Raw genomic sequence first — 57671 nt, 5'->3', positions numbered from 1 at the left:
ATCAGTGCTGGCGCCAATCAACGACGGATATCATGTTTTTCGATTTTGTTGTTGCTGTGCGAGCTAGCTTTCAGGGCTAGCGTTGTTCGCGAACGACGCGTGCCTTCTGGCGCTGCCAATCCCGTTGTTTTTCGGTTTCCCGCTTGTCATGCTTTTGCTTGCCCACTACCAATGCCAGCTCGCACTTGACCAGATGCCCTTTCCAGTAAAGTCTCAATGGCACACAGGTATGCCCCTTGTCTTGGGTGCGTGAAAAGATTTTGGCAATTTCCTTTCTATGCAGCAGCAGTTTGCGCGTGCGGGCAGGCTCGGCCACTTCGTGCGTACTGGTGGTGTTCAGGGGCGTAAAATGAGCGCCCATGAGCCACGCCTCGCCACGACGTACCAGAATATAGGTATCCGTCAGCTGTGCCTTGCCGGCGCGCAGGCTCTTGACTTCCCATCCTGACAGCGCGAGCCCTGCTTCAAAGCTTTCCTCGATGTGATATTCGTGGCGCGCCTTGCGGTTCTGGGCAATCAGATTGCCTGAGGGCTGGTGTTTCTTCTTGCCCATCGAAATGTCATCTCCTTGACTGTAGGAATCATGCAATGCATCACATGCGCGTACTCACCTTAAAATGGGGGGAGGCGTGATATCATTCAAGCATGTGTGAACAAACGTCAACCATGGTACGCGCTGTGCGTGCCTGCGTCATGGGAGAAGGGCATGCCCACCGTTGATCGCTCCGCGATGGTGCGACACACCGATCAGCAGATGTTTGATCTGGTAAATGATTTCGAACGCTACCCCGAGTTCCTTCCCAATTGCCGTAATGCGCGCACGGTAGAAAAGGGGGAGCAGCATCTGGTGGGTGAGCTTACCCTGGGCAAGGGAGGGATCGAGCAGACCTTTCGTACCCACAATGCGCTCAAGCCCTTTGATCGTATCGACCTTACTCTAGCCAGCGGCCCTTTTAAGCGTTTTGAAGGTTACTGGAAGTTTGTGGCCCTTGATGAGCGCTCCTGTCGAGTAGAGCTGCATCTGGAGTTCGAGTTTTCCAACCGTCTATTGGGGATGGCCTTTGGGCGTCTTTTCAATCAATTGGCGGGCCATCTGGTGGATGCCTTTATTGAGCGGGCAGACAGGGTGTACGGACGTTGATGCAAAAGGAAGCAGCAGACATCACCTGTGAAATCGCCTGGGCGACTTCGGAAAGACAATACCTGGAAAGCGTTACCGTGCCTTATGGCTCAACCGTCTTGTCAGTGCTTGAGGCTTCAGGATTTTGCGGACGGGTAGACGAGCTGGCCGCAATACCCCTTCATGCCTTGCAACTGGGGATATTCGGTGAACATGTCAGGGCGCCTGCTGAACAGACAGTGCGTCAGGGAGAGCGTATCGAGATATACAGACCACTTCAGATCGATCCGAAACAGGCTCGTCGGGCGCGAGCCCGACGAAAGGACTGAAAGCCACCTGTCCTGTGGTTGCTTACAAAGTGGGGTCAGCAGCGCCGCCTTCAGGGTTTGACGTGGGGCTGCCCATGGGTGATATCGCCTCTCCCGGCCCCGCAGCGGCAGCAGAGGCAGGTGCGTCGCGCTGCTGACCGTGTACGTTGGCATCAATATCACCGGATGTCTGAATGTCGGCCAGTTGATTGCCATTAAAGACGAGCGAAACCTGCTTTTCAGTGATATTGTCATCAGCATCTTTCAGCCGATAGACATAGTTCCAGCTTGCATCGTCAAAGGCGTTGTACATCAGGGGGCTACCCATGACCTGTACCACCTGCTGACGGCTCATGCCGGGCTGTAATTGCGACACCATATCGGGGGTGATGAGATTGCCCTGTGGCAGGTCGCGCTTGTATACGCATGCTGCTAACAGACTGACCAAAAAAGAAAAAATTATAAGCTTGAGCGTGTTTTGCATTTGCCTGGGACTTTCCCTATCGTTTGCCTTGATCGATCATACCCGATACATCCAGAGACTGCGAAGAGCTACCATGGCCGATAGAAATCAGGAGTTACGCAAGGCGGGGCTCAAGGTGACCCTGCCACGCGTAAAAATCCTTCAGATCCTCGAGGCAACTCGGGAAGAGGATCTGCACATGAGCGCCGAAGACGTCTACAAGGCGCTGCTGGATTCCGGTGAAGACGTCGGTCTGGCCACCGTTTATCGTGTACTGACACAGTTTGAATCCGCAGGACTTGTTGTACGCCATAATTTCGACGGCGGCCATGCCGTATTCGAGATGTCTCAGGAAGAGCATCACGATCATATGCTATGCCTTGAGACCGGCGAAGTCGTTGAGTTCTTTGATCGCGATATCGAACGGCGTCAGCGTGAGCTTGCCGAAGAGCGTGGCTACGAGCTGGTTGATCACGCGCTGGTATTATACGTGCGCCCCAAGGGCTCCAGTGCTACGCGACAGGACGGCGGCAACCGCCGTTGACAAGAGCCCGCGCAGACAGGGGTGATCATGAAAACGCCGCGAATATTCGCGGCGTTTTGATGTCTGACGTTACCTTGTTTACTTAATGTGGCGAGCGCTGGCTGACGTCCAGCATTTCGCGAGCATGAGCCAGCGTGCGCTCTGAAAGATGTACGCCTCCCAGCATGCGCGCCAGCTCCCGTACACGCCCGCCCTCATCAAGCAGCGCCATGGTGGTATGAGTGGTTCGCTCATCTGCCTGCTTTTCAATATGCAGATGCTGATGACCCTGTGCCGCGACCTGAGGCAGATGCGTGACACAAAGGATCTGACCCTGGCTGCCCAGCTGGCGCAGCAACTGACCGACAATCTCTGCTGTGGCGCCTGAAATCCCGACATCCACTTCATCAAAGACAAGAGTCGGTATGGTGCTGTGTTGGGCTGCCACCACCTGAATGGCCAGGCTGACGCGAGAAAGCTCGCCTCCTGAGGCCACCCGCGTCAATGCCCGGGCCGGCTGACCGGGATTGGCGCTGATCAAAAAGCTGACCCGATCCATGCCCTCGGGCTGAGCAGTGTCTCTGCGCGCAACATCAACGGCAAAACCTGCCTTTTCCATGCCCAGAAAGGCCAGCTGGGACTGCACTTCCTCACCCATGCGGCGTGCGGCTTCCATACGCTGCTCGGAAATCTGGCGGGCCAGCTCGCGCCAGGCGTTGCGCGCCGTTTCTGTCATCTTTACCAGCGTTTCCAGGTCTTCCCCGTCATCCTGAAGCGCGCAAAGCTCGCTCTGCAGCCGTTGATGCAGCGCCGGTACTTCCTCGGGCATGACATGGTGCTTGCGGGCGATGCGATGAATTTCTGCCAGCCGTGACTCGACCACCATCAAACGTTCGGGGTCCAGCTCGGTACTATCGACATAACGGTGCAGCTCATAGCCGGCTTCCTGCAATTGAATGCTGGCATCGTTGAGCATGGCCAGCACATTGGCCAGCGCACCGCTGTCACTGCCGGGCAGCTGTTCCAGACGCTGTCTGGCCTGGGCCAGCCGCGGCAGTACGCCATCCTCATCATGATCGCAGCAGTCAGCTGCAAACTGTGCCTGGGTAATGATCTCTTCGGCATTGGCCAGACGAGTCTGTTCATCCTCCAGGGCTGAAAGTTCATCTTCACCCAGTGCCAGAATGTCGAGCTCCTCCACCTGATAGCGCAGCAGCTGACAGCGTGCCTGTTGCTCATCCCCGCTTTCACGTGCGGCCCGTAGCCGGCGACTGGCCTGCTGCCATTGACGATAGTGCTGGGTCAGCGTAGCAACAGCGTCACTGTGACCGGCAAAATCGTCCAGAAGACGCAGGTGCGTCTCTTCACGCATCAGTGTCTGGTGAGCATGCTGGCCATAAATATCGATCAGGTGTTCGCTCAGCGCCTTGAGATCGGCCAGTGTGGCCGGCACGCCGTTGATCCACGCCTTTGAACGCCCGTTGGCAGTAACCGAGCGACGCAGCAGGCATTCTGTATTGTCCAGGTCGCGCTCGGAAAGCCAGGCGCGTGCTTCCGGTAGCGCTTCGACATCAAAACGTACGGCTAGGTCAGCTCTTGCTGCACCATGGCGTACGCTGCCGGCATCGGCTCTGTCTCCCAGACAAAGCGACAGGGCATCCAGAAGAATGGACTTGCCGGCACCGGTTTCGCCGGTAATGGCCGTCATGCCATCCCGGAAATCCAGTTCCAGATGTTCAACGATGGCGTAGTTACTGATGGATAGCTGAGACAGCATGGCCACTCCCGTGTGCGGTATCGCAAAAGGCTGGGTTTAGTGGGTTGAAGACTGACTTTATATACAGTGATTGTGTTTTTATACAGCGGCTTTTGACACGCTTCAATACCCTGAATTGGTAATTTCATCGCCTTCACGCCTTGAGATCGCGCTCCGAGCGCCCCATTTGGTTAAACAGTTTTCAGCATGAATGTCGCTCTACAGGATGACGCACTGACAGCCGGTCGCGTACTGCCCGCGCAAGAGTGGCATGACTTAAAAGGCAGACACAGCGAGTCAGGAGTGGGGTATGACCAACAAGCCGCATGATCCGAAGGATGAAGAACTCGAGCGCGCCGAGCGAGACGCCGAGCCGCAATCGCTTGATACCGAAAACGTGGACACCCTTGATGGCCTCGAGGAAGCGTTGCAGACAGATGACGATGCAGCGATGAGCCAGAGCGATCAGGAAGCCGATATTCTCGCGGCCCGCGTGGCAGAACTTGAGCAGGAGCTGGCACAGGCAAAGGATCAGCAGGTTCGCGCGGCTGCCGAGGCGCAGAATGCACGCCGACGTGCCGAACAGGATGCTGACAAGGCGAAGAAATTTGCACTTGAGAAGTTCGTCAAGGAACTGCTGCCGGTTGTGGACAGCCTTGAAAAGGGGCTTGAGAGCATGAGCGAGGATGTCAGCGAGACCCATCGTGAAGGGGTATCGATGACGCTCAGGATGCAGCTCGATGTGCTGAAAAAATTTGGTGTCGAGCCGGTTGATCCGCACGGTGAGCCCTTTGACCCCCAGTATCACGAAGCCATGACGCTGGTGCCCAACCCGCAAATGGACCCCAATACGGTCATGGATGTCATGCAAAAGGGGTACACGCTCAACGGCCGCCTGGTGCGCCCGGCCATGGTCGTGGTGAGCAAGCAGGCCTGATGGCCTGATAGAGATGTTTTTGTCGACAACGATACATGTGGGGTCTTGAAAAGCATCGCAATGCCCACACATAGGCAGACATCCACGCAGCGTTGGCTGCGCATCGAAAGCATTTTTGGTTCAGAAGATTTTTCGAGGTGACACTATGGGACGCATTATTGGTATCGACCTTGGCACAACCAACTCCTGTGTGGCTGTGCTTGATGGCGACAAGACCCGCGTAATCGAAAACGCCGAAGGCGGACGTACGACGCCTTCCATCATCGGCTATACCGATGACGGCGAGACACTGGTAGGTCAGGCCGCCAAGCGTCAGGCCGTAACCAATCCGAACAACACCCTGTATGCGGTCAAGCGTCTGATCGGCCGCAAGTTCAAGGATGACGTTGTTCAAAAGGACATCAAGATGGTGCCCTACAGCATCATCGAAGCCGACAACGGCGATGCCTGGGTGCAGGTCAACGACAAGAAGATGGCCCCGCCGCAGGTCAGCGCTGAAGTCCTGAAGAAGATGAAAAAGACCGCCGAGGACTATCTTGGCGAAGAGGTCACGGAAGCGGTCATCACCGTACCGGCCTACTTCAACGACTCCCAGCGTCAGGCGACCAAGGATGCCGGTCGTATTGCCGGTCTTGAAGTCAAGCGCATCATCAATGAGCCGACGGCAGCAGCACTGGCCTACGGCATGGATCGCAGCGGCGGTGACCGTACCATCGCGGTCTACGACCTGGGCGGCGGCACCTTCGATATTTCCATCATCGAAGTAGCCGACGTTGATGGCGAAAAGCAGTTCGAAGTACTGGCGACCAACGGTGACACCTTCCTGGGCGGTGAAGATTTCGACCTGAAACTGATCGACTATCTCGTCCAGCAGTTCAAGAACGATTCCGGTATCGACCTGTCGGGCGATTCGCTCGCCATGCAGCGTCTGAAGGAAGCTGCCGAGAAAGCCAAGATCGAGCTTTCCTCTGCACAGCAGACCGAAGTCAACCTGCCCTACATCACGGCAGACCAGACTGGTCCCAAGCACCTGGCTGTCAAGGTCACACGTGCCAAGCTCGAGTCGCTGGTAGAAGATCTGGTACAGCGCTCGCTCGGTCCGTGCAAGACTGCCATGCAGGACGCCGGTCTCTCCAACAGCGAGATCCATGACGTGATTCTGGTCGGTGGCCAGACGCGCATGCCAATGGTGCAGCAAAAGGTCGCTGAATTCTTTGGCAAGGACGCTCGCAAGGACGTCAACCCGGACGAAGCCGTCGCCATGGGTGCAGCGCTTCAGGGCGGTGTACTGGGCGGTGACGTCAAGGACGTACTGCTGCTTGACGTCACACCGCTGACGCTGGGTATCGAAACGATGGGTGGTGTGATGACGCCGCTGATCGAAAAGAACACCACGATCCCGACCAAGAAGACGCAGACCTTCTCCACGGCCGAGGACAACCAGACGGCAGTGACCATCCATGCGCTGCAGGGTGAGCGCAAGCAGGCGGCGCAAAACAAGTCACTGGGTCGTTTTGATCTGGCCGATATTCCGCCGGCACCGCGCGGCGTGCCGCAGATCGAAGTGGCCTTTGATCTCGATGCCAACGGCATCCTGAACATCACGGCGAAGGACAAGGCGACCGGCAAGGAACAGTCGATTGTCATCAAGTCCTCCGGCGGTCTCTCCGATGAAGAGATTGATCAGATGGTCAGGGACGCCGAGGCTCACGAGGCCGAGGACAAGAAGTTCGAAGAGCTGGTACAGCTGCGTAACCAGGCTGACGGCATGATTCATGCCTCACGCAAGACACTGGAAGAATCTGGTGACAAGGCCTCTGATGAAGAGCGCCAGAGCATCGAGACCGCCATCAGCGAGCTGGAAGAGGCGATCAAGAGCGATGATCCGGAACAGATTCAGCCGAAGCTGGATGCTCTGACAGAAGCCTCCGGTAACCTGGCGCAGAAGATGTACGCCGAGCAGGGTGAGCAGCCCCAGGGTGAGCAGCCGCAGGGTGACCAGAAGGCCGGTGACGATGTGGTCGATGCGGACTACGAAGAAGTCAACGACGACCAGAAAAAGCAGTAAGGCCTTTCACGCCTGATCTGTACAACGCGGGGGCTTTGCTCCCGCGTTGTTTTTGCAGGTGTCAGACTTCGGAGGATCCGTTAAACCATGTCCAAGCGTGACTATTATGAGGTCCTCGGCGTCGAGCGTGGCGCCGACGACAAGGAAATCAAGAAGGCCTACCGGCGACTGGCGCAGAAATATCATCCTGACCGTAATCCGGACGATGATACTGCCGCTGAAAGGTTCCGGGAGGTCTCCGATGCCTACGAGGTATTGAGCGACAGCGACAAGCGGGCTGCCTATGACCAGTTTGGCCATGCCGGTGTTGACGGTCAGGGCGGTGGTTTTGGCGGTAGCGGCTTCGGTGGTGCCGGCGGCGCGGGTGGCTTCAGCGATATTTTCGGCGACGTTTTTGGCGACATCTTTGGTGGTGCCGGCGGCCGTCGTGGGCCGGGCGGCGCCGCTCGCGGCAGCGATCTGCGTTATAACCTGGAAATCGACCTGGAAGAGGCCGTGGCCGGCACGACCGTCGATATCCGGGTGCCGCGGCTGGTAGAGTGCGATCGCTGTCATGGAGACAGTGCCGAGCCCGGGACCAGCAAGCGCACCTGCTCGACCTGTAATGGCATGGGCCAGGTCCGCATGCAGCAGGGCTTTTTCGCCGTGCAGCAGCCCTGTCCGACCTGTCATGGTCAGGGGCAGACCGTGGACACGCCGTGTCGTAAATGTCATGGCGAGGGGCGCATTCAGGAAACGCGTACCCTGTCGGTCAAGATTCCGGCCGGCGTCGACACCGGCGACCGCATTCGCCTCAACGGCGAGGGTGAAGCCGGTGTCAACGGTGGCCCTGCCGGCGATCTGTATGTACAGGTAGCTATCAAGGCGCATGCCATCTTTGAGCGCGACGGGCGTGATCTCTACTGCGAAGTGCCCATCAATTTTGTGGATGCAACGCTGGGTGGCGAGCTCGAAGTGCCCACGCTTGAAGGGCGCGTCAAGCTGCGCATTCCGGCCGAAACCCAGACCGGCAAACTCTTCAGGTTGCGTGGCAAGGGCGTCAAGCCGGTACGTGGCGGCGCGCCTGGCGATCTTATGTGCAAGGTTGTGCTGGAAACGCCCGTCAATCTCGACGAGGAGCAAAAACAGCTGCTGCGTCAATTCCAGGAGAGTCTGGATGGCACGGATACGCGCCACTCGCCGCGCAAGAGCCGCTGGTTTGATGGCGTGAAAAAGTTCTTCGATGACATGCGCCCGTAGGGTCTGCATCGATGCAATAAAAAGCCCTGCTTATCGGCAGGGCTTTTTTATGCCTGCTGGCGCGCCCAGGCACCCAAAGGATGTATCAGCTACGCTTGCCACAGGTTGTCACTACAGGGAGAGCATCATGTCAGTCATGTATGAAACCACCGTGAACGTTTCCGGCGGACGCAAGGGACATGCCAGAAGTGATGACGGCATTCTTGATGTTGATCTCGCCATGCCCGGCAGCGGCACTGACGCGACCAACCCGGAACAGCTCTTTGCCGCCGGCTATGCGGCCTGTTTTGCCAGTGCGGCAATGGGTGTCGCGCGCCAGCAGGGCCACAAGCTTGACGATATTCCCGTCTCGGCACATGTGGCACTGGATGCTGAAAACCATGACTACAATCTGACGGTCAAATTAACGGCTGAGGTCGCTCTGCCCCAGAACGAGGCGGAAAAGCTGATCGCTCAGGCCCATGAAATGTGTCCGTATTCCAAGGCCACACGCGGCAATATTCAGGTCGACATCGAGGTAAAGGGTCAGTAAATCCGTGATCTGATCCCTACAAAAAACGCACCGCAGCTCTGATAGACTGCGGTGCGTTTTTTATGGAGATCATGACGTCATGTCGACAGGATTGATGCCAGCCAGGTGCTGGTCAAAGGGGCGGTGGCTTGTAGTGCTGCTGTGTCTGCTCGGACTGGTCGGGTGCGCCGGTCAGCAGATGTCTGATGCACCGGGGGCAACCTCTTCGGGCAAGGCTTCCTATTACAGTGACCGCCATCAGGGTGCACGTACTGCCAGCGGTGAGCGCTATGACAAAAATGCCATGACGGCGGCGCACCGCACGCTGGCCTTTGGTACCCGGGTTCGCGTGACCAATCTGGATAACCAGCGACAGGCTGTCGTGCGCATCAACGACCGGGGCCCCTTTTCCAGGGGGCGGGTGATTGATCTCTCACGCGCTGCCGCCGGTCAGATTGGAATGATTAAAAGTGGTGTCGTCCCGGTCAGGCTGGAAGTGCTCAAGTAGCCTGATACTCGAATGCATCGGTGGCGCAGTGCGCAGGCACCATCAGTTTATCGACCCGGATATCAGAGCGCTGTTTCAACGATAAGCATCGGGCTGCCTCGCGAGCAGTTTTCGATACGCCCTTCAACCTGATAGACCTCTCGCAGGAGTTCGGAAGTGACCACGGCCCGTGTCGGGCCGCAGGCTTTCAAGGCACCACCAGCCAGTACCATGGCCTGATCGGCAAAGCGCAGGGCATGGCCGAGGTCATGCAGGGCCACGACGATCAGCATCTGACGCTGTTCGGCCAGCCGGCGCAGCACGCTCAAAAGCCCGATCTGTCGATGCAGATCCAGTGCAGAGGTTGGCTCATCGAGCAGCAGGATGTCGGGGGCCTGTACCAGTGCCTGTGCTGCACTGACCAGCTGGCGCTGCCCGCCGCTGAGATCCCCGATATCACGTTTGGCCAGCGGCTGAAGATTCAGCTCATCGAGTGCCGCATCCACCTGGGCCAGATCCTCGGGCTGCACCTTGAGGCGTCGCCCCTGCATGCGCGCCAGCAACACGCTTTCATAGACACTTAATACAGCATCAATGCGGGTTTCCTGAGGCATGTAGGCCACCGGACGCTCCGAGCGTGCGCCCGTGATCCGAACGTTCCCCGCCCCGGAAAGCAGCCCCAGAATGCGTCGAAACAGCGTGGATTTACCTGCTGCATTGGGGCCCAGCAGGGCGACCACCTGGCCGCCCGACAGCGTCGGCGTGGTAATGCTGGAGAGCACTTCACGCTTGCCGTAGTGGGCCGTTACCTGTTCAAGCGTCAGGCTTACCATGTCGATTTCTTCTGGTTGAGAACAAGAAAGAGAAAGAACGGGATGCCGACCAGCGAGGTGATGATCCCGATAGGAATCACCGTGCCCGGAATCAGCATCTTGGAAATCACCGAGCCCACCGACAGGATCAATGCGCCGCACAGGGCGGAGGCCGGCAGGAAAAAGCGCTGATCTTCCCCCACCAGCATTCGCGCAATATGCGGCCCCACCAGGCCGATAAAGCCGATCGTACCCACAAAGGCGACCGACACGGAAGCCAGCAGTGACACCAGCATCAACACCTCAAGTCTTAGCCGGCGCGGGCGTACACCCATGCTCTCGGCCTTGGCATCACCCAGTCGCATGGCCGTCAATGCCCAGCCGTGGCGGGCCAGCAGCGGGATCGCAATTGCCAGTACCGCAAGCGACACCCAGAGCTTGGGCCAGGTCGCCTTGGTCAGACTGCCCATGGTCCAGAACACCACGGCAGACAGGGCCTGCTGGCTGGCAAAGAACTGGATCAGCGCCATGAGCGCATTGAAGATAAACACCATGGCAATGCCCAGCAGGACGATGGTTTCAATCGTCACGCCACGTCGCATGCTCAAAAGGTGAATCATTAGCGCCGTCAGCATGGCGACCAGAAAGGCATTGATCGGGACGATATAGTCCACTGCGAACGGAACGATCGAGACGCCAAAGGCCAGCGCCAGCGCCGCACCAAAACCGGCGCCGGCCGAAATGCCCAGCGTAAAGGGGCTGGCCAGAGGATTGCTCAGAATGGTCTGCATCTGCGCGCCGGCAATCGACAGGCTGGCGCCGACAACGATGGCCATCAGTGCCACCGGCATGCGGATCTGCCAGACAATGACACTGATCTGCTCGCTGACCGAGCCGGGCGAGAGCAGCGCACGCAGCACCTGGCTCAGATCATAGCGGGCCGGGCCCAGGGCCAGATCGACGCAGAAGCTTAAAAATAGTGCTGCCAGAAGCCCCATCAGAATCAGCTGACGGCGCAGGACCATGGCGCGATAGAAGGTGCGGCCCTGTTCTTGCGAGGTCATGGCGGCCGTTGGCTTATTCATGGCCCGCCTCAAGCGATACCCAGTATCCTGGCTGGTAGGTCAGCGGCAAAAAGCGCTCATGAAGCTCGCGCATGGTGGCATCGGGATCGAGATCTTCAAAAAGCTCGGGATGGAACCATTTGGCCAGTTGCTGGATTGCGACAAAGTAGTAGGGGCTGTTGTAGAACTGATGCCAGATGGCATGTACCTGATCCTGCCTGACGGCATCGATGCCGGTCATGGCGGTGCGATGCGTCAGCGCCTCAAGCTTGCGCCGGGCCTGGGCCGTGTCGGCACCCGGTCCCACGCCCACCCAGGCACCGCCCGGCACGTAGGCTTCCCAGTCACCGCCGGTTACGACAACCTGCTCAGGGTTTGAGGCAATGATCTGTTCGGGATTGAGCGTGCCAAAGGTGGTGGGGATGATGTCATCGGCAATGTTTTGCCCGCCGGCGATGCGTACGTAGTCACCGAAGTTGTGCGGGCCAAAGCTCATGCAGCAATCATCAGAGTAGCCGCCGGCGCGATCAATGAACACGCGTGGGCGTTCAGGACGGGCCTTTTCGATGACATCGGTCACGCGCGCCATCTGCTGGTTGGAAAAATCAATGAAGCGTTCTGCCTTGTCTTCCTTGTCCAGAAGTCTGCCCATGAGTCGGATCGAGGCAGGCGTATCCTTGATCGGATCTTCACGAAAGTCGACATAGACGATGGGAATGCCCAGCGCCGCCAGCTTGGCTTCATAGCCGGCGTCCTCTGTGGCGGTTTTGGCTTCGATATTCATGAAGACCACATCGGGTTTCAAGGAAGCGGCCTGTTCCACGTCAAAGGTGCCATCCTTGAAGCCGCCAAAGGTCGGGATTTTTTTGAGTTCGGGGAAGCGGGCGGCGTAGGCGTCATAGGTCTCGGGATCAGCCTGGGCAAGATCTTCCCGCCAGCCCACAACACCCTCGAAGGGCGTTTCTGGCTGAAGTACGCTGAGCAGGTAGATCTGGCGGCCCTCGCCAAGAATCATTCGCTTGATCGGTGTATCGATGTGCACCTGTCGGCCTGCTACATCGGTGACCACCACATCCTTCGCCTGGGCGGCGCAAGAGAGAAGGGCAAACGTTATAAAAGCGGTAAACAGCAGGTGTCGTTTCATGATGATTGTAATGGCCAGAAGAGGGAGAGACACACCGCAGATGCGGCACCGAAAGGCACCTTTCCGGGCAATGATAAGGTTTATCATTTGCATTTTTCGGCATTATGCGAGGTTTCATGAACACCGTCGAGCGGTGCGGGCCAGAAAATGCGCTGAACAGGCGAGGGCAACAGGATACTTTAAGGGGCGCTCACACCGCAGGGCCCCAGGCGGCGTTACGGAATTGAAATGGCCCCGTTGGCAGAATGCGAACGGGGCCATGAGTATTGCACTGTCGAATGAGATTATCCGGCGTCGGAGGTTTCTTCCCAGTCCCTGACCACGCCTGACATGGTCTTGAGGCGAGCAATGGCCATTTTTGATACGTCATCGAGCTCACTGCCGTCATTGTCGGCATAGTCGATAATCTGGCGTTTCATGTCGCGCGCCCAGAATTTCTTGAGGTGTCCGGCAATCTGCTCGGCCGCCGCCGCATCATTTTCATGATGGCGATTATTGAGACTGATCTGATTGATCATCTTGATCAGCGGTGTAATGGGGTCGTTCATGTCAACCTCGCAGTCCGGGTAAGGTCGTGGCCTGCGGCGCTCATTTGAGCGCCGGCTCCGGTGTTTCGGCATTGGCCAGATAGCGCTGCTGGCGCTCGTCAAAGCGCTGGAACTGCTGCTGCCACGACGAGGGTTGCGAGACCTTCTCGACCTGTACCGCCGTCACCTTGTACTCGGGACAGTTGGTGGCCCAGTCGGAATTGTCGGTCGTGATCACGTTGGCGCCGCTGCCCGGGTGATGGAAGGTGGTGTACACCACGCCCGGCGCCATGCGGTCGCTGACGAGACAGCGCAGTACCGTATGGCCCACGCGGCTGCGAATGCCCAGCCAGTCACCGTCACGTAGCCCGCGGTCCTCGGCATCGACCGGATGGATCTCCAGCACGTCCTCCGAGTGCCAGGCACTGTTGGCGGTGCGTCGTGTCTGCGCGCCCACGTTGTACTGACTGAGAATGCGTCCAGTGGTCAGCAGCAGCGGATAGCGCGGATTGACGCGTTCCTCGGTGGCCACATACTCGGTGATGGCGAAATGACCCTTGCCGATCGGGAAATCCACACCATGCATGGTGGGCGTGCCCAGCGGATAGTCATCATTGCAGGGCCACTGGATGCTGCCCAGTTGCTCAAGCTTTTGATAACTCACCCCGGTGAAGGTCGGCGTAAGGCTTGCGATCTCGTCCATGATCTCGGACGGGTGGCTGTAGTGCATGGGATAGCCCAGTGCATTGGCCAGATCCTGGGTGACTTCCCAGTCTTCCTTGCCGGCGATCGGTGGCATGACGCGGCGCACGCGGTTGATACGCCGCTCGGCATTGGTGAAGGTACCGTTCTTCTCGAGGAAGGTAGCGCCCGGCAGCAGCACGTGGGCGTATTTCGCCGTCTCGTTGAGGAAGATGTCCTGCACGATCAGACAGTCCAGTGACGACAGCGCCGACTCGACGTGCTGGGTATTGGGATCGGACTGCGCAATGTCCTCGCCCTGTACGTAGAGCGCCTTGAAGGTGCCGTTGATGGCGGCGTCAAACATGTTGGGAATGCGAAGCCCCGGCTCGTCATCCAGCGTGGCGTTCCATACGGCTTCAAAACGCTGGCGGATTTCGGGGTCAGCGACATGCTGATAGCCCGGCAGCTCGTGCGGGAACGAGCCCATGTCACAGGAGCCCTGCACGTTGTTCTGTCCGCGCAGCGGGTTGACCCCGACGCCTTCCCGACCGATGTTGCCGGTCGCCATGGCCAGGTTGGCGATCGCCATGACCGTGGTGGAGCCCTGGCTATGCTCGGTTACGCCCAGACCGTAATAGATCGCGCCGTTGTTGGCATTGGCGTAAGTGCGGGCCGCCTCGCGAACCCGCGCCGCCGGCACACCCGTCTCGGCTTCCACCGCTTCCGGTGCATGGCGGGGGTCGGAGATAAATGTGCGCCAGCGCTGATAGCCTTCGGTGTCACAGCGCCGGGCAATGAAGTCGGTGTCCTCAAGGCCTTCGGTGACCACCACATGGCCAAGTGCATTGACCAGTGCCACGTTGGTGCCGGGCTTGAGCGCCAGGTGCAGGCCCTGACCGCCATGGGGCGTTCTGAGCAGGTCGATGCGGCGCGGGTCGGCGACAATCAGCGTCGCGCCCTGGCGCAGTCGGCGCTTCATCTGGGAGGCGAACACCGGGTGGGCATCGGTCGGATTGGCGCCAATGACCAGAATGGTGTCGGCCTTCATGACCGAGTCAAAGGTTTGGGTGCCGGCAGATTCGCCCAGCGTGGTCTTGAGGCCATAGCCGGTCGGCGAGTGGCAGACCCGGGCACAGGTATCGGTGTTGTTGTTGCCCAGCGCGGCACGGATCAGCTTCTGGACCAGATAGGTCTCTTCATTGGTGCAGCGTGAAGAAGTGATGCCGCCGACGCTGTCGCGGCCGTACTGCGCCTGAATCTCCCTGAGGCGCCGGGCGGCAAAGCCGATGGCGTCCTCCCAGGAGACCGCCCGCCAGGGCTGATCGATCGAGTCGCGAATCATCGGCTCGCGGATGCGGTCCTTGTGGGTGGCGTAGCCAAAGGCAAAGCGTCCCTTGACGCAGGAGTGGCCGTGATTGGCGTCGCCGCCCTTGTACGGCACCATGCGCACCAGCTTGTCGCCCTTCATCTGCGCCTCGAACGAGCAGCCCACGCCGCAGTAGGCGCAGGTAGTCACCACGCTGTGCTCGGGAACGCCTTCCTCGATCACGCTTTTCTCCATCAGCGTCGAGGTGGGGCAGGCCTGCACGCAGGCGCCGCAGGAAACGCACTCGGAATCCATGAACGGCTCGTTCTGGCTGGCGGCCACTTTCGAGTCGAAACCGCGTCCCTCGATGGTCAGGGCAAAGGTGCCCTGAACCTCGCCGCAGGCGCGCACGCAGCGTGAGCAGACGATGCACTTGCTGGGATCAAAGCTGAAATAGGGGTTGGAGTCATCAATCTCGGCGTCAAGATGGTTGGCGCCGTCAAAGCCGTAGCGCACCTCGCGAAGCCCCACCACGCCGGCCATGTCCTGCAGCTCGCAGTCACCGTTGGCCGGACAGGTCAGACAGTCCAGTGGGTGATCGGAGATGTAGAGCTCCATTATGTTGCGGCGCAGCTTCGCGATTTTGGCGTTCTGCGTTGTGACCGACATGCCTTCGGTGACCGGCGTGGTGCACGAGGCCGGCATGCCGCGTCGCCCTTCGATCTCCACCGCACAGAGTCGGCAGGAACCGAACGCTTCGAGATTGTCCGAAGCACACAGCCTGGGAATGGTGATGCCGGCCATGGCGGCGGCACGCATGACCGAGGTCCCTTCCGGCACGCGAATCGCGGTGCCGTCGATGGTCAGCTCAACCGGCGTTTCAGAGATTCTGGCCGGGGTGCCCAGATCGCGGTCAAAAAAGGCCGGATTGAATGTGCTCTGGGCTTCACCCACACCACCCAGTCCTGCGTTGAACTGGTGAGCACCGGATTGTTTGGGATCGAAGTAGTTCAGCATGTCGTACCTCCCGCCGTTACGGCCTGTCGAGGTGTCAGATCATCAGGGAAGTGTTGCATGACGCTCTGGACCGGGAACGGCGTCATGCCGCCCATGGCACACAGGGAGCCGTCGAGCATGGTCTCACAGAGATCCGCCAGTAAAACGAGGTTTTTCTCCGGTGCTTCACCGGCACGAATGCGGTCGATGACCTCCACGCCGCGCACCGCGCCGATGCGACACGGCGTGCACTTGCCACAGGATTCGACAGTGCAGAATTCCATGGCAAAACGGGCCTGGTCACCCATGTCGACACTGTCGTCAAACATCACGATGCCGCCGTGGCCCACGACGCCGCCAAAGGCGGCAAAGCCTTCATAGTCGAGTGGATTGTCCCACTGACTCTGGGGCAGATAGGCACCCAGCGGCCCGCCGACCTGTACGGCCTTGAGTGGACGACCGCTCAGGGTCCCGCCACCGAAATCCTCCATCAGCTCGCGCAGACTGGTACCAAAGGCCAGTTCCACCAGCCCACCACGCCTGACGTTGCCGGCCAGCTGGATGGCCAGCGTGCCGCGTGAGCGCCCCATGCCGTAGTCGGCATAGGCCTGTCCACCCTGATCCAGAATGAAGGGCACGGCCGCCAGTGACAGCACGTTGTTGACCACGGTCGGGCGGCCAAAAAGCCCTTCTATGGCAGGCAATGGCGGCTTGGCACGTACCAGCCCACGCTTGCCTTCAAGACTTTCCAGCAGTGAGGTCTCCTCGCCGCAGATATAGGCGCCGGCACCCAGGCGCACTTCCAGATGAAAGGCGCGGCCGCTGTCGAGGATGTTGCTGCCGAGATAGCCGGCAGCCACGGCGCGCTCGATCGCCTCGTTGAGAATGGCGTGGGCCAACGGGTATTCGGAGCGCAGATAGATGTAACCCTGATCGGCGCCTGCGGCGAGACCGGCAATGGTCATGCCCTCGATCAGCATGTAGGGGTCGCATTCCATGACCAGGCGGTCGGCAAAGGTGCCGGAGTCGCCTTCATCGGCGTTGCAGACCACGTACTTCTGCCCGGCCGGCTGGTCGTGCACGGTCTGCCACTTGATGCCGGTCGGGAAGGCCGCGCCACCCCGGCCCCGCAGTCCGGAGGTCTTGATCTCATCAACAATGGTCTGACTACTGAGTGCCAGCGCCTTTTTCAGGCCTTCGAAGCCGCGCAGGGCGGTGTAGTCCTCAATCGACACCGGGTCAGTAATGCCGATGCGCGAGAAGGTCAGGCGCTGCTGGCCCTTGAGATAGGCGATCTCCTCGGTCAGCCCCAGGGCCAGCGTGTGATCCTGGCGACCCTCAAGCAACCCGGCATCAAGCAGTGGTTCCACGTCACCTGGCGTGACCGGGCCAAACGCGACGCGACCCTCGGGGGTGTCGACCTCGACCAGCGGTTCCAGGTAGAACAGCCCGCGTGAGCCGTTGCGTACCACATTGATGTCCACACCGCGTGTTTTTGCACCGCGTTCAATGCGTGCTGCGACCCGGTCGGCGTCCAGCGCCCTGGCAGTCGTGTCCCGGGGGACATAAACGGTAATCGCCATCACTTCACCTCCAGGACGGTGGCCGAGAGCTCATCCGTCAGTTGATCGAACCGCTCGGGCGTCATGCGCCCAAACACGTCGTCGTTAACGCGAATGGATGGCCCGCAGGCACAGTTGCCCAGGCAGTAGACCGGCTCCAGCGTAAATTCGTGGTCCGGTGTGGTCTGGTGGTAGTCCACACCCAGCGACGCCTTGACGTGTGCCTCCAGCTGACGGCTGCCGACGGACTGACATGCTTCGGCGCGACAGACCTGGATGACACTGCGTCCCGGCGGATGAGTGCGAAAGTGATGGTAGAAACTGATGATGCCGTGCACTTCGGCGCGAGTGTGGCGCAACGCCTCGGCAATCAATGGCACCGCCGCTTCGGGAATAAAGCCAAAGCGGTCCTGAATGGCGTGGAGCAGAGGCAGCATGGCGCCGGGTGTCGACTGGTACGCGTCAATCACTGCCTGTAGTTGCGCCGGCGTCCAGGCGTCGGCGACGGGGGAGCTTGCGTGTGACATGGCCGGGTCTCATCAGGTCGGAAGGTGGGGCTATTGATGCGCTGCACCAACGGCACTCATCCAATCGTCTTATAGGAATCGTTATTCATAACTGCTTTAAGTCAGGGTCACGTTCGGCACCAAACTAGCACTCTCAATGCGGCGGCAAAATATGAACAGAAATGCTTAGAGGAAAGTTGAATATCGCCCCGGCGTGGCGCTTTTATCGCGATGACGGCGAACTGCTTGATCCAGTGCTGTTTATGCTGCTGGCAGGTATTCGCGAGACCGGCAAGCTCACCCACGCGGCCAGTGCGGCGGACATTTCCTATCGACATGCCTGGAACCTGCTTAACCGGGGCGAGGCCTTCTTCGGCATGGCGCTGGTGGAAATGCGTCGCGGCCATGGCACACGGCTGTCACCGCTAGGAGAAAAGCTTCTGTGGTCGGAGCAGCGGGTGCGTGCGCGGCTGGGGCCACAGCTCGATACCATGGCCTCCGAGCTCAATCATCAGCTCCAACAGCTGCTGGATGGCGCCCATCCCGTACTGCGGCTGCACGCCAGCCACGGTTATGCCGTAGCGCTGCTGCCGGATTTTCCGGGTGAGCTGGATCTGCGCTATTGCACGTCCGTGGAGGCGCTTGACGCGCTGCGCCGCGAGGAGTGTGACCTGGCCAGCCTGCATGTGCCGGTACAGCCACATCTGGCCGAGAAGGTCCTGGCAGTCTATCGGCCTTATCTATCGGGGCAGGATCTGAAGATCATTCGCTTTGTGACCCGGCATCAGGGGCTGATGCTGCGTCACGAGGATCGCCATCGAATCCGCAGCGTAGCGGATCTCACGCGTGCAGATGTGCGGTTCATCAATCGCAATGAACGTTCCGGTACCCGCATGCTGTTCGATCTTTTGCTGGCGGAGCACGGTGTGGATGAGGCCGCTATCCCTGATGCGCGTCATGAAGAGTTTACGCACACGGCGGTCGCGGCCTATGTGGCGGCCGGCATGGCCGATGCCGGCTTTGGGGTAGAAGCCGCCGCGAGGCAGTTCGGGCTCGATTTCGTGGCACTGTCCACCGAGCACTATCTGCTGGTCTGTCGTACCGAGCGGCTGGCCCAGGAAAACATGCAGGCGCTGCTGGCCTATATGGCATCAAGGGGCTTTCTGGCGGAGGTAGCCTCACTGGAAGGTTACGCGCCGGATCGCTGTGGTGAAGTCAGTACCTTCGAGGCATTGCTGGCGGAAAACGCCGGGAGCGCCTGAGCGCTGTCTATCGGGCGCGTGGCATAGGGTCATGCGCCTTTGCCGGCATCGTCAGGAACATCAAAACATCCCAGCAGCGAGCGCTGCAGCCAGCTGAAGTTGTCGTCGCTGACCATCAGATAACGCTGCGGCCCGATTTGGGTCAGGCCTTCAAAATTGTCCAGCCGCCAGTTTTCGTCGCTGGCGAGACGGGCAATGGTGTTGCCGGGGATGATGCTGTCCGGTGAGGCGTTCGTGATACGGGCACGGCGCAGCGAGATGATCAGGGGCCTGCCGACCTTGAAGTCGCGCTCGAGCATCAGGATGTCATCATTCAGCGGTGCCATGGCGGTCAGGCCGCTGTTGCTGCTCTGGCGTTGCCAGCGCCACTGGCGGCCGTCGAGAGCGAACAGCCGGCTTTCATTGTCGGCCATGCCGTCTGATGCAAATTCAAGCCCAGCGATGATGCCGTGGCCGGGATGGTTGACCAGTGCTTCCAGACTGCCGTTATAACGGGCACCTTCCAGCGCCGAAGGTACAATGGCCTCTCCCAGCGGCTTCCCCTCAAGCGTGAAGCGCTGTAATCGATGGCGGCGTTCGAAGCCGACCAGTAGCGCTTTTTCTCCATGCTCGTCTTCCGTCAACACCATGGATTCACTGTCGGCCCAAGGCATTTCAAGCGGCTGCCCGCTGTGATCACGCAGGGGTGTTGAATCAAGCAGCTCAAGGCGACTCAACTGTTGTTGGTCGTCAAAATGCGGGCGAGCGCGATAGAGCCGGGCGCGATCGGAAAGCATGTATAGAAGGTTGCTTTTCGGGTCGAACGCAAGCTCCGACAGCCCGCCCAGCGGTTGGCCATCGGGCATGCGATCCGGCAGCTCCAGCATGCCGCACCACTCAAGACGCTCGGGGCGTGAGCCGCCCGGAGGCCCCCCCGGGTCGATGACACCGGCGCGGGTGCAGCCGGGCAGCAGCGCCAGCCAAAGGGCCAGGGCCGTTGCAGAAAGGAGGGAGTGGATGCGTCTGTCTGCCATGGGGTCATCCGGTTGCCTGTTCTGATGGGGTATAGTGGCAGACAATCGTGCAGGCAAATGATGAACATGACATGAGCAGGAGGACGGCGTGACACGAATCGCCATCATGGGCGCTGCAGGGCGCATGGGTAAAATGTTGATCGAGGCGGTCAGCGGTGACGAGAGGGCTCGATTGACCGGCGCCGTGGTACGTCCGGAGAGCTCGTTGAAGGGCGCCGATGCCGGCGAGCTGGCCGGTCAGGGTCGGTTGGGCGTGACGCTTTCGGGTAGTCTCGAGGAGGTCATCGATGATTTTGATGTGCTGATCGATTTCACCACGCCCGCCCTGACGCTTGAAAATCTGGCGCTGTGTGCGGCACATGGCAAGCGTATGGTGATCGGCACCACAGGATTCAGTGAGGAAGAACTGACGCGCCTTGAAGGCTTTTCAGATCGGGTGCCCTTCGTGTTTGCCGCCAACATGAGTACCGGCGTCAATCTGTCGCTTAATCTGCTGGCAACGGCGGCGCGGGCGCTGGGCGATGCCGGCTTTGATATCGAGATCATCGAGGCCCATCACCGCCACAAGGTTGATGCCCCTTCGGGCACGGCACTGATGATGGGGCGGGCTGTCGCCGAGCCGCTGGGGCGTGATCTGAAAGCCGATGGCGTCTATCAGCGCGTAGGTCAGATCGGTCCCAGAAGCGCGCGCGAAATCGGCTTTTCCACCGTGCGTGGCGGCGACATTGTGGGCGAGCACACCGTGCTGTTTGCCGCCGAGGGCGAGCGCATCGAGATTACCCACAAGGCGTCGAGCCGGCTGACCTTCGGACGTGGTGCCGTGCGCGCGGCGCACTGGCTGATGGATCAAAAGGCAGGCCATTACGATATGCAGGATGTGCTGGGCCTCAAACAGGCCCTTCCTGACGGCTCTGCTGCCTGAACATTGTGTGATGGCATGCGGGCGTGAAATCCGATATTATCGGCACAATTTGGCCGGGTCGAACCCGCAGACCATGGCGATAACAAAAGCGGGATGAAACCCTTAAGGGTTTCGTCCCGCTTTTTTGCAGCCCGGGACCGCGCTTTCAATCAGGGCGCGCCAAAAGGGTATGGTCGACGGGGTCGCCAGACGGCCGGTTTTCTGGTCAGCGTTGTGGCATGTTGCTTTCGCTGACAGTCTCTTTTGCCCTGTGGAGGACGTTGCATTGATCAAACCCGCGATTCTGGCGCTCGAGGATGGCAGCGTATTTCACGGCGTCTCCATTGGCGCCGACGGAGAAACCAGTGGCGAAGTGGTCTTCAATACGGCCATGACGGGATATCAGGAGATTTTGACTGACCCTTCCTATTCTCGTCAGATTGTCACGCTCACCTACCCCCATATCGGCAACACCGGCATCAATGAAGAGGATGTCGAATCCCATCGCATCCACGCCGCCGGCCTTGTTATTCGCGATCTGCCGCGCCTGGTCAGCAATTTCCGCAGTGTCCGGGCGCTGGATGACTATCTGGCGGCCCACGGTATTCTGGGTATTGCCGATATCGATACGCGTCGTCTGACGCGTCTTTTGCGTGACAAGGGGGCCCAGAACGGCGCCATTGTCGCCGGTGCGGATGCCCAGGGCGAAGAAGCCGTGGCACGTGCACTGGCGGCGGCGCGCGCCTTTCCCGGCCTCAAGGGCATGGATCTGGCGCGCGAGGCCAGTGCCCGTGAGATTCATGAATGGCATGACGGTGAATGGCAGCTGAGTGCCGGCTACGCCGACTTTCGACAGCGCGAGCGCCCCTGGCACGTGGTGGCCTATGACTTTGGCACCAAGCACAACATCTTTCGCATGTTGACCAGCCGCGGGTGTCGCCTGACCGTGGTACCGGCGCAGACGCCGGCCAGTGACGTCATGGCGATGAACCCCGATGGTGTCTTTCTTGCCAATGGCCCGGGTGACCCGGAGCCCTGCGACTATGCCATCAAGGCCATTCAGGAAATTCTGGCCACCGGCACGCCGGTCTTTGGCATCTGTCTGGGGCATCAGCTGCTGGCGCTGGCCAGCGGTGCGAAGACCATCAAGATGAAGCAGGGCCACCACGGCGCCAACCACCCGGTGCTGGATATTGATCGCGGCCATGTCATGATTACCAGCCAGAACCATGGTTTCGCCGTTGAAGAGGCATCACTGCCGGCCAATGTGCGGGCCACCCATCGGTCACTGTTTGACAATACCCTTCAGGGCATCGAGTTGACCGATACACCGGCATTCAGCTTTCAGGGGCACCCGGAAGCCAGTCCCGGGCCACATGACGTTTCACCGCTGTTTGATCGCTTCGTGGCCATGATGGAAAGCCGCCATCAGGCGGCCTGACCCGGCCCTGGCGGCTGCCATCACGGCCGCCGGGATCGCCATCGCATCTGACTTGTTCGCATCCCATTTTTCGACGCAGTGAAATCGTCATGCCAAAACGTACCGACCTGAAAAGCATTCTGATCATTGGCGCAGGCCCCATCGTTATCGGCCAGGCCTGTGAGTTCGACTATTCCGGCGCCCAGGCCTGCAAGGCGCTGCGTGAGGAGGGGTACCGGGTCATTCTGGTCAACTCCAATCCGGCTACCATCATGACCGATCCGGCCATGGCGGATGCTACCTACATTGAACCGGTGACCTGGGAGACGGTGGCGCGCATCATCGAGCGCGAGCGTCCTGATGCGGTGCTGCCGACCATGGGTGGCCAGACTGCGCTCAACTGTGCGCTTGAGCTGGACCGGCGCGGCATTCTTGATGAGTTTGGCGTGGAACTGATCGGGGCCAACGCCAGGGCCATCGAGAAGGCCGAGGATCGGGATCTCTTTGACAAGGCGATGAAAAACATCGGTCTTGAATGCCCAAAGGCCCGGGTCGCGCATTCGATGCCGGAGGCCTGGGAAATCCAGTCCGAGCTGGGCTTTCCCTGCATTATTCGTCCGTCCTACACCATGGGCGGCTCCGGTGGTGGCGTGGCCTACAACCGCGAAGAGTTTGAAGAGATCTGCCATCGCGGCTTCGAGCTCTCTTCCAACCATGAGCTTTTGATCGATGAGTCGCTGCTGGGCTGGAAAGAGTACGAGATGGAGGTCGTGCGCGATAAAAACGACAACTGCATCATTGTCTGCGCGATCGAGAACTTCGACCCGATGGGGGTGCATACCGGTGATTCCATCACCGTGGCGCCGGCCCAGACGCTGACCGACAAGGAGTACCAGATCATGCGTAATGCATCGATCGCGGTACTGCGCGAGATTGGCGTGGAAACCGGGGGCTCCAACGTGCAGTTCGGCGTTGACCCGGATACCGGACGCATGGTGGTTATCGAGATGAACCCGCGTGTGTCGCGTTCGTCAGCGCTGGCCTCCAAGGCGACTGGCTTCCCGATCGCCAAGGTCGCCGCCAAGCTGGCCGTGGGCTACACCATGGATGAGCTGCAAAACGATATTACCGGTGGGGCAACGCCGGCGTCGTTTGAGCCGTCCATCGACTATGTCGTGACCAAGCTGCCGCGCTTTACCTTCGAGAAGTTCCCGCAGGCCAACGACCGACTGACCACGCAGATGAAGTCGGTGGGTGAGGTCATGGCCATTGGACGTACCTTCCAGGAGTCGCTGCAAAAGGCGCTGCGCGGTCTGGAGATCGGTGTTGACGGGCTTGACCCGAAACTTGCTGATTTCGACGAGGCATCGCGTCAACTGATGCAGGGCGAACTGCAGCGCCCGGGCGCCGATCGCATCTTCTTTGTGGCCGATGCCTTCCGGGCAGGTCTGTCGCTGGATGAGGTCTTCAATTTCACCAAAATTGATCGCTGGTTCCTGATTCAGATTCAGGAGCTGATCGTTCTGGAAGGCCAGATTGCCAAGGCTTCGTTGAAGGATCTCAGCCGCAAGCAGGTCTATTTCTACAAGCGCCGCGGCTTTGGTGACGCGCGTCTGGCACGCCTCATCGGCGTGAGCGAAAAGGCGTTCAGGGAGCATCGCCAGTCACTCGATGTGCGCCCGGTCTTCAAGCGCGTTGATACCTGCGCCGCTGAATTTGCCACATCCACGGCCTACATGTACTCCACGTATGAAGAGGAGTGCGAAGCCAACCCCAGCGACCGGCAAAAGATCATGGTGCTGGGCGGTGGTCCCAACCGTATCGGTCAGGGCATCGAGTTCGACTATTGCTGTGTGCATGCCGCACTCGCCATGCGCGAGGATGGTTATGAAACCATCATGGTCAACTGTAATCCGGAAACCGTCTCGACCGACTATGACACCTCGGATCGCCTTTATTTCGAGCCGGTCACGCTTGAAGACGTGCTGGCGATTGTCGAAACGGAAAGGCCGGTGGGCGTGATCGTACAGTTCGGTGGTCAAACGCCACTGAAGCTTGCCCGCGATCTGGAAGCCGCAGGCGTACCCATTATTGGTACGACGCCGGACGCCATCGATCGCGCCGAGGACCGCGAGCGCTTTCAGCAAATGATCGAAAAGCTGGGGCTCAAGCAGCCGCACAATGCGACCGCGCGCAGCTTTGAGGACGCTTTTGTCAAGGCGGAAAAGATTGGCTATCCGCTGGTGGTGCGCCCCTCCTATGTACTGGGCGGCCGGGCGATGGAGATCGTCTACTCCGCTGACGAGCTTGAGAACTACATGACCCACGCGGTCAAGGTATCCAATGACTCGCCGGTACTGCTGGATCATTTCCTCAATGCCGCCATCGAGGTGGATATTGATGCGATCAGCGACGGCAAGGATGTCGTGATCGGCGGCATCATGCAGCATATCGAGCAGGCGGGCGTGCATTCAGGTGACTCGGCGTGTTCGCTGCCGCCCTATTCGCTGCCGGCCGACGTGCAGGATCGCATGCGTGATCAGGTGCAGCGCATGGCGTTGGAGCTCAATGTCGTGGGTCTGATGAACGTACAGCTGGCCTGGCAGGATGGTGAGGTGTATGTCATCGAGGTCAATCCGCGTGCCTCGCGTACCGTGCCGTTTGTCTCGAAATGCATCGGGCGTTCGCTGGCCCAGCTGGCCGCTCGTGTCATGGCCGGCAAGACGCTGGTGGAGCTTGAGTTTACCCGTGAGCACATCCCGAACTTCTATAGCGTCAAGGAAGCGGTTTTCCCCTTCAACAAGTTCCCGGGAGTGGATCCGATTCTGACACCGGAGATGAAGTCGACCGGCGAGGTCATGGGCACCGGTACGACCTTTGCCGAAGCCTTCTACAAGGCGCAACTGGGGGCAGGCGAGGCCATTCCGGCGCTCAGCGGCGATCGCCGGGCGTTCCTTTCGGTTCGCGATCCTGACAAGGAGGGCGTTATTGACGTAGCGCGTTCTCTGTTAACATTAGGCTTTACGTTGATTGCCACGCATGGCACGGCGCAGGCACTGAATGCTGCCGGTCTGCCGGTTGAAGCGGTCAACAAGGTATTTGAAGGCCGTCCCCATATCGTCGACATGATTAAAAACGATGAGGTTGCCTACATCGTGAATACGACCGAGGGGCGGCAGGCCATTAACGATTCTTCCATGATTCGCCGCTCGGCGCTGTCACACAAGGTGCCCTATGCCACGACCCTGGCTGGGGCGCGTGCCGTGTGTATGGCGCTTGAGTATGGTAACGAGATTACCGTGCGGCGACTTCAGGAACTCCATACGAGTGTAACGGCATGAGCAGGGTTCCGATGACGGTGCAGGGCGAACAGGCCCTGCGTGAAGAGCTTAACCAGCTCAAGGGTGTTGATCGTCCGCGCGTGATCGCAGAGATAGCCGAGGCGCGCGAGCACGGCGACCTGAAAGAAAATGCGGAGTATCACGCAGCGCGTGAGCAGCAGGGGTTTATTGAAGGGCGCATTCAGGAGATCGAATCACGCCTGTCCAATGCTCAGGTCATTGATGTCACCAAAATGCCACATACCGGCAAGGTCATCTTTGGTACCACGGTCAGGCTCCTGAATCTCGATACCGACGAGGAAGTAGCCTACCGGATCGTGGGTGAAGATGAAGCCAACATCAAGAGTGGCAAGATTTCGGTCAACTCGCCCATCGCCCGTGCATTGGTGGGTAAATCCGAAGGCGATGTGGTCAATGTGCGCACGCCAGGTGGCGATGTCGAGTATGAAATCGATACGGTCGAACATATCGGTTAAGCCGGCTCGTATTGTCTGCCATAAAAAAGCCCCCCGACACTGTCGGGGGGCTTTTTCATTCAGCACATCTTCATCAAATCACAAGAACTTGATGATGATTACTGTGTATAGCGCGCCACGTTGGAAAGTCTGGGGTCAGCCTTGGGGTTGTGGCGATAAAGCAGCGCGGTCTTGCCGATATTCTGTACCAGTTCGGCACCGGACTGCTCCAGCAGATGATGAATGATCTCGGTACGCTCGTCGCGCTCAGCGCCGGCAATGCGTATCTTGATCAGTTCGTGGTCGGTAAGCGCACGCTCAAGCTCACCCATGACTCCCTCGGTCAGGCCCTTGTCACCAATCAAAACAACCGGATTGAGAATGTGGCCGACGCTTCGCAGGGTTTTCTTTTGTGCCGCTGTAAGGCTCATGATATGTTGAAAACTCTCGATCCCTTTTCATGTACCCTCATCTTACTCCAGACAACGGCAGTGGCGCCAACGGTTGTATGGCGCGTGGTGTCCTTTCCTGTCGTCGTGCTGGTGTTTGATCGCTGTGGCACTGCAATCCCCTTTTTCGGACGTTAACGTGACACGCGCCAAAAAGTCGGCCGCCGGCAAAAAGCTTCACCCGATAACGGCTGGATGAGGGAACATTTTGATGATGTCCGGAGCAAGCGCAGTCGGGTGGATGGCTCTCGTACAAGTTACAAGCTGCTCGAAATGGATGATCGCGATCGTCTTCTTGCGCCTGGAATGAGTGTAGTGGATCCTGGCGCCGTGCCTGATGGATGGAGTCAAGGTCGCCATGGCTCGCGTGGGAGATCAGAGACAGGTTATCGCTACTGGTATTCCTGAAATGGATGTCATTGCGGATGGATTTCATTCAGGGTGACTTTACGGAGGAGCAGACACTACATGCTATGCTCGAGGCGCTCGGAAATCGGCCGGTCAATGTTGTGCTGCCAGATATGGTGCCCAATATGAGCAGGCAGATGGCCATTGACCAGCCCAAGGCCATGTATCTTGTAGCGCTGGCACTTGATATGGCGCAGCAGGTGCTGTCGCCAGTTGGCGATTTCCTGACCAGGGTCTTTCAGGGAGAGGGTTTTGATCAGTACCTAAAGGAAATGCGTCTGCGGTTCGATAAGGTAGTTATTCGTAAACCCGATGCCTCGCGTCCAAGATTGCGAGAAGTATATCTGCTGGGGCGTGGTTTTCGCGCGTAAGCTTGTAATCGAAAGCCCGTGCCCCAAGCTATCCGACACATACCGGGCCACGCCTGGCAGGCAGAATCACGTAGTGAGGGTGTCCCCTTGAACGACATGGCCAAGAATCTGATCCTCTGGTTGATTATCGCAGCGGTCCTGCTGACGGTGTTCAACAATTTCAGTGTCGACAACTCGCCGCAGGCGATGAATTATTCCCAGTTTGTCGAGCAGGTCCAAAAGAACCAGATCCGTCAGGTCACCATCGATGGTTACGACATTCGTGGTGAGCGCGATGATGGCTCTACCTTTCAGACCATCAGGCCTTCTGCTGAAGATCCGCGTCTGATGGATGATTTGCTCAGCAATAACGTTACCGTTATAGGCAAGGAGCCCGACCAGCAAAGTATCTGGTCACGGCTGTTGATTGCCAGCTTCCCCATCCTGCTGATTCTGGGCATCTTTTTGTTCTTCATGCGACAGATGCAGGGTGGCGGCGCCGGCAAGGGCGGCCCCATGAGCTTTGGAAAGTCCAAGGCAAAGCTGCTTTCCCATGAACAGGTCAAGACCACCTTCAAGGATGTCGCCGGGTGTGACGAGGCCAAGGAAGAAGTTGAAGAGCTGGTCGACTTCCTCAAGGATCCTTCCAAGTTTCAGCGCCTGGGAGGGCAGATCCCGCGAGGCGTATTGCTGGTAGGTCCACCCGGAACGGGCAAGACTCTGCTGGCAAAGGCCATCGCCGGCGAAGCGCGTGTCCCGTTCTTTACCATATCGGGTTCTGACTTCGTCGAAATGTTCGTGGGCGTTGGTGCCTCTCGCGTGCGCGACATGTTCGAACAGGCCAAAAAGCAGGCACCCTGCATCATCTTTATCGACGAGATCGATGCCGTGGGTCGCTCACGCGGCTCCGGTATGGGCGGTGGTCACGATGAGCGCGAGCAGACCCTGAACCAGCTGCTGGTCGAGATGGATGGTTTTGAAGCCAATGAAGGCATCATCATCATTGCTGCGACCAACCGCCCTGATGTGCTTGACCCTGCGCTGCTGCGTCCGGGACGTTTTGATCGTCAGGTTACCGTCGGTCTTCCCGACATTCGTGGTCGCGAACACATTCTGGGCGTACATCTTCGCAAGGTACCGCTGGCGGATGACGTTCGACCGGAGCTGATCGCGCGTGGCACGCCGGGCTTCTCGGGTGCCGAGCTTGCCAACGTGGTCAATGAGGCAGCGCTCTTTGCCGCCCGCAAGAACCGCCGTCTCATCGGTATGGCCGAGCTTGAAATGGCCAAGGACAAGATCATGATGGGTGCTGAAAAGCGCTCGATGGTCATGTCGGAAAAGGAAAAGCGCAACACGGCCTATCATGAAGCCGGACACGCCATTATCGGTCTTCTGATGCCGGAACATGATGCCGTGTACAAGGTCACCATCATTCCGCGTGGCCGTGCACTGGGCGTTACCATGTTCCTGCCCAATGAGGATCGCTATAGTTTCACGCGTCAACAGATCATCAGTCAGATCTGCTCCCTGTTCGGTGGACGTATCGCTGAAGAAATGACGCTTGGCCCCAATGGCGTGACGACAGGAGCTTCCAACGACATCAAGCGTGCTACCGAGCTTGCCCATAACATGGTCGCCAAGTGGGGGCTGTCACAGGAGATGGGCCCGCTGATGTATGACGAGGACGAGTCACATCAGTTCCTGGGTGGTCCGGGTAGTGGTGGCAGCAAGTTCACCTCAGCGGAAACCTCTTCGAGGCTGGACCGCGAGATTCGTCGCATCATTGACGAGTGCTACCAGCAGGCCGAGCAGATCCTGCATGACAATCGTGACAAGCTTGATGCGATGACCGATGCACTGATCAAGTTCGAAACCATCGATGCCGATCAGATCAACGACATCATGGAAGGACGTGATCCACGTCCGCCGAAGGAGCCGGGCAGTAGTGGTCCGAGTGGCGGCCTGGGTACACCCGACAATAGTCCTTCGGATGTTCGTCCTGCTGACGATGAACCGGAAAGCAGCGATACCGATGATACTCGGCGGCGTCCGTCTGATCCGCTGGGCGGTTCTTCCGGACATTGACTTTCGTTTTACGTATCATGACCGCCCTCCGGGGCGGTTTTTTTATGTTCGACGATGACAATGTCAGACCGTCGGCTCATGTGTCAGGAGTCACAATGTCCAATGCAGCTACTTTCATGTCGTGCAGCCAGCGGCACCAGCTAACGCTGGATAGACCCCATGTGATGGGGATCCTCAACGTGACGCCGGATTCCTTTTCCGACGGGGGCAGACACGCTGCAGGTGATGCCGCAATGCGCCATGCAGAAGGCATGCTTCGTGACGGCGCCGACATCATTGATGTGGGCGGCGAGTCCACCCGTCCCGGTGCCACGCCTGTCAGCGTACAACAGGAGCTGGACCGGGTGGTGCCGGTAGTAGAGCGGCTGGTCAGTGAGCTGGGGGCGCTGGTGTCAGTGGATACCAGTGCACCGGAGGTGATGACAGCCATTGCTGAAGCTGGTGCCGGTATGATCAATGATGTGCGTTCGTTGCGACGACCGGGCGCGCTGGAAGCAGCCGCTGCTTCGGGATTACCCGTATGTCTCATGCATATGGTGGGTGAGCCCGATAACATGCAAAATGACCCACAGTATGAGCGTCCCATCGAAGAGGAAGTGACGGCATTTCTGGCGCAACAGATCGAACGCTGTCGTGATGCCGGCATCACTGCCGATCGGCTGCTGGTTGACCCGGGTTTTGGTTTTGCAAAGACGCTTGCGCACAATCTGCGTTTGATGAATCGCCTAGAGTATCTCCAGCGTCTGGGCTATCCCTTGCTGGTGGGGACGTCTCGCAAGGGCATGATCGGTCGTTCGCTGTCACGCGAGGTGGATGAGCGTCTTTATGGCGGTCTGGCACTGACAACTCTTGCCATCAGCAAGGGTGCCTGGATTATCAGAACACATGATGTCGCTGCCAGCGCTGATGCCGTTGGCATGACCTGTGCAGTACTCAAGGAAGGCAAATAGCAATGGCAAGACAATATTTCGGCACGGATGGTATTCGCGGCACGGTAGGTCAGGCGCCCATTACGGCAGATTTCATGCTGCGTCTGGGGTGGGCTGCCGGGCGCGTCTTTGCGCGTCAAAACCGTCGGGCACGCGTGCTGATCGGCAAGGATACCCGTATCTCGGGGTATATGTTCGAGTCTGCACTGGAAGCCGGTTTTTCGGCGGCCGGCGTGGATGTAGCGCTGCTGGGGCCGATGCCAACGCCCGGCATTGCCTATCTGACAAGTACGCTACGGGCCAGCGCCGGCGTTGTCATCAGCGCCTCGCATAACCCGTACCAGGATAACGGCATCAAGTTCTTCTCACGGGATGGCACCAAGCTTCCCGACGCGCTGGAAGATGAAATCGAGCGTGAGCTTGAAGGTCTGCAGGAAACGGTAGGTCCCGACCGGCTTGGCAAGGCCGTACGTATTGAAGATGCAGCAGGGCGGTATATAGAGTTCTGCAAGTCAACGGTGCCCAATCGCTTCGGTCTGCATGGCCTGAAGATCGTGATCGATTGCGCCAATGGTGCTACCTACCATATTGCTCCCAATGTCTTTCGTGAGCTGGGTGCCGAGGTCATTACACTGGGCGTGACGCCTGACGGGCTCAACATCAATCAGCAGGTGGGCTCCACGCACCCGGAAGTCATGCGCGAAAAGGTGCTCGAGACCGGTGCGGATCTAGGGATTGCCTTTGATGGTGATGGCGACCGTGTGATCATGGTGGATCATGCCGGTCGCATCGTGGATGGCGATGACATCCTTTACATCATTGCACGTGATCGTCAGCGTCGTGGTGTGCTGGGCGGTGGCGTTGTCGGTACGCTGATGAGCAACTTCGGACTGGCATCAGCGCTGGAAGAACTTGATATCCCCTTTGTACGTGCCAAGGTAGGCGACCGCTATGTTATCGAGCAGATGCTGGCGCGTGACTGGCAGCTGGGCGGAGAGTCTTCGGGTCATATCCTGTGCGGCCATGCACAAACCACGGGTGATGGGATTGTGTCTGCCCTTCAGGTACTGGCGACCATGGTCATTGAAGAGCGAAGCCTTGGTGAGCTGCTGGAGGGTATGGAAAAGGCACCACAGGCGCTGATCAATGTTCGTCTGATACCCGGCGTTGACAAGACGGCGCTCATGGAGAGTGCCCCGGTCACGAATGCGGTCAGGGATGTCGAAGAGACGCTGGGCGAATCGGGACGCGTTCTGCTGAGACCCTCCGGTACAGAACCGCTGATTCGGGTTATGGTGGAAGGACGCCCCCGCTTTGATGTGCAGGCACTGGCACAGAAAATTGCCGATGAAATCGAGCAGGGCATGTCGGCTGCCCAGGCGTGAAGAAAACGGGGCGTGGTTGTGTTCGCGCCATCGCTCCATTACCATCGCCCTCCTTGCGGAGGCATCTACCGATACTTTCCTGTTCCGGACAGGCTAGGGAGAAGTCATCATGCGTAAGCCACTGATTGCCGGCAACTGGAAGATGAACGGTTCGCTGGAGCTTTTGGAAACAATGAAGCAGGCCCTGACGTCTGCACAGGTTTCCTCAAGCGTCGAGGTCGCCATTATTCCGCCCTTTACGTTGCTCATGTCAGCAGGCAGGACGTTGTCAGACAGCGCAATAAGGCTTGGCGCCCAGACCCTTCATCCCGAGCCTTCCGGTGCCTTTACCGGTGAGGTCAGTGCCTCCATGCTGACAGAATGTGGCGTCAGCCATGTGCTGGCAGGTCATTCCGAGCGTCGTACCCTGTTCGGTGAGGATGATCAGGCCGTACTTGCCCGTGTTACGGCAGCCCTTGATGCCGGGATGACACCGATACTATGTGTTGGTGAAACGCTGGAAGAGCGTGAAGCTGACAGGGTGGAAACGGTAGTGCTGGGTCAGGTAAAAACCGTGATTGATGCTCTTTCCGCATCGCAGCGTTCCAGGCTGGTCATTGCCTATGAGCCGGTCTGGGCCATCGGCACGGGTCGTACGGCAACGCCTGAACAGGCGCAGCAGGTACATGCCATGATTCGTTCATGGTTGTCAGACAAGGATCCCGCGCTGGGAGAAGGCATGCGCCTGCTTTATGGCGGCAGCATGAAGGCTGACAATGCAGCCGAGCTTCTTTCACAGCCGGATATCGATGGGGGGCTGATAGGCGGCGCCTCGCTTAAACCCGATGACTTTATTGCGATTTGTCACGCAGCAGGTTGATTAAATGTACGTTGCCATCATTCTGATTCACGTCCTTCTTGCCATCAGCCTGATTGCGCTGGTGCTACTGCAGCGCGGCAAGGGCGCCGAGGCCGGTGCGGCTTTCGGCGGCGGCGCTTCGCAAACGGTACTGGGATCGCAGGGCGCCTCCAAGACGCTTGCCCGCCTCACCGGTGTACTGGCGGCACTGTTTTTCGTGACATCGCTGGGTCTTGCCTGGCTGGTGGACCGCGGCGGTGATTCCCAGAGCGGTATTCCTGATGCCAGCGTGATCGAGCAGCAGCGAAGCGGGGCGCCACGTCTGGATGATGGCGATGATGCTCCTCGGGCGGGCACTGCACAGCAGGGCACTGACGATGCTGATGGCCTGACAGTACCTTCTACGGACAGCAATAACAGTAATTGATGCAAGAGGTCATGCATCGCTTGACGAATCGAGTCAGGGGATGCATAATCTCGCGCCAGTGATGAGGCACTCGCCTGGCGGTGCTTCATCAAGCGTCTGACAAAAGTATTGGTGTCAGACGAGGCAGAACGAAAGTTCTGCCAGACCGAAAGCCGAAGTGGTGGAATTGGTAGACACGCTATCTTGAGGGGGTAGTGACCTTATGGTCGTGCGGGTTCAAGTCCCGCCTTCGGCACCATCGGAACTGCAAGTCGCGACAGACGGATCATGTTGATTCGGCAGGACAAAGTCCTTATACTGATTGCGCTATTGATGCGGGGTGGAGCAGCCTGGTAGCTCGTCGGGCTCATAACCCGAAGGTCGTCGGTTCAAATCCGGCCCCCGCTACCATCCAGGTGTCAATGGATGGAAATATTTATCCGAAAAGCCCCTTCCATCGAAGGGGCTTTTTGTTACAGCGCAACAAGATCGCTCATCAGTCACCTCATCTGCTCTCCTGTATTTTCGCTCAGGTGCCTGATGCCACTGCAGGAGGCCATGTCGTGCCAACCAGGCAAGAAACACTGCATAAGCTGATAGAACCCGCCGTCGCAGCGCTCGGATTCGAACTCTGGGGCATCGATTATAGTGCCCAGGGGAAGCATTCCAGATTGGTTGTCTATATCGAACACGATAATGGTGTCGGTGTGGATGACTGTGCCGATGTCAGTCGGCAGGTAAGTGCGCTTCTGGATGTAGAAGACCCTCTTCCCGGACAGTATCAACTTGAAGTTTCCTCCCCCGGGATGGACCGCCCGCTTTATTCCCTGTCTCACTTTGCCCGATTTGCCGGTCACACGATTACGTTGAAGCTGCGCGCCCCGTTTGAAGGGCAGCGTCGTTTCAAGGGCCTGCTGGCAGGTGTTGATGGTGATGAAGTGCTGCTGCAGTTCAACGACGAAGAGTATGGATTTCCTATCGAGACCATTGAGCAGGCACGTGTTGTGCCCGGGTTTGATAACTGATGCTTGATGATAACAAGGACTTTTCTGGCGAGGCACAGGCATGAGCAAGGACATTTTGCTGGTCGTCGATGCAATATCGAATGAAAAGGGTGTCCCCCGCGACATTATTTTCGAAGCCGTCGAGGCGGCGCTGGCCAGCGCCTCCCGCAAGCGCTACGAAGGCAAGGATGTCGACATCCGTGTGCATATCAATCGCAACACCGGTGACTACGACACCTTCAGGCGCTGGACCGTCGTGCCTGATGAGGATTACACCACTTCGGCACGTCAGATACCGTTGGGCGCCGCGGAAGAGCGCGATGAGCCGCTGGGTCTGAATGCCGTAGTGGAAGAACAGATTGAATCTGCCGAGTTTGGCCGGATTGCAGCCCAGACGGCCAAACAGGTCATCGTGCAGAAGGTGCGTGAAGCCGAGCGCGCCGAAATTGTTCGGCAGTACGCTGAGCGTGAAGGCGAGCTGGTAGGCGGTAGTGTCAAGAAAACCACACGTGATGGCCTGATCATTGATCTGGGCGATAACGCTGAAGGTTTTCTGCCGCGCGGCGAAATGATCCCGGGCGAGCGTTATCGCCTCAATGAGCGTGTCAGGGCACTGCTCTGGCGCGTGGATCCCGAAGCGCGCGGTGCGCAGCTGATTCTTTCGCGTACCCGCCCGGAATTTCTGGTGGAGCTGTTCACCATCGAGGTTCCCGAAATCTCCGAGCAACTGATCGAGATCAAGGGCGCAGCACGTGATCCGGGTTCTCGTGCCAAGATTGCCGTCAAGACCAATGATCGGCGTATTGATCCGGTCGGCGCCTGTGTCGGCATGCGCGGCTCCAGGGTTCAGGCCGTTTCCAATGAGCTTCGCAACGAGCGTGTGGATATCGTGCTCTGGGACGATAATCCTGCTCAGCTGGTCATCAATGCCATGGCGCCTGCCGATGTGGCCTCCATCCTGGTGGATGAAGACACCCATGCCATGGATGTTGCGGTTGCCGAGGATAATCTGGCGCAGGCCATTGGGCGCAGCGGACAGAACGTGCGTCTGGCCAGCGAGCTGACAGGCTGGACACTCAACGTCATGACGGAGGAGGAAGCCGAAGGACGACGCGAGCAGGAACTCGACAGCTATATCGAATACTTCATCAATCATCTGGATATTGATGAAGAGATGGCACGACTGCTGGTGGAAGAAGGCTTCACTTCACTTGAAGAAGTCGCCTACGTCCCGCTGGAAGAGATGCTGGAAGTCGACGGCTTTGATGAGTCGCTGGTCGAAGAGCTGCGTGCGCGTGCCAAGGATGAATTGCTTAATCTGGCCATTGCATCCGAAGAAGTACTGGACGGCACCGCGCCCGCCGAGGATCTGCTCTCGATGGAGGGTATGGATCAGCATCTTGCCTACCGGCTGGCCGGGCGAGGAATTATCACCATGGAAGATCTTGCCGAGCAGTCCATTGAAGACCTCAAGGATATTGAGGGAATGGATGAAGAACGTGCTGCGGCACTGATCATGACGGCCCGGGCGCCGTGGTTCGAGTAATCCATCGTATCGCGACAGGTCACGGGTTCAGGAGGTCATAAATGGCAGAAACAACGGTTAAGGAATTTGCCGGCAAGGTGGGACGTGATGTCAGCCGCCTGCTGGAGCAGATGAGTGAAGCAGGTCTGCCGCACAAGGCAGAAAATGATGCGGTCTCGGAAGAAGACAAGCAGAAACTGCTCGATTATCTCACCAAGAGTCACGGCGGCGCTGGCGCACGCGGTAACAAGAACCGCATTACCATGACGCGCAAGACCCGTAGCAAGATTCGTACCGGCGATGGTCGTAACAAGACCATCGAGGTGCAGGTGCGCAAGAAGCGTACCTACGTCAAGCGTGGTGATGAGGAAAACGGCGAGCAGGAGCAGGAACAGCAGGCGCCTGCCGCTGAGCAGACTGACAATGCCGCTGCTGCGGCCGCTACTGAAGCGCCCGCGCAGGCAGCAGTATCCGATACGACTGTTGCTGAATCGACTGATACCTCAAGCGATCAGACCACGCCGGTCGAACCCGTCGTGCCGACCGATGTCAGCGCTGAAGATAGCGCCCCGGCCGTCGAGGCGCCGCCGCGTGAGCCGCGCAACGACAACAACCGACGCACTACCCGTCGGGGTGAGGGCGACACCAAATCGGCAAGCGGTCGCCGGGATCAGCGTCGCGACGATGCCGATGAACGCAGCGAGCGTAATGAGCGCAAGCGCGGTGGCAAGAAGGTCAAGCGTGCTGAACAGCGCCGTGGCGGCCGTCGTGGTGGCAATGATCGCAGCGATAATGCGCATGGCTTCCAAAAGCCGTTGCAGAATATCGTACGTGAAGTGGCCATTCCCGAATCCATCAGCGTGGCAGATCTTGCCGACAAGATGGCCATCAAGGCCAACGAAGTCATCAAGGCCATGTTCAAGATGGGCGCGGCAGTCACCATCAACCAGACCATCGATCAGGACACTGCTGCCATCGTGGTCGAGGAGATGGGGCATACGCCCAAGCTGGTAAAGGAGGATGCACTCGAAACGGAAGTCCTCGAGAACATCTCCTACGAGGGTGAGCAGATCACTCGCGCACCGGTCGTCACCGTCATGGGTCACGTTGACCACGGCAAGACCTCGCTGCTGGACTACATTCGTCGTACCAAGGTGGCTACCGGTGAGGCAGGTGGTATCACCCAGCACATCGGTGCCTATCATGTTAAACATGAAAACGGCGATGTGACCTTCCTCGATACCCCCGGTCACGCTGCCTTTACGGCCATGCGTGCACGCGGTGCGCAGGCGACGGATGTGGTCATTCTGGTTGTCGCTGCTGATGATGGCGTCATGCCGCAAACGGTTGAGGCCATCGAGCACGCCAAGGCCGCGGGTGTACCGCTGGTCGTGGCCGTCAACAAGATCGACAAGCAGGGCGCCGATCCGGATCGCGTGCGCAACGAGCTGTCGCAGCGCGGCGTTATCTCGGAAGAGTGGGGCGGTGATACCCAGTTTGTTCATGTGTCAGCCAAAAGCGGCGAAAACATCGATGGGCTGCTGGAAGCGGTGCTGCTGGTCTCTGAAGTTCTGGAGCTCAAGGCCGTGCCCGAAGCGCCCGGCAAGGGTGTTGTTGTCGAGTCGCGTCTGGATCGCGGCCGTGGCCCGGTTGCCACCGTACTGGTACAAAACGGCACGCTCAAGAAGGGCGATGTGGTACTTGCCGGCCTGCACTATGGCCGCGTGAGAGCGCTGGTTAACGAGCTGGGCAAGCAGGTCGATGAAGCCGGACCTTCCATGCCGGTCGAGATTCTCGGTCTGGGCGGTACGCCGGAAGCCGGTGACGACTTCATGGTCGTGGCCGATGAGAAAAAGGCTCGTGAAGTAGCCAACTTCCGTCAGGGCAAATACCGCGAAGTACGTCTGGCACGTCAGCAAAAGGCCAAGCTGGAGAACATGTTCAGCCAGATGGGCCAGGACGAGACGGCAACGGTCAATATCGTGCTCAAGGCCGATGTGCAGGGATCGCTCGAAGCCATCCGTGGTGCACTCGAAGAGCTGTCGACCGATGAGGTCAAGGTTGCTGTGGTCTCCTCTGGTGTAGGTGGTATTACCGAAACCGATACCAATCTGGCCGTGGCTTCCAGTGCCATCATTGTTGGCTTCAATGTCCGTGCCGATGCTTCTTCGCGTGAAATCGTCGAACGTGAAGGGCTGGATCTGCGCTACTACAGCGTCATCTATCAGCTCATCGATGAGGTCAAGCTGGCGATGAGCGGTATGCTGGCACCGGAATGGCGCGAAGACATTGTGGGTGTCGCCGAAGTGCGTGACGTCTTCCGTGCCCCGAAAATTGGCGCCATCGCTGGTTGTATGGTCATTGAAGGCAACGTCCATCGTAACAAGCGTATTCGTGTCCTGCGTGAAAACGTGGTGATCTATGAAGGGGAGCTGGAGTCACTGCGCCGCTTCAAGGATGACGTCAGCGAAGTGCGTAATGGCATGGAGTGCGGCATCGGGGTACGTAACTACAATGATGTCCAGGTCGGTGACAAGATCGAAGTCTTCGACCAGATCGAGGTCCAGCGCTCCCTGTGAGCGCTGCACCCATGACGGGAGCGATTCATGCGTGAATTCAGTCGTACGGATCGGGTAGGCGAGCAGCTGGCACACGAGCTGGCACAGCTTATCCAGCGCGAGGTCAAGGATCCCCGGCTGGGCATGGTGACGGTCACGTCGGCCGATGTCAGTCGCGATCTGGGCTACGCCGATGTTCACGTCACCCTGATGGGTGAAAACGATCCGGAGCGTATTCGTGAGAACCTGGCCGTGCTCAAGCGCGCCAGCGGGTTTTTACGCTCACGTATTGCCCGGGTCATGAAGCTTCGGCATGTGCCCGAGCTTCGTTTTCACTTCGATGAGTCCGTCACTCGCGGGCATGCGCTTTCAAGCCTGATCGAGCGTGCGGTACAGTCCGATCGTGATCGGGCCCCGGATGATGACGAGGAAGGTTCGGAGCGCAGCGACTGATGGCAAGACGACGTCGCGGGCGTCCCATTGATGGGGTGCTGCTGCTGGATAAAAGCGAAGGCGTGACTTCCAACCGTGCACTGCAACAGGTGCGCGGGCTTTACCAGGCGCAAAAGGCAGGACATACCGGTACGCTCGATCCCATGGCGACGGGCCTTTTGCCCATTTGTCTGGGAGAAGCTACCAAGTTCTCCTCTTGGTTGCTGGACGCCGACAAGCGCTATCTGGCCAATGTTCGTCTGGGCGTCGTTACCGATACCGGTGATCGTGAAGGTGAGGTGCTGAAACAGCGCACCGTGCCTTCATTGAGCGACGCTGATGTCGAAAACGTATTGTCGAATCTTGTCGGTGAGATCGATCAGGTGCCGCCCATGTACTCGGCGCTCAAGCACCAGGGGCGTCCGCTCTATGAGCATGCGCGTGCCGGGCGGGAGATTACGCGTGCACCCAGGCGTGTGAGCATTTATGATATTGCGCTCACGGCGCGACATGCACAGGGCTTTGCCATGGATGTCAGCGTCAGCAAGGGTACCTACATTCGTACGCTGGCCGAGGATATCGGTGAACGTCTCGGCTGTGGCGCGCACCTTGAAGGGCTGCGCCGGCTCAGGACGGGTGCTTTCGATGCTGCCGGCATGATCGATATCGAGACGCTGGAAGCCATGAACGATGAGCAGCGTCTTGAAAGATTGTTGCCTGTGGATGCGCTGATAGGCCATCTCCCGGCACTCAATACCGACGATGACGGGGCGCGACGCATCATGCAGGGTCAGCCCATTGCGCTTGAAACGCTCGAGCTGGCCGAAGGCAGCGTCGCCAGGCTTTATCATGACCATCACCTTCTGGGTGTGGTCACCATCAGTACGCCGGGGCAGTGTGCGCCTCGTCGACTGATCAATACTGCTGACGAGCGTCAGTAGTGTTCGCGAAGACTGCAAATATGCGTGGTCTTCGACATTCATCAATGCTTAGGCATATTGAACTGGAGAAGTAACATGGCACTGACTGCCGAACGCAAGGCCGAACTCGTCAAGGAATTCGGTACTGGTGAGAACGATACCGGCTCGCCGGAAGTTCAGATTGCCCTGCTGACTGACAACATCGTCACGCTGCAGAGCCATTTCAAGGATCACAAGCAGGACCATCACTCACGTCGTGGCCTGATCCGCATGGTTAACCAGCGCCGCAAGCTGCTGGACTACCTCAAGCGCAAGAATTTTGATCGCTATCAGCAGATCATCTCCCGTCTGGGCCTGCGTCGCTGATTGCGTCGCTTTTCCGGCAGGAACCTGCAGGCGGCTCCCTCTTGGGAGCCGCCTGTTTTTTTGTTGCGCCTTTCGGGTGAGAGTGACACCTGGAACGTTTGATTTTAAGATGACATCGAAAGTAGATGAATGGTTTACGAGAAAAGGACAGCGCATTGAACGCGGTTAAAAAGACATTTCAATATGGCAATCACAGCGTCACGCTGGAAACCGGCCGCCTGGCACGTCAGGCCACCGGCAGCGTGCTGGTCACCATGGACAACACGGTTGTCCTGTGTACGGTCGTGGCCAGAAAGGACACCAAACCCGGTCAGGATTTCTTCCCCCTTTCCGTGCACTATCAGGAAAAGACCTATTCGGTCGGCAAGATTCCCGGCGGCTTTTTCAAGCGCGAAGGGCGCCCCAGCGAAAAGGAGACGCTGACCTCGCGTCTGATTGATCGCCCGATCCGTCCGCTTTTCCCCAAGGGCTTCATGAACGAAGTGCAGGTCGTCTGTACCGTACTCTCGGCCGAGCGGCATCAGGATCCTGATATCGCGGCCATGCTGGGTACCTCTGCGGCACTGGCCATTTCCGGTGTGCCCTTTGCCGGCCCGATCGGCGCTGCGCGCGTGGCCTTCACCAATGAGCGTGGTTATTTCATCAACCCCACTCAGGAAGAGCTGCAGGGTTCCGAGCTCGACATGGTTGTAGCCGGTACCGAAAAGGCCGTGCTGATGGTCGAGTCCGAGGCGAAAGAGCTTTCCGAAGACGAAATGCTCGGCGCCGTTTTGTTTGCCCACGAAGAGATGCAGGTGGCCATCAAGGCCATCAATGAATTCGTGAGTGAAGGTGGCAAGGCCAGGTGGGACTGGCAGCCCCAGTCCGAGAACTCGGCGCTCAAGGATGCGCTGGCCAGCGGCTATGAGGCCGGCATTGGCGAAGCCTATCGGATTACCGACAAGATGGCGCGTCAGGACCGTCTGAGCGAACTCAAGGCGCAGGCGAAGGCACAGCTGTCCGAAGGCGACGCAGCGCTTTACAGCAGCGAAGACGTCAGCGGTGGTTTTGCCAAACTCGAAAAGCGCATCGTGCGTGAGCGTGTGCTCAACGGCGAACCGCGTATCGATGGCCGTGATCATGCCACTGTGCGCGCGCTGGATATCGAAGTTGGTGCATTGCCCCGTACGCATGGTTCCGCCATCTTTACGCGTGGTGAAACCCAGGCCATTGTGACCACGACACTGGGTACTACCCGCGACGCGCAGCTGGTAGAAGGCCTTGATGGCGAGCGCCATGACCGCTTCATGCTGCACTACAACTTCCCGCCCTACAGCGTGGGCGAGGCCGGCTTCATCGGTTCTCCCAAGCGTCGTGAAATTGGTCATGGCCGTCTGGCCCGCCGTGGTGTCGCTGCCATGCTGCCTTCTGCTGACGATTTCCCCTATTCGATTCGCGTGGTCTCCGAGATTACCGAGTCCAATGGGTCAAGCTCGATGGCCTCTGTCTGTGGTTCTTCCCTGGCACTGATGGACGCAGGTGTACCGTTGAAGGCACCGGTCGCCGGTATTGCCATGGGGCTGGTCAAGGAAAACGATCGTTTCGCCGTGCTGACCGATATCCTGGGTGATGAAGATCACCTCGGCGATATGGACTTCAAGGTAGCGGGTTCCGTCGACGGCATTACAGCGCTGCAGATGGACATCAAGATCGAAGGGATCAATGAAGAGATCATGGAAAAGGCGCTGGAACAGGCTTTCCATGCACGTCAGCACATCCTGGTAGAAATGAACCGCGTCATCGCGCAGAGCCGTGGCGAAGTAGCCGAGCATGCGCCCACCATGGCCCGTCTCAAGATCGATCCCGAAAAGATTCGTGATGTGATTGGCAAGGGTGGCGCGACCATCCGCCAGATCTGTGAAGATACCGGTGCTTCCATCGATATCGACGATGATGGCAGCGTGCGTATTTACGCCGAAACCAAGGCAGGTGCACAAAAGGCCGTGGATACCGTCATGGGTATTACTGCCGAAGCTGAAATCAACAAGCTTTATCGCGGCAAGGTCGTGCGTATCGCTGACTTCGGCGCCTTCGTCAACTTCATGCCGGGCACCGATGGGCTGGTACATATCTCCCAGATCGTCCCCGAGCGTGTTAACGATGTGCGTGATTTCCTCAGCGAAGGGCAGATGGTGACCGTCAAGGTGCTGGACATTGACAACCGTGGTCGCGTCAAGCTTTCCATCAAGGAAGTCGGCGAAGAAGAAAAGGCCGCCTTTGAAGCTACGCTGGAAGAGTAATCTTCCTGCAGTTTCAGAAAACCCCGCATATGCGGGGTTTTTTTATGTGCCGGACAACACTACGAAGCACTGTCGTATGACAAATTATCGATCAGCCGGGTAGTCCCCAGCCAGGCTGCGACCAATAATACCGAGCCGGGTTGCCATGCGGTGATCGGACGCAGCGTTGTGGCATCACAAAGCGCCAGATACTCGGGCCGAAAGCCTGCCTCTTCCAACTGCTGTAACCCCTGTGCCAACACCTGCTCGCTGGCCTCCCCCTGTTCAAATTGTCGGGCGCTATCAACAAGACATTGATGGAGCCGGCTTGCCTGTGTCCGGGCCTCGCTATCGAGGTAGCGATTGCGGGAAGAAAGCGCCAGACCGTCATGGTCACGGGCAATAGGGACACCAATGATGTCGATGGGCATGTGCTGATCGCGTACCAGCTTGCGGATAACAGTCAGCTGCTGAAAGTCCTTCTCGCCAAAGCAGGCGACATCCGGGCGGGTCAGGTTGAAGAGAAGGCTGACGACGGTCGCCACACCCTCAAAGTGGCCGGGGCGATGGGCACCGCACAGTCCTTCTGATACCTGCGGTACGCTGATCCGGGTCAGGGTAGCCTGCCCTTCCGGATAGAGCGTCTCGACGCTCGGCGCAAACAGCAGATCGCAGCCACGCTCAATCAGCAGGCGCTGATCCTCGGCAAGCGTACGTGGATATCGGTCAAGGTCCTCGTCAGGGCCAAACTGGAGCGGATTGACAAAGATGGTGGCCACGACGCGATCGGCGTGCTGCCGCGCCGCATCTATCAGTCTCAGGTGACCTTCATGAAGATTGCCCATGGTGGGTACCAGCGCGATTCGGTGGCCTTCGCGTCGCCAGGCGGCCAGGGTCTGTTGAAGGACGGTAATACTGTCAAGCGTGTGCATGCCGTGTTGTATCCATGTTCAAAAGCAGTGTTCGGGCGCGGGAAAGCTGCGGGTCGTGACCGCTTCATGATAGGCCCGGAAGGCGCCGCTGATACTGCCGGCTTCTGCCATGAAATCCTTGACGAACCTCGGTGGTCGGCCCGTCGTTGCGCCCAGCATGTCGTGCATGACCAGAATCTGTCCGTCGACGTCAGGTCCAGCCCCGATGCCGATGACCGGGACATTGAGAAGGTCACGAATGCGTCCCGCCAGTTCACCGGGCACGCACTCCAGCAAAATGGCACAGGCGCCGGCCTGTTCCAGTGCTGTGGCTGCACTGAGCATGGCGTCGGCCTGCTGAGAGTCGCGCCCCTGAACGCGATAGCCGCCCAGTGCATTAACGCTTTGCGGGGTAAGCCCCATATGCACGCACACCGGTACGCCACGACGCGCCAGTGCCGTGACGGTCTCGGCCAGCCATGCCTCCCCTTCGAGCTTGACCATATGAGCACCCGCCTGCATCAGTTGTCCGGCTGCCTGCAGGGTCTGGGTGATTGTGGTGTTGGTCATGAAGGGAAGATCCGCCATGATCAGGCTGGAAGTCGCCGCCCGCGCGACACATCGGGTGTGATAGATCATGTCGTCCATTGTGACAGGCAGGGTAGAGCCATGCCCCTGCAGCACCATGCCCAGCGAGTCCCCGATCAACAGGACTTCAATACCGGCATCACTTGCCAGCGTGGCCATGGTCGCGTCATAGGCAGTAAGACAGCTGAACGCACGCCCTGCAACACGGTGCTCGTTCAGTGTTTGGATGGTGATGGGGCGGGTCATGCATCCCTCGAGAGTCGGCAACCAATATGGTCGAGCGAGTCTAGAGGCAGTGAGAGAGGCGCTTCAAGTCATTCGATGGTTGTGCAGCTGACAGTTGGCTTAAACGCTGACCATCCGGCAGGGAAAGCTCGGGCGCGATTTCCAGCATGGGCTGTACAACGAAGGCGCGGCTGGCAAGCCAGGGGTGTGGCACGACAAGGCGAGCAAGGTTCAGCTCTTGATCATCGTAAAGCAAAAGATCCAGATCCAGCGTACGCGGTCCCCAGTGACGCTTTCGTACGCGTCGATGGCGCTGCTCCAGGGCCTGAAGTTGATCAAGCAGTGCAAGCGGGGACAAAAGCGTCTCGAGTACCGCCACGGCGTTAACGAAATCAGGCTGGTCCTGCGGGCCGACCGGGCGACTGCCGTAAAGCGAAGAGCGGGCGCTGAGCATGGTCAGGGGCAGGCCCGCCAGATCCTCCAGTGCCGTCAATACCTGCTGACGTGGCTGGTCCAGGTTGCTGCCGAGCCCGATCCATGCCGTATGGCTCACTCCTGATCGTCCCTGGGCGCACGGCGGCGTCGGCGGCGTCTGGGCTTGCGGGAAGGCATGGGCATGCTCTCAGGCGCGTCATCCTCGACGGCGGTGTCGTCATGGCCCTGTTCTACCTTCTGCACCATTTCACGCTGCTGGGTTTCGCTGACTTCCTGAAAGCGTGTCCACCAGAGCCCCAGGCCCGACGCAATTTCACCGGCCGTTTCACGGAGCAGCAAAAAGTCATAGGCCGCGCGAAAGCGTTGATGCGCCAGCGTCTGGAAGGGTCGCTTGCCCCGACGACGCGACAGCATCAGCTGCATGTCCCAGATTTCACGCATGGGCAGGCTGAAACGCTTTGGAATGGACGTATGCTGCAGCTGACGGTTCAGCACCTGCTGGGAGGCCTGCTGCGCTGCAGGCACCGGCGGAATGCCGTCATCGATCAGCTGCGCCGTCTGGGCAACCGTCGCCGGCCAGAGCAGGGCAGCGTATAAAAAGGCAGGAGTGACGGGCTTGTCGGCACGAATACGCTCATCGGTATTGATCAGCGCCTGCTCGACCATCTTTTGTGCCCAGCTCAGCTGGCTGAACGACTCTTCGGTGCCCGGAAACAGCATGGCGAAAAGGCCATGGCGACGAAGCCCATGAAAGGTGCTCAGGGCGTGACCGGAGAGAAAGAGCTTGAGGACTTCTTCAAAAAGCCGTGCAGACGGTATCTGAAGCAGCAGGGGCGCGCACTCTGCCAGAGGGGCCTGCGTTTCGGGTGCCAGGGTAAAGTCCAGCTTGCTGGCGAAACGCACGGCGCGCAGCATACGCACCGGATCTTCACGGTAACGCAGGTCCGGATCGCCGATCAGGCGCAGCACACGATGTTCCAGATCTTCCAGACCACCGGTCCAGTCGTGAATGGCAAAATCGCGCACGCTGTAATAAAGCGCATTGACGGTAAAGTCACGGCGCAGGGCATCTTCGTCGATTCTGCCCCAGACGTTGTCTCGCAGCAGCAGCCCTTCCTCGGACTGGTGTGAATGTCGTTCGGTCAGGTCGGTGTCATGACCGCCACGGAAAGTGGTGACCTCGATGATTTCACGACCGAAACGGACATGAACGATACGAAAGCGTCGACCGATCATGCGCGCATTGCGAAAGACGCTGCGAACCTGTTCCGGTGTAGCACTGGTGGCTACATCGAAATCCTTGGGAACTTGCCCAAGCAGGGAATCTCTGACACATCCACCTACCAGATAGGCTTCAAATCCTGCCTGGTTGAGCCGATAAAGTACTTTCAGCGCATTTTCGCTGAGCATTCGGCGGGAAATGGGATGTTGATCGCGGGGAAGAATGGTGGGCGTCAAGGTGAAGCCATGTTGACCTGATGAAAATTCCGGGGGCCGATGACATACCGGCCATGATGTCCCGATCTGTCCGCGCCCTGACATATCGCGGCGCTGATCAGATGCTCAGTGTAGCCGAGCAGCAAAAGCTTGCAAAGCAGACCGTTGTACAAGGCCGCCGCCAGCAATGAAAACGGGGAGACATATCGCCTCCCCGCCAATTCTATTGCATCGTGATTTTTCTTCGTGATGGCGCATCGCCCTGAATACGTACCATGTTCACCAAACGCGATATGCCGTGACGTCTTGTTGTTGTGTTTCGACGGCTGCGAACATCTCGTATTCAAAACAATCTTCCATGACGACAGCCATAAGGCTGCTCCAGCGGTCTTGTTGTTGTTCTGGAGTGTCGCAGGGCTGTGTTGTTCTTGTTGGGCAGCGCTGCCGTGACATCGCATTCTGATAGCGAGAGGCTGTTATTGTTTTTATTAACGTCTCATGTGGTTCGAGCATTGTTGTTGTTATCGGCTCATGAACACGTTGATGGCAGACCCTTTAGTCTTGTTGTTGTCCAGGGCTGCCTGATCGAGACACGGTCATTGTTATTGTTGGAAGCCGGTTCAAGCGATCGCTGTTGTTCTTCTTCAGTCGCGCTTTATAGAGCAGAACACGTGCCACATAAAATTTATGCTTCTTGTATCAATGGCTTATGGGTTTTTCTTTGATATGACATCACCATTTTTGTCGCGCAGAAATGCTTTAAGATCCTTTGCTGCGTCAAAATGGTGCAAAAATATGACGTGTATGCTTTTTATTGGTGCATCGCTTCGGATGGCTAAAGCCAGCATACGCGCAACATGACGTAAAAAAAGACGACGATGGTCGATAGTGGTCAACTTGACGTCGTTTGCTGAACATCATGAGGACACAAAAAGTGCGGTTGCCAGTCTTTGGTAGCAGCGTTGAGCTGTTCGCTGATAGGCGCATGGCGCAGCATGGGGGCAGGAGATTGGCCTAGAAGGGTTAGTGCTTCGTGTAATAATGGACGCACAGCGCTGTCCTGCAGAGGGAGGGCCGGCGCAAGGTTCTGCTTCGAGAGTTTCTGGCCATTATCCCCAATGACCAGCGGAAGATGCAGATACTCGGGCGTGGCATATCCCAATGCCTGCTGCAGCCGGATCTGCCAGGGTGTATTGTCGAGAAGATCGGCGCCACGCACGATATCGGTTACTCCCTGACGGGCATCGTCGACCACGACAGCCAGCTGATAGGCCCAGAGACCATCGCGTCGCTTGAGCACGACATCGCCGAGTTGGGGCAGTGACCAGTGCTGATGGCCCAGCCGTCGATCCTGCCAGCAAATATCCGACTCACCGACATCGGTACGCAGACGCCAGGCATAATTGCGTTCGGGGTGCAGGGGCCCCTGGCGACACCATCCCGGATAGACGCCAAGATGTTGCCACTCCTTTCGCGAGCAGCTGCAGGGGTAGGCCATACCGCGTTCTACCAGGGTGTCCAGCGCCTGCTGATAGTCGCTGTCATGATCATGTTGGTAATCGACAACACCATCGTGATAGAGCCCAAAGGCATCGAGCTGCCTGATGATGATATCGCTGGCACCGGGTGGGCAGCGAGGCGGGTCAATGTCCTCCATGCGCAGCAGCCAGCGGCCACTTCGTGCACGCGCGTCCAGCCAGCTGGCCAAAGCGGCCAGCAGCGAACCGAAATGCAACGGCCCCGAGGGCGTTGGCGCAAAGCGACCAACGACCGCAGGGCCGTTTTCAATATGCTTGCTGCCCGGCATTCAGCCTCCGAGCTGCTTTTCCTTTAACTCCGACAGCGTCTTGCAGTCAACGCAAAGCGTGGCTGTGGGCCGGGCCTCCAGACGACGAATGCCGATCTCGATGCCACAGGCCTCACAAAAGCCATAGTCGTCATCATCGATCTTTTCGATGGTCTCGTTGATTTTCTTGAGCAGCTTTCGTTCGCGATCACGGGTACGAAGCTCAAGATTGAAGCCTTCTTCCTGTGTGGCGCGGTCAGCGGGGTCGGCGTAATTGTTGGCGTCTTCCTGAAGGTGGCGAACGGTGCGATCAACCTCGGCCATCAGGTCATTTTTCCAGTTGAGCAGGATCTGGCGAAAATGTGCCAGCTGGTGCTCGTTCATGTACTCTTCGCCCGGCGCCGGCTCATAGGGGGTAAAGGTGTCGGGCGACTGCGTCTCGGCTACTGCCATGGGAGATTGCCTCACTGCAGGTAATAGCGATGCCGTAAGCCCGCAAGACGGCTCCTGAGTACCGCATCGCATGATCCAGGGTAGTGCTGTTTATAGGAATTTCATGCCGATTGCAACCCGGTTACCACGAAAGTCAGCAGGCCCGGAGAAGGCTTCATGATTGTATCGAAAAGCACGCTATCGACATCAGGCAGGACGTCATGAAGCTGCCGCCATTATGGAGCGGTGTGCTTCTCGCACGCTACAAGCGTTTTCTGGCCGATATTCGACTCGATGATGGCCGTATCATTACGGCGCATTGTCCCAATACCGGCTCAATGCGCGCCGTCAATGTGCCTGGTTGCCGGGTCTGGGTATCCTGGCATGACAACCCGAAACGGCGTCTGGCATGGACCTGGGAGCTTATTGAATTGCCGGATGGGGCGCTGGCTTCCATTCATACCGGGCGTGCCAATGCGCTGGTGCAGGAGTCCATTGAAAGCGGCAGTATTCTGCCCTTTGACACGGCATGGAGCCTGCAACGTGAAGTTCGGGTCGGGGAGTCGCGGCTGGATTTTCGTCTGATCAGAGAGGGGCAGCCACCTGCCTGGCTGGAAGTAAAGCAGGTGACGCTCAAGGAAGATGATGGCAGTGGTTATTTCCCCGACTCGGTCAGCACGCGTGGACGACGACACCTGGAAACACTGATGGCACTGCGCTCAAGAGGCGATCGAGCTGTCCTGATCTTTCTGGTCGCCCACACTGGTATTGACCGTGTTCAACCGGCTGCGTACCTGGATCCCGCCTATGCCCGCACCTTTCATGCGGCATGCGAGGCTGGCGTGGAAGTCATGATGCTGGGCTGCGATATCACGCCAGAACATATCACGGCCTGTCGCTATCGCCGCCTGTATTAGCCTCAGGTGACGCTATCGGGCCCTTCAAGATCACGGTCACGCAGATAGGTAATCCTTGTCTTGCCATGCGCTGCCGGACGGCCATCCTCTCCCATGTTGACGAAGACAATCTCGTCGATGGTCAGAATGTTTTTATGGGTGATCTTGTTGCGCACCACACAGTGCAGGGTTAGGGAGCTCTTGCCAAACCTTGTCGCGGTGATGCCCAGCTCAATGATGTCCCCCTGTCGTGCGCTGGAGACAAAATTGATGGAAGACATGTATTTGGTGACCACCCGGGAGTTGCCCAGCTGAATCACTGCGTAGATGGCCGCCTCTTCATCGATCCACTTGAGAAGGCTCCCGCCAAAGAGCGTGCCATTGGGGTTGAGATCTTCGGGCTTGATCCACTTGCGCGTATGAAAGTTCATCGTCGGGCCTCGGGCAGCGTCGCATGATGGTCACCGCATTATACCAAAGGATAAGGATGCCGCGGCGCGTTCGCTTAGCGTCGTACCCGAAAAATGGCGTCCTGCCCCAGAAGGTTGGGCCACCGTCTGTGGCGCCACTGGCCTTCCTTGCTACCGTTGCCTACAGCGCTGTCGGTAATGGTATGCCCCTGCATCCGGCACAGATCAGCAAAATCCCGGAAGGTCGACAGATGAATATTGGGTGTGTCGTACCAGGCATGCGGCAGGGAGCGTGATACCGGCATGCGTCCCTTCAGGCCCAGCGACAGGCGATGACGCCACCAGGCAAAGTTGGGAAAGGCAATGATGCATTCATTGGCGACCCGCAACATCTCATCAAGCATGAGGTCCGGCCTTCTCAGCACCTGCAGCGCCTGGGTCATGATGACCAGATCAAAGGTGTCATCGGGGATGTTGGCCAACCCCTGGTCCAGATCCTGCTCGATGACATCCACGCCCTTTTCAAGGCAGCGCGAGATGCCATCGCTGTCGATCTCAAGGCCATAGCCCGTGACCTGCTTTTGCGATGACAGTGCCGCCAGCAGGGTGCCATCACCACAGCCCAGGTCCAGTACGCGAGCGCCCTGGGGCACCCAGTCATAAATCAGTGCAAGATCGGCACGCATCACGAAATGTTCCCGGCAGTACGTTTCACGTCGTTGGCGATACGCGTCATGAAACCGCCCAGCACGGCTTCGTAACGCTCGTTGGGCAGCAGGAAGGCATCATGCCCATGGGGAGAGTCGATATTGGCATAGCTGACATGCTTGCCGGCACGCAGCAGGGCATCGACCAGCTCACGTGACCGCGCCGGTGCAAAGCGCCAGTCGGTCGTGAAACTGACCACCAGAAAACGACACGTCGCTGTCGAGAGCGCGCGGGGCAGATCATCATCGTGCTCGCCGGCCGGGTCGAAATAATCGAGCGCCTTGGTCATCAGCAGATAGGTGTTGGCATCAAATCGTGTCGAGAAGGTGTCGCCCTGATAGCGCAGATAGGACTCCACTTCGAATTCGACGTCGTAGCCATAGTTGAGACTGTCAGTGCGCAGGTCACGGCCGAAGCGCGCGCCCATGGAGTGTTCCGAGAGATAGGTGATATGACCGACCATGCGGGCCAGCCGCAGTCCCTGTTTGGGCAGGGTCTGATGCTCGGTATACCAGCCGTCAAAGAACTCGGGGTCGGAGCGAATGGCCTGGCGTGCCACTTCGTTAAAGGCAATGTTCTGGGCTGACAGACGGGGTGTGGCGGCAATGACAGCGGCATTGGCCACCCGCTCGGGCAGACTCATGGCCCACTGCAGGACCTGCATGCCGCCCAGACTGCCGCCGACAACGGCGGCAAACCGCTGGATGCCGAGCCTGTCGGCCAGCATGGCCTGGCTATTGACCCAGTCGGTGACCGTCATGAGGGGGAAGTCAGGCCCCCAGATGCGTCCGGTGGCCGGGTTTTCACTCGAAGGGCCGGTGCTGCCGTGACAGCCACCAAGGTTGTTAACGGCAACCACAAAAAAACGTCGGGTATCGATGCTCTTGCCGGGGCCAATATGAGCATCCCACCAGCCGGGCTTTCGATCGTCTACATGGTGATAGCCGGCCGCGTGATGATGACCCGATAGCGCATGGCAGATCAGGACAGCATTGCTGGCCGTCTCATTGAGCGTACCGTAGGTTTCATACACCAGCTCAAAGTCAGGAAGTTCTCGACCGCACGCCAGCGGCAGGGGCGTATCAAAACGGGCGACCTGCGGCGTTACCAGGCCAACCGATGAAGAAGACAGTGTCTCGGGCATCAGCACTCAAATCCGGTCAGACAGGGCAGGCCGGAATCATGACCTACCGTCGGAGGCGCACTGTAGCATATCGCTTTCAAAAGCGGGGGAGGGGTGCTGGCGGGGACGCTGCCGTACGCTTGCACGGCAGCGTGTCAGGGCTTAGATCAGCGGTGCCAGCGGGCCGGCAGCGCGGCTAAGGGCACCTACCAGGAAGCTGTCGAGCACGTTGATCAGCAAAAAGACCACGATGGGCGACAGATCAATCATGCCGATGGAAGGAATGACGCGTCGAACCGGTGCCATGACAGGCTCGGTAATCTGAAACACCAGCAGTGCCCCGGGATGGCCGGACTGGGGGGCCACCCAGCTCAGGATGATCATGATGATCATGGCAAAGAAATAGATCTTCAAAATGGCGTTGACCACGCCGGCCAGCGCTGCAACGGCCAGAAGCCCGATGGGCGGAAAGCCAAAGATCGCCATGCAGATCAGGGCAATGCCCGCCATCTTGAACAAGAGCGCGACCACCAGCGTTGCGATGTCGATGGGCCCGGCAGGTCTCAACACGCGTTGCAGGGGCGCCACCAGCGGCGAGGTCGCCTTGACGATCGCCTGACTGATGGGGTTGTAGTAGTCGGCACGTGAGGCGTGCAGCAAAAAGCGCAGCATCAGTACAAACAGATAAAGATTGATCAGGGTGTTGACCAGCATGATGCCGGTATCGCCCAGTGCGCTCCCCATGGAGACTCTCCGTTATGTCGTCAAAAGATGACAGATACAGTGAATTTACTGATCCCGCAGCTCACGTGCCAGTGATTCGGCACGCTCGAAACAGGCCAGTGTGGCATCATCCACCATTTTCTCGAAGCCGGCCTGCTCAAAACTTGCAATGGCGCGTTCCGTAGTACCTTTCGGCGACATCACCTGTTGCTTGAGCGTTTGCGGATCATATTCACTCTCACGCGCCATGTGTGCCGCCCCCAGCGCTGTTTGAATGGCCAGTCGGCGGGCAATATCACGTGAAAGTCCGCGGGCCACGCCGGCCTTTTCCATGGCTTCCAGCATGTAGAAGAAATAGGCCGGCGCACTGCCGGCGATGGCTGTGACAGCACTGAGCAGCGTCTCTTCTTCCACCCACTCAATGATGCCGATCGCCGACAGCAGATCACCGGCCAGGGCGCGATGAGCGTCACTGATGCCGGCAGGGGCGTACAGCCCGGTAGCGCCCTTGCCGACCAGCGCCGGTGTATTGGGCATGCAGCGAATGATCGGCAAACTGTCATCCCCCAGCCACTGACCCAGCGTGTCGATGGTGAGGCCGGCGGCAATCGAGATGATCAGCGGACGACTGATCTGCAGGGCGTCCTGAAGCGGCTCGCAGACCTCGCGCATGATCTGTGGCTTGACGGCCAGAATGACAACGTCTGCTTCACTGACACCTTCTGAATTGTCGGTGGTGGTCTGAATGCCATAGCGGGCGCGATGCTGCTCAAGTACCTCTTCGTCGGGCGAGGTGGCCGTAATGGCTTCGGCAGGGTAGCCATTGTCGATCAGCCCGCCAAAGATGGCACTGGCCATATTGCCGGCACCGATAAAGGTCAGTTGACTTACCATGAAAAGCGTCCTTGTTGTGGAGATGTTCAGTCGCGGCTGCCGAAAATGGCTGTTCCAGGTCTGACCAGCGTGGCGCCCTCGTCAATGGCCGCTTCCATGTCTGAACTCATGCCCATCGACAGGGTGTCCAGCGGTGCCTGCGGATAGCGCCTGACCAGCTGCTCGAACAGTTCACGAAGTGCTGCATGAGGAATGCGCTGTTGTTCCGGGTCATCGCTGATGGCCGGAATCGACATCAGCCCGCGCAGACGAAGACCCGGCAGGGCCAGTACCTGCTCGGCCAGCGCTGGCAGCGCCTCCGGCGTCACGCCCGACTTCGAACGCTCTCCGCTGATATTGACCTGCAGGCAGACATTAAGGGGACCCAGAGATGCCGGGCGCGCCTCGCTCAGGCGCCGGGCGATCTTCTCACGGTCTACAGTGTGTACCCAGCTGAAATGCTCGGCCACATCGCGTGTCTTGTTGGATTGAAGCGCGCCGATATAGTGCCATTCGATGTCTTCCAGGTCTTTCAGGGCCTGCTGCTTTTCCAGTGCTTCCTGCAGATAGTTCTCGCCAAAAAGACGTTGGCCGGCCTCAAACGCTTCTCGCAGTATGGCCGCCGGTCTGGTCTTGCTGACCGCTAGCAAGGCGGCACTGCCCGTGGGCCGGCCGGCACGATGAAGGGCCTGCTCAAGTCGGTGACGTATCGCGACGATATTGTGTTTTACAGCGTGATTCTGATCGTGGGTCGCGCATGACTGCTGATCGCTCATGAGTGATCACTCTTTGTGACGTCCGGAACTGCGAACGCATGGATATTACCGAACTGCTGGCTTTTACGGCAAAACAGGGTGCCTCGGATCTACACCTGTCGGCAGGGCTGCCTGCCATGATGCGTGTTGATGGCGAGATCCGCCGCCTCAATGCACCGGCGCTTGAAAACGACGATGTCTACCGCCTGTTGACGGCAGTCATGAGTGAGGTGCAGCAGCAGGATTTCAAAGAGGCACTGGAGATCGATTTCTCTGTCGATGTCCCCGGCGTGTCACGCTTTCGTGTCAATGCCTTCCATCAGAACAGAGGCGTGGCCGGCGTCTTTCGTACCATTCCTGCCCATGTACCCAGTCTCGAGTCGCTGGGGCTTGGCGAGGTCTTTCGACGGCTGGCGTGCTGTCCACATGGTCTGGTGCTGGTGACAGGTCCTACCGGTTCGGGCAAGTCCACCACGCTCGCCGCCATGGTGGACCATATCAATGCCTCGCGTGCCCAGCATGTGCTCACTATCGAGGACCCCATCGAGTTTGTACATCACTCCCGGCGCGCGCTGATCAATCAGCGTGAAGTGCAGCGTGATACGCATGGTGTGGCCGGTGCGCTGCGTTCGGCACTGCGTGAGGATCCGGACGTTATTCTGGTCGGGGAAATGCGGGATCTGGAAACCATGCGCCTGGCCCTGACGGCCGCCGAGACCGGGCATCTGGTGCTGGCCACACTGCATACTACCTCGGCGGCCCGGACGATGGATCGAATCGTGGATGTCTTTCCCGGTGATGAAAAGGCAATGGTGCGCGCCATGCTGTCCGAATCACTTCAGGGGGTGGTCTCCCAGCAGCTGGTCCGCCGTATCGGTGGCGGGCGGATTGCGGCACACGAAATCCTGATCGCCACCCCCGCCATTAGAAATCTCATTCGTGAGGACAAGGTGGCCCAGATTTACTCGGCGCTACAGACCGGCGGTGGACTGGGCATGCAGACCATGGAGGCGGCCATGTCAAGGCTGGCGGCCGAAGGGCTGATCGTGCGCGACGAGCATGGCGGCTAGTCGGTTGTCTGGTTCAAGCGATTTTGCCCCGGTCAGCGCTCGTAAACGCCGCCAAGGATGCGTGGCCCGATCGCACCGGTGACCGTGGGCAGATTGCCGGGCAGCCCTTCCAGACGGCGCCAGGCAAGCCAGGCAAAGGCGCCGGCTTCCAGCCAGTCCGGCGACCAGCCCAGCGACTCGCAGCGCTCGACCATGATCGGCGAGAGTCGTTGGGCAAGGGCTGCCATCATCGCCTTGTTGTAGGCACCGCCACCGCAGGGAATAACGCAGGTATTGGCCTGTACCTCGGCAGGAAGGTGGCGTTCCAGTTCACGGGCAATGCTTTCAACGGTCAGCGCCAAAAGCGTGGCCTGAATATCTGCCGGCGATTCCTCTGTCAGCTGCGCCTCAAGCCACTGCAGGTGAAAATGCTCCCGACCGGTGCTCTTGGGAGGCGTGCTTTCAAAAAAGGGATCACTCAACAGATGTTCCAGCAGGGCCGGTTGAGAGCGCCCCTGGCCTGCCCATGTGCCATCGCGATCAAACCGGCCCTCATGATGGCGCGCATACCACCCGTCCAGCAGGGCATTGGCAGGCCCGGTATCAAAGCCGATGACCGGCATCTCGCTGCCTTCGGGCGGTAACAGGGTAACGTTGGCAAAGCCGCCCAGATTGAGCAGCACGCGCCACTGGCGTGAATCGCGGAAAAGCGCGTCATGAAAGGCAGGCGCCAGCGGTGCACCCTGACCACCGGCCGCAAGGTCACGGCGGCGAAAATCACCTACCACACGACATCCTGTCAGTTCAGCCAGGCGAGACGGATTATCCAGCTGCCATGTATAGGGCCATGCGCCGCCCGGACGGTGCTCGATGGTCTGTCCGTGGCTGCCGATGGCGGCGATGTCCTCTACGGCATGGCCGCTTTTATCCAGCAGGGCCGCGACAGCCTGTGCCTGAAGCCGGCAGAACGCCTCCTCGGTTTCTGCAAGTACTTCAAAGGCGGCTTCACTGGCATGGCACAGCTGCCAGAGCTGGCGGCGCAGGGGTTCCGGCATTTCAATGCCCGTGGCTTCCAGTAGCACAGGACGGTGATGGTGGTTGCACTCCACCAGTGCGGCATCAACGCCGTCCAGACTGGTGCCGGACATCAGGCCTATTACAAGACTCATTTACTCCCTCCTGCCGGGGCGGTTGGCGCTTTTGACACCATGCTATCATGATGCCCATTTCTTGCTGCTCGCTCCGATGGCCGGGTGGCAGTCGCAATAAACAGAAGACAGGAGAAGCAGGTCATGGCCGATGTTGCCGATGCGCTGGCGCTGATAAAGCGCGGCGTTCACGAGGTGCTGGTAGAAGAAGAGCTGGAGAAAAAGCTCTCGCTGGGACGACCGCTGCGCATCAAGGCAGGCTTCGACCCCACGGCGCCCGATCTTCATCTGGGGCATACCGTACTGCTTAACAAACTGCGACAGTTTCAGGACCTGGGGCATGAGGTGCTGTTTCTGATCGGAGACTTTACCGGGCGTATTGGTGACCCTACCGGCAAGAGCGTGACACGAAAGCCACTGACGCAAGAAGACGTCATGGCCAATGCACGTACCTATCAGAAGCAGGTGTTCAAGGTACTCCATCCCGAGCGCACACAGGTCGTGTTCAATGCGGAGTGGATGGGGAAAATGTCAGCGGCCGATCTGATCGGGCTGGCAGCCCAGTCAACGGTGGCGCGCATGCTCGAGCGTGATGACTTTGAAAAGCGCTACCGCGGTAATCAACCGATTGCCATCCACGAGTTTCTTTATCCGCTGATACAGGGCTATGACTCGGTGGCACTGGAAGCCGATATTGAAATTGGCGGTACCGACCAGAAGTTCAATCTGTTGATGGGACGTGAGCTGCAAAAGCATTATGGGCAAACCCCGCAGGTCGTACTGACCATGCCGCTGCTGGAAGGCCTGGACGGTATACAGAAGATGTCCAAGTCGCTGGGCAACTATGTCGGTATTACTGACCGCCCGGGCGAGATGTTCAACAAGATCGTTTCCATGCCGGATTCACTCATGTGGCGCTACTTTGAACTGCTCTCGCTCAAGCCGATGGAAGAGGTCAGGGCATTGATGAGCGACGTCGACAACGGCGCCAACCCGCGTGATATCAAGATGGTGCTGGCACGTGAGCTTGTAGCCCGCTTTCACGGTGAGGAGGCCGCTGCTGGTGCACATCGCGCCAGTGGCAACCAGCTCAAGGAAGGTGAGCTGCCCGACGACCTGCCGGAAGTGGACGTCACGATTGAAGGGATGGATGAAGCACCCATCGCTACAGTGCTCAATCGCGCAGGCCTTGCCAATAACGGGGCTCAGGCAAAGGACATGCTGAAAAACGCACGTGTCTGGATTGATGGCCACAAGGTTGAGGCAGGACACATGCTTGCAGTGGGCCAGGAATACGTGATCCAGGCCGGCAAGAAGCGTTATGCCCGAGTTCGATTGCAAAAGGGATAAGTTTATTCCTGGACAAGTCATACATCTGCAGCGGTTTTTCTCATAAAAAGTTGGACACGTCCGCTACAGTCAGGTAGATTTGTACATACACCGAGGCAGCAAGCGCATGGAAGCGTTGTACCCACGGAAGGGAGCCTTGGTGTAAATTTCACAACATCACCATGGAAGGTGGTGTTTAGGGATCAGGAAGATCCATGACGCCCGCCGCTGATTATTTCAGCGGCGGGCTTTTTATTGATGGCATCAGTGCCGAATGCAGTGGACCTGTAAAAGGTTTCCTTATCCTCTACAGAGGTAGAGGTAGAGGTAGAGGTAGAGGTAGAGGTAGAGGTAGAGGTAGAGGTAGAGGTAGAGGTAGAGGTAGAGGTAGAGGTAGGAAAGGCTACTACCAATCGTCCTGTAGAGCAGAATGAATGCCCGATGAAATCTTTTTCAAAAAAGGGTTGCGCGATCGGAGGTCGATCTATAAAGTACGCATCCGCTGCCACGGAGCACAACGCAACG

The 57671-nt window shown here is 58.6% G+C and carries 53 protein-coding genes, 2 tRNA genes and 1 pseudogene; 31 read left to right on the top strand and 25 right to left on the bottom strand.

What is annotated here, in order from left to right:
• Positions 1-76: 76 nt before the first annotated feature.
• Complete coding sequence (gene smpB / locus IE123_RS15640; protein ID WP_189519954.1) at positions 77-553, bottom strand: SsrA-binding protein SmpB; 477 nt, start codon at positions 551-553, stop codon at positions 77-79.
• Positions 554-706: 153 nt separating this feature from the next.
• Here smpB and IE123_RS15635 point away from each other — a divergent pair, with 153 nt between their 5' ends.
• Positions 707-1141 carry a type II toxin-antitoxin system RatA family toxin gene (locus IE123_RS15635; protein ID WP_189519952.1) on the top strand — a complete coding sequence of 145 codons (435 nt, stop codon included), beginning with the start codon at positions 707-709 and terminating at the stop codon, positions 1139-1141.
• Complete coding sequence (locus tag IE123_RS16350; protein ID WP_189519950.1) at positions 1141-1449, top strand: RnfH family protein; 309 nt, start codon at positions 1141-1143, stop codon at positions 1447-1449. Before IE123_RS15635 ends, IE123_RS16350 begins: the two co-directional genes overlap by 1 nt.
• Before the next feature lie 22 nt (positions 1450-1471).
• Here IE123_RS16350 and IE123_RS15625 read toward each other — a convergent pair whose 3' ends face one another.
• Positions 1472-1912, bottom strand: a complete 441-nt coding sequence (locus IE123_RS15625) for an outer membrane protein assembly factor BamE (protein ID WP_189519948.1) — start codon at positions 1910-1912, stop codon at positions 1472-1474.
• A 73-nt stretch (positions 1913-1985) separates the two neighbouring features.
• On the opposite strand from IE123_RS15625, the gene fur reads away from it, so the two are divergent.
• Positions 1986-2435 (top strand): ferric iron uptake transcriptional regulator, encoded by a 450-nt coding sequence (fur, locus tag IE123_RS15620; RefSeq protein ID WP_090136096.1) that lies wholly within the window; start codon positions 1986-1988, stop codon positions 2433-2435.
• A gap of 82 nt (positions 2436-2517) precedes the next feature.
• On the opposite strand, the gene recN is transcribed toward fur, so the two are convergent.
• Positions 2518-4191 (bottom strand): DNA repair protein RecN, encoded by a 1674-nt coding sequence (gene recN, locus IE123_RS15615; RefSeq protein ID WP_189519947.1) that lies wholly within the window; start codon positions 4189-4191, stop codon positions 2518-2520.
• Between the two features lie 289 nt (positions 4192-4480).
• Between recN and grpE the strand changes: the two genes are divergently transcribed.
• The 5 genes from grpE to IE123_RS15590 all read left to right on the top strand — a co-directional run bounded on the left by grpE (position 4481) and on the right by IE123_RS15590 (position 9433).
• Positions 4481-5107 carry a nucleotide exchange factor GrpE gene (gene grpE / locus IE123_RS15610; RefSeq protein WP_189519945.1) on the top strand — a complete coding sequence of 209 codons (627 nt, stop codon included), beginning with the start codon at positions 4481-4483 and terminating at the stop codon, positions 5105-5107.
• 145 nt (positions 5108-5252) lie between these two features.
• Positions 5253-7175 (top strand): molecular chaperone DnaK, encoded by a 1923-nt coding sequence (dnaK, locus tag IE123_RS15605; RefSeq protein WP_189519943.1) that lies wholly within the window; start codon positions 5253-5255, stop codon positions 7173-7175.
• Between the two features lie 87 nt (positions 7176-7262).
• Entirely contained in the window at positions 7263-8414 is a 1152-nt protein-coding gene (dnaJ, locus tag IE123_RS15600) for a molecular chaperone DnaJ (protein WP_189519941.1), read from the top strand.
• A gap of 127 nt (positions 8415-8541) precedes the next feature.
• A complete protein-coding gene (locus IE123_RS15595; RefSeq protein WP_189519939.1) occupies positions 8542-8946 on the top strand; it encodes an Ohr family peroxiredoxin in 405 nt (134 codons plus the stop codon).
• A gap of 79 nt (positions 8947-9025) precedes the next feature.
• Positions 9026-9433: a septal ring lytic transglycosylase RlpA family protein gene (locus IE123_RS15590; protein ID WP_229819814.1), complete on the top strand. Its 408-nt coding sequence runs from the start codon at positions 9026-9028 to the stop codon at positions 9431-9433.
• Between the two features lie 62 nt (positions 9434-9495).
• On the opposite strand, the gene IE123_RS15585 is transcribed toward IE123_RS15590, so the two are convergent.
• The 7 genes from IE123_RS15585 to IE123_RS15555 form a co-directional block, all read right to left on the bottom strand.
• Positions 9496-10245, bottom strand: a complete 750-nt coding sequence (locus IE123_RS15585) for an ABC transporter ATP-binding protein (RefSeq protein ID WP_189519937.1) — start codon at positions 10243-10245, stop codon at positions 9496-9498.
• Positions 10239-11309: a FecCD family ABC transporter permease gene (locus IE123_RS15580; RefSeq protein WP_189519935.1), complete on the bottom strand. Its 1071-nt coding sequence runs from the start codon at positions 11307-11309 to the stop codon at positions 10239-10241. Before IE123_RS15580 ends, IE123_RS15585 begins: the two co-directional genes overlap by 7 nt.
• On the bottom strand, positions 11302-12432 hold the full coding sequence (locus tag IE123_RS15575; protein WP_189519933.1) for an ABC transporter substrate-binding protein: 1131 nt from the start codon (positions 12430-12432) through the stop codon (positions 11302-11304). Before IE123_RS15575 ends, IE123_RS15580 begins: the two co-directional genes overlap by 8 nt.
• 284 nt (positions 12433-12716) lie before the next feature.
• A complete protein-coding gene (locus tag IE123_RS15570; protein ID WP_189519931.1) occupies positions 12717-12980 on the bottom strand; it encodes a formate dehydrogenase subunit delta in 264 nt (87 codons plus the stop codon).
• A 40-nt stretch (positions 12981-13020) separates the two neighbouring features.
• Positions 13021-15966 (bottom strand): formate dehydrogenase subunit alpha, encoded by a 2946-nt coding sequence (gene fdhF / locus IE123_RS15565; RefSeq protein WP_189519929.1) that lies wholly within the window; start codon positions 15964-15966, stop codon positions 13021-13023.
• Entirely contained in the window at positions 15960-17528 is a 1569-nt protein-coding gene (locus IE123_RS15560) for a formate dehydrogenase beta subunit (protein WP_189519926.1), read from the bottom strand. The genes fdhF and IE123_RS15560 overlap by 7 nt, the downstream gene beginning before the upstream one ends.
• Positions 17528-18034 carry a formate dehydrogenase subunit gamma gene (locus IE123_RS15555; protein ID WP_189519924.1) on the bottom strand — a complete coding sequence of 169 codons (507 nt, stop codon included), beginning with the start codon at positions 18032-18034 and terminating at the stop codon, positions 17528-17530. The genes IE123_RS15560 and IE123_RS15555 overlap by 1 nt, the downstream gene beginning before the upstream one ends.
• A 161-nt stretch (positions 18035-18195) precedes the next feature.
• Here IE123_RS15555 and IE123_RS15550 point away from each other — a divergent pair, with 161 nt between their 5' ends.
• Positions 18196-19275, top strand: a complete 1080-nt coding sequence (locus IE123_RS15550; protein ID WP_189519922.1) for a substrate-binding domain-containing protein — start codon at positions 18196-18198, stop codon at positions 19273-19275.
• A 29-nt stretch (positions 19276-19304) separates the two neighbouring features.
• On the opposite strand, the gene IE123_RS15545 is transcribed toward IE123_RS15550, so the two are convergent.
• Positions 19305-20288 (bottom strand): esterase-like activity of phytase family protein, encoded by a 984-nt coding sequence (locus IE123_RS15545; protein ID WP_189519920.1) that lies wholly within the window; start codon positions 20286-20288, stop codon positions 19305-19307.
• An 88-nt stretch (positions 20289-20376) separates the two neighbouring features.
• On the opposite strand from IE123_RS15545, the gene dapB reads away from it, so the two are divergent.
• The 4 genes from dapB (at position 20377) to greA (ending at position 26426) form a co-directional block, all read left to right on the top strand.
• Entirely contained in the window at positions 20377-21210 is an 834-nt protein-coding gene (dapB, locus tag IE123_RS15540) for a 4-hydroxy-tetrahydrodipicolinate reductase (RefSeq protein ID WP_189519918.1), read from the top strand.
• Between the two features lie 265 nt (positions 21211-21475).
• Positions 21476-22630, top strand: coding sequence for a glutamine-hydrolyzing carbamoyl-phosphate synthase small subunit (gene carA, locus IE123_RS15535; RefSeq protein ID WP_189519915.1), 1155 nt, complete (start codon positions 21476-21478; stop codon positions 22628-22630).
• An 89-nt stretch (positions 22631-22719) separates the two neighbouring features.
• Entirely contained in the window at positions 22720-25950 is a 3231-nt protein-coding gene (gene carB / locus IE123_RS15530) for a carbamoyl-phosphate synthase large subunit (protein WP_189519913.1), read from the top strand.
• Positions 25947-26426, top strand: a complete 480-nt coding sequence (greA, locus tag IE123_RS15525) for a transcription elongation factor GreA (RefSeq protein WP_189519911.1) — start codon at positions 25947-25949, stop codon at positions 26424-26426. The genes carB and greA overlap by 4 nt, the downstream gene beginning before the upstream one ends.
• A 98-nt stretch (positions 26427-26524) precedes the next feature.
• Here greA and yhbY read toward each other — a convergent pair whose 3' ends face one another.
• Positions 26525-26836, bottom strand: a complete 312-nt coding sequence (gene yhbY, locus IE123_RS15520) for a ribosome assembly RNA-binding protein YhbY (RefSeq protein ID WP_189519909.1) — start codon at positions 26834-26836, stop codon at positions 26525-26527.
• Between the two features lie 213 nt (positions 26837-27049).
• Here yhbY and IE123_RS15515 point away from each other — a divergent pair.
• The 15 genes and pseudogenes from IE123_RS15515 to pnp all read left to right on the top strand — a co-directional run bounded on the left by IE123_RS15515 (position 27050) and on the right by pnp (position 42339).
• Positions 27050-27633 (top strand): annotated as a pseudogene (locus IE123_RS15515) (RlmE family RNA methyltransferase).
• Between the two features lie 87 nt (positions 27634-27720).
• A complete protein-coding gene (gene ftsH / locus IE123_RS15510; protein WP_189519907.1) occupies positions 27721-29697 on the top strand; it encodes an ATP-dependent zinc metalloprotease FtsH in 1977 nt (658 codons plus the stop codon).
• Between the two features lie 95 nt (positions 29698-29792).
• Positions 29793-30647, top strand: a complete 855-nt coding sequence (folP, locus tag IE123_RS15505) for a dihydropteroate synthase (RefSeq protein ID WP_229819813.1) — start codon at positions 29793-29795, stop codon at positions 30645-30647.
• A 2-nt stretch (positions 30648-30649) separates the two neighbouring features.
• Positions 30650-32011, top strand: coding sequence for a phosphoglucosamine mutase (gene glmM / locus IE123_RS15500; protein WP_189519905.1), 1362 nt, complete (start codon positions 30650-30652; stop codon positions 32009-32011).
• Positions 32012-32120: 109 nt separating this feature from the next.
• Positions 32121-32870, top strand: a complete 750-nt coding sequence (gene tpiA, locus IE123_RS15495) for a triose-phosphate isomerase (protein ID WP_189519903.1) — start codon at positions 32121-32123, stop codon at positions 32868-32870.
• Between the two features lie 4 nt (positions 32871-32874).
• Positions 32875-33276, top strand: a complete 402-nt coding sequence (gene secG, locus IE123_RS15490) for a preprotein translocase subunit SecG (protein ID WP_189519901.1) — start codon at positions 32875-32877, stop codon at positions 33274-33276.
• Positions 33277-33427: 151 nt separating this feature from the next.
• Positions 33428-33514 (top strand) — tRNA-Leu (locus IE123_RS15485).
• Positions 33515-33589: 75 nt separating this feature from the next.
• Positions 33590-33666: transfer RNA gene (locus IE123_RS15480), tRNA-Met, on the top strand.
• A 152-nt stretch (positions 33667-33818) separates the two neighbouring features.
• Positions 33819-34280, top strand: coding sequence for a ribosome maturation factor RimP (gene rimP / locus IE123_RS15475; protein WP_189519899.1), 462 nt, complete (start codon positions 33819-33821; stop codon positions 34278-34280).
• A gap of 40 nt (positions 34281-34320) precedes the next feature.
• A complete protein-coding gene (nusA, locus tag IE123_RS15470) occupies positions 34321-35805 on the top strand; it encodes a transcription termination factor NusA (RefSeq protein WP_189519897.1) in 1485 nt (494 codons plus the stop codon).
• 41 nt (positions 35806-35846) lie between these two features.
• Positions 35847-38363 carry a translation initiation factor IF-2 gene (infB, locus tag IE123_RS15465; protein ID WP_189519895.1) on the top strand — a complete coding sequence of 839 codons (2517 nt, stop codon included), beginning with the start codon at positions 35847-35849 and terminating at the stop codon, positions 38361-38363.
• 27 nt (positions 38364-38390) lie between these two features.
• A complete protein-coding gene (gene rbfA, locus IE123_RS15460) occupies positions 38391-38795 on the top strand; it encodes a 30S ribosome-binding factor RbfA (RefSeq protein WP_189519893.1) in 405 nt (134 codons plus the stop codon).
• A complete protein-coding gene (gene truB / locus IE123_RS15455) occupies positions 38795-39715 on the top strand; it encodes a tRNA pseudouridine(55) synthase TruB (protein ID WP_189519891.1) in 921 nt (306 codons plus the stop codon). The genes rbfA and truB overlap by 1 nt, the downstream gene beginning before the upstream one ends.
• A gap of 75 nt (positions 39716-39790) precedes the next feature.
• Complete coding sequence (rpsO, locus tag IE123_RS15450; protein ID WP_189519889.1) at positions 39791-40060, top strand: 30S ribosomal protein S15; 270 nt, start codon at positions 39791-39793, stop codon at positions 40058-40060.
• A gap of 155 nt (positions 40061-40215) precedes the next feature.
• Positions 40216-42339 carry a polyribonucleotide nucleotidyltransferase gene (gene pnp, locus IE123_RS15445; protein ID WP_189519992.1) on the top strand — a complete coding sequence of 708 codons (2124 nt, stop codon included), beginning with the start codon at positions 40216-40218 and terminating at the stop codon, positions 42337-42339.
• 59 nt (positions 42340-42398) lie between these two features.
• On the opposite strand, the gene panC is transcribed toward pnp, so the two are convergent.
• The 6 genes from panC to dksA all read right to left on the bottom strand — a co-directional run bounded on the left by panC (position 42399) and on the right by dksA (position 48153).
• Positions 42399-43250 (bottom strand): pantoate--beta-alanine ligase, encoded by an 852-nt coding sequence (gene panC / locus IE123_RS15440; protein ID WP_189519887.1) that lies wholly within the window; start codon positions 43248-43250, stop codon positions 42399-42401.
• Positions 43251-43268: 18 nt separating this feature from the next.
• A complete protein-coding gene (gene panB / locus IE123_RS15435; RefSeq protein WP_189519885.1) occupies positions 43269-44063 on the bottom strand; it encodes a 3-methyl-2-oxobutanoate hydroxymethyltransferase in 795 nt (264 codons plus the stop codon).
• A 40-nt stretch (positions 44064-44103) separates the two neighbouring features.
• Positions 44104-44595 carry a 2-amino-4-hydroxy-6-hydroxymethyldihydropteridine diphosphokinase gene (folK, locus tag IE123_RS15430; RefSeq protein ID WP_189519883.1) on the bottom strand — a complete coding sequence of 164 codons (492 nt, stop codon included), beginning with the start codon at positions 44593-44595 and terminating at the stop codon, positions 44104-44106.
• Positions 44592-45887 (bottom strand): polynucleotide adenylyltransferase PcnB, encoded by a 1296-nt coding sequence (pcnB, locus tag IE123_RS15425; protein ID WP_229819816.1) that lies wholly within the window; start codon positions 45885-45887, stop codon positions 44592-44594. Before pcnB ends, folK begins: the two co-directional genes overlap by 4 nt.
• 919 nt (positions 45888-46806) lie before the next feature.
• Positions 46807-47721 carry a tRNA glutamyl-Q(34) synthetase GluQRS gene (gluQRS, locus tag IE123_RS15420; protein WP_189519879.1) on the bottom strand — a complete coding sequence of 305 codons (915 nt, stop codon included), beginning with the start codon at positions 47719-47721 and terminating at the stop codon, positions 46807-46809.
• The gene (gene dksA / locus IE123_RS15415) at positions 47722-48153 is read right to left on the bottom strand and encodes an RNA polymerase-binding protein DksA (RefSeq protein WP_189519877.1); all 432 of its coding nucleotides are present in this window, start codon (positions 48151-48153) and stop codon (positions 47722-47724) included.
• Between the two features lie 200 nt (positions 48154-48353).
• Here dksA and sfsA point away from each other — a divergent pair, with 200 nt between their 5' ends.
• Positions 48354-49049, top strand: a complete 696-nt coding sequence (gene sfsA / locus IE123_RS15410; protein WP_189519875.1) for a DNA/RNA nuclease SfsA — start codon at positions 48354-48356, stop codon at positions 49047-49049.
• Between the two features lie 2 nt (positions 49050-49051).
• Here sfsA and IE123_RS15405 read toward each other — a convergent pair whose 3' ends face one another.
• The 6 genes from IE123_RS15405 to IE123_RS15380 all read right to left on the bottom strand — a co-directional run bounded on the left by IE123_RS15405 (position 49052) and on the right by IE123_RS15380 (position 53641).
• Positions 49052-49459, bottom strand: a complete 408-nt coding sequence (locus IE123_RS15405; RefSeq protein WP_189519872.1) for an acyl-CoA thioesterase — start codon at positions 49457-49459, stop codon at positions 49052-49054.
• 74 nt (positions 49460-49533) lie between these two features.
• Positions 49534-50124: a methionine biosynthesis protein MetW gene (gene metW / locus IE123_RS15400; protein ID WP_189519870.1), complete on the bottom strand. Its 591-nt coding sequence runs from the start codon at positions 50122-50124 to the stop codon at positions 49534-49536.
• Entirely contained in the window at positions 50124-51290 is a 1167-nt protein-coding gene (metX, locus tag IE123_RS15395; RefSeq protein WP_189519868.1) for a homoserine O-succinyltransferase MetX, read from the bottom strand. The genes metW and metX overlap by 1 nt, the downstream gene beginning before the upstream one ends.
• Positions 51291-51431: 141 nt before the next feature.
• The gene (locus tag IE123_RS15390; protein WP_189519865.1) at positions 51432-52013 is read right to left on the bottom strand and encodes a YggT family protein; all 582 of its coding nucleotides are present in this window, start codon (positions 52011-52013) and stop codon (positions 51432-51434) included.
• 45 nt (positions 52014-52058) lie between these two features.
• Complete coding sequence (proC, locus tag IE123_RS15385; protein WP_189519863.1) at positions 52059-52886, bottom strand: pyrroline-5-carboxylate reductase; 828 nt, start codon at positions 52884-52886, stop codon at positions 52059-52061.
• 26 nt (positions 52887-52912) lie between these two features.
• Positions 52913-53641: a YggS family pyridoxal phosphate-dependent enzyme gene (locus IE123_RS15380; protein WP_189519861.1), complete on the bottom strand. Its 729-nt coding sequence runs from the start codon at positions 53639-53641 to the stop codon at positions 52913-52915.
• A 38-nt stretch (positions 53642-53679) separates the two neighbouring features.
• Here IE123_RS15380 and IE123_RS15375 point away from each other — a divergent pair, with 38 nt between their 5' ends.
• On the top strand, positions 53680-54690 hold the full coding sequence (locus IE123_RS15375) for a type IV pilus twitching motility protein PilT (RefSeq protein WP_189519859.1): 1011 nt from the start codon (positions 53680-53682) through the stop codon (positions 54688-54690).
• A 32-nt stretch (positions 54691-54722) separates the two neighbouring features.
• Here IE123_RS15375 and IE123_RS15370 read toward each other — a convergent pair whose 3' ends face one another.
• Entirely contained in the window at positions 54723-55838 is a 1116-nt protein-coding gene (locus tag IE123_RS15370; protein ID WP_189519857.1) for an anhydro-N-acetylmuramic acid kinase, read from the bottom strand.
• A gap of 123 nt (positions 55839-55961) precedes the next feature.
• Between IE123_RS15370 and tyrS the strand changes: the two genes are divergently transcribed.
• On the top strand, positions 55962-57167 hold the full coding sequence (gene tyrS / locus IE123_RS15365) for a tyrosine--tRNA ligase (protein WP_189519855.1): 1206 nt from the start codon (positions 55962-55964) through the stop codon (positions 57165-57167).
• Positions 57168-57671: the final 504 nt, after the last annotated feature.

This window comes from Kushneria pakistanensis (genome assembly GCF_014652795.1).
Taxonomy (GTDB): Bacteria; Pseudomonadota; Gammaproteobacteria; order Pseudomonadales; family Halomonadaceae; genus Kushneria; species Kushneria pakistanensis.
Note: the sequence above shows the minus strand (reverse complement) of the source record. Positions and strands in the feature narration are given on the sequence as shown.

Bases quoted from the DNA above. Each gene is read 5' to 3' on its own strand.
- smpB (WP_189519954.1), bottom strand. From the start codon at position 553: ATGGGCAAGAAGAAACACCAGCCCTCAGGCAATCTGATTGCCCAGAAC.
- IE123_RS15635 (WP_189519952.1), top strand. From the start codon at position 707: ATGCCCACCGTTGATCGCTCCGCGATGGTGCGACACACCGATCAGCAG.
- IE123_RS16350 (WP_189519950.1), top strand. From the start codon at position 1,141: ATGCAAAAGGAAGCAGCAGACATCACCTGTGAAATCGCCTGGGCGACT.
- IE123_RS15625 (WP_189519948.1), bottom strand. From the start codon at position 1,912: ATGCAAAACACGCTCAAGCTTATAATTTTTTCTTTTTTGGTCAGTCTG.
- fur (WP_090136096.1), top strand. From the start codon at position 1,986: ATGGCCGATAGAAATCAGGAGTTACGCAAGGCGGGGCTCAAGGTGACC.
- recN (WP_189519947.1), bottom strand. From the start codon at position 4,191: ATGCTGTCTCAGCTATCCATCAGTAACTACGCCATCGTTGAACATCTG.
- grpE (WP_189519945.1), top strand. From the start codon at position 4,481: ATGACCAACAAGCCGCATGATCCGAAGGATGAAGAACTCGAGCGCGCC.
- dnaK (WP_189519943.1), top strand. From the start codon at position 5,253: ATGGGACGCATTATTGGTATCGACCTTGGCACAACCAACTCCTGTGTG.
- dnaJ (WP_189519941.1), top strand. From the start codon at position 7,263: ATGTCCAAGCGTGACTATTATGAGGTCCTCGGCGTCGAGCGTGGCGCC.
- IE123_RS15595 (WP_189519939.1), top strand. From the start codon at position 8,542: ATGTCAGTCATGTATGAAACCACCGTGAACGTTTCCGGCGGACGCAAG.
- IE123_RS15590 (WP_229819814.1), top strand. From the start codon at position 9,026: ATGTCGACAGGATTGATGCCAGCCAGGTGCTGGTCAAAGGGGCGGTGG.
- IE123_RS15585 (WP_189519937.1), bottom strand. From the start codon at position 10,245: ATGGTAAGCCTGACGCTTGAACAGGTAACGGCCCACTACGGCAAGCGT.
- IE123_RS15580 (WP_189519935.1), bottom strand. From the start codon at position 11,309: ATGAATAAGCCAACGGCCGCCATGACCTCGCAAGAACAGGGCCGCACC.
- IE123_RS15575 (WP_189519933.1), bottom strand. From the start codon at position 12,432: ATGAAACGACACCTGCTGTTTACCGCTTTTATAACGTTTGCCCTTCTC.
- IE123_RS15570 (WP_189519931.1), bottom strand. From the start codon at position 12,980: ATGAACGACCCCATTACACCGCTGATCAAGATGATCAATCAGATCAGT.
- fdhF (WP_189519929.1), bottom strand. From the start codon at position 15,966: ATGCTGAACTACTTCGATCCCAAACAATCCGGTGCTCACCAGTTCAAC.
- IE123_RS15560 (WP_189519926.1), bottom strand. From the start codon at position 17,528: ATGGCGATTACCGTTTATGTCCCCCGGGACACGACTGCCAGGGCGCTG.
- IE123_RS15555 (WP_189519924.1), bottom strand. From the start codon at position 18,034: ATGTCACACGCAAGCTCCCCCGTCGCCGACGCCTGGACGCCGGCGCAA.
- IE123_RS15550 (WP_189519922.1), top strand. From the start codon at position 18,196: ATGCTTAGAGGAAAGTTGAATATCGCCCCGGCGTGGCGCTTTTATCGC.
- IE123_RS15545 (WP_189519920.1), bottom strand. From the start codon at position 20,288: ATGGCAGACAGACGCATCCACTCCCTCCTTTCTGCAACGGCCCTGGCC.
- carB (WP_189519913.1), top strand. From the start codon at position 22,720: ATGCCAAAACGTACCGACCTGAAAAGCATTCTGATCATTGGCGCAGGC.
- greA (WP_189519911.1), top strand. From the start codon at position 25,947: ATGAGCAGGGTTCCGATGACGGTGCAGGGCGAACAGGCCCTGCGTGAA.
- yhbY (WP_189519909.1), bottom strand. From the start codon at position 26,836: ATGAGCCTTACAGCGGCACAAAAGAAAACCCTGCGAAGCGTCGGCCAC.
- folP (WP_229819813.1), top strand. From the start codon at position 29,793: ATGTCCAATGCAGCTACTTTCATGTCGTGCAGCCAGCGGCACCAGCTA.
- glmM (WP_189519905.1), top strand. From the start codon at position 30,650: ATGGCAAGACAATATTTCGGCACGGATGGTATTCGCGGCACGGTAGGT.
- tpiA (WP_189519903.1), top strand. From the start codon at position 32,121: ATGCGTAAGCCACTGATTGCCGGCAACTGGAAGATGAACGGTTCGCTG.
- secG (WP_189519901.1), top strand. From the start codon at position 32,875: ATGTACGTTGCCATCATTCTGATTCACGTCCTTCTTGCCATCAGCCTG.
- nusA (WP_189519897.1), top strand. From the start codon at position 34,321: ATGAGCAAGGACATTTTGCTGGTCGTCGATGCAATATCGAATGAAAAG.
- infB (WP_189519895.1), top strand. From the start codon at position 35,847: ATGGCAGAAACAACGGTTAAGGAATTTGCCGGCAAGGTGGGACGTGAT.
- rbfA (WP_189519893.1), top strand. From the start codon at position 38,391: ATGCGTGAATTCAGTCGTACGGATCGGGTAGGCGAGCAGCTGGCACAC.
- truB (WP_189519891.1), top strand. From the start codon at position 38,795: ATGGCAAGACGACGTCGCGGGCGTCCCATTGATGGGGTGCTGCTGCTG.
- rpsO (WP_189519889.1), top strand. From the start codon at position 39,791: ATGGCACTGACTGCCGAACGCAAGGCCGAACTCGTCAAGGAATTCGGT.
- panC (WP_189519887.1), bottom strand. From the start codon at position 43,250: ATGCACACGCTTGACAGTATTACCGTCCTTCAACAGACCCTGGCCGCC.
- panB (WP_189519885.1), bottom strand. From the start codon at position 44,063: ATGACCCGCCCCATCACCATCCAAACACTGAACGAGCACCGTGTTGCA.
- pcnB (WP_229819816.1), bottom strand. From the start codon at position 45,887: ATGCTCAGCGAAAATGCGCTGAAAGTACTTTATCGGCTCAACCAGGCA.
- gluQRS (WP_189519879.1), bottom strand. From the start codon at position 47,721: ATGCCGGGCAGCAAGCATATTGAAAACGGCCCTGCGGTCGTTGGTCGC.
- dksA (WP_189519877.1), bottom strand. From the start codon at position 48,153: ATGGCAGTAGCCGAGACGCAGTCGCCCGACACCTTTACCCCCTATGAG.
- sfsA (WP_189519875.1), top strand. From the start codon at position 48,354: ATGAAGCTGCCGCCATTATGGAGCGGTGTGCTTCTCGCACGCTACAAG.
- IE123_RS15405 (WP_189519872.1), bottom strand. From the start codon at position 49,459: ATGAACTTTCATACGCGCAAGTGGATCAAGCCCGAAGATCTCAACCCC.
- metW (WP_189519870.1), bottom strand. From the start codon at position 50,124: ATGCGTGCCGATCTTGCACTGATTTATGACTGGGTGCCCCAGGGCGCT.
- metX (WP_189519868.1), bottom strand. From the start codon at position 51,290: ATGCCCGAGACACTGTCTTCTTCATCGGTTGGCCTGGTAACGCCGCAG.
- IE123_RS15390 (WP_189519865.1), bottom strand. From the start codon at position 52,013: ATGGGGAGCGCACTGGGCGATACCGGCATCATGCTGGTCAACACCCTG.
- proC (WP_189519863.1), bottom strand. From the start codon at position 52,886: ATGGTAAGTCAACTGACCTTTATCGGTGCCGGCAATATGGCCAGTGCC.
- IE123_RS15380 (WP_189519861.1), bottom strand. From the start codon at position 53,641: ATGAGCGATCAGCAGTCATGCGCGACCCACGATCAGAATCACGCTGTA.
- IE123_RS15375 (WP_189519859.1), top strand. From the start codon at position 53,680: ATGGATATTACCGAACTGCTGGCTTTTACGGCAAAACAGGGTGCCTCG.
- IE123_RS15370 (WP_189519857.1), bottom strand. From the start codon at position 55,838: ATGAGTCTTGTAATAGGCCTGATGTCCGGCACCAGTCTGGACGGCGTT.
- tyrS (WP_189519855.1), top strand. From the start codon at position 55,962: ATGGCCGATGTTGCCGATGCGCTGGCGCTGATAAAGCGCGGCGTTCAC.